Origin of the sequence: Mesonia aquimarina (assembly GCF_003667275.1) — a bacterium.
GTDB lineage: Bacteria > Bacteroidota > Bacteroidia > Flavobacteriales > Flavobacteriaceae > Mesonia > Mesonia aquimarina.
This window is the reverse complement of the sequence record NZ_RCNV01000014.1, coordinates 1-57,671: the sequence shown is the minus strand read 5'-3', so window position 1 is coordinate 57,671 and position 57,671 is coordinate 1. Positions and strand designations below refer to the sequence as shown.

Annotated in this window: 50 protein-coding genes, 2 tRNA genes and 1 rRNA gene (1 of these 53 running past the window's edge); 20 read left to right on the top strand and 33 right to left on the bottom strand. The window is 32.3% G+C overall.

The genetic code is table 11. The features are described 5' to 3' along the window. From D9R05_RS14630 to D9R05_RS14610, 5 genes are all read right to left on the bottom strand, one after another. Positions 1 to 1,796, bottom strand: partial view of a T9SS type A sorting domain-containing protein gene (locus D9R05_RS14630; protein ID WP_121667977.1) — the 5' portion only. It extends 484 nt beyond the left edge of the window; only the first 1,796 of its 2,280 coding nucleotides appear in the window; its start codon is at positions 1,794 to 1,796; its stop codon lies off the left edge, out of view. Between the two features lie 117 nt (positions 1,797 to 1,913). Next, positions 1,914 to 2,228, bottom strand: coding sequence for a hypothetical protein (locus D9R05_RS14625; protein ID WP_121667976.1), 315 nt, complete (start codon positions 2,226 to 2,228; stop codon positions 1,914 to 1,916). Between the two features lie 361 nt (positions 2,229 to 2,589). After that, positions 2,590 to 3,051, bottom strand: coding sequence for a hypothetical protein (locus D9R05_RS14620; protein ID WP_121667975.1), 462 nt, complete (start codon positions 3,049 to 3,051; stop codon positions 2,590 to 2,592). Between the two features lie 16 nt (positions 3,052 to 3,067). After that, positions 3,068 to 3,469, bottom strand: a complete 402-nt coding sequence (locus D9R05_RS14615) for a hypothetical protein (RefSeq protein ID WP_162985008.1) — start codon at positions 3,467 to 3,469, stop codon at positions 3,068 to 3,070. Between the two features lie 37 nt (positions 3,470 to 3,506). Then, positions 3,507 to 4,034, bottom strand: coding sequence for a GNAT family N-acetyltransferase (locus D9R05_RS14610; RefSeq protein ID WP_121667973.1), 528 nt, complete (start codon positions 4,032 to 4,034; stop codon positions 3,507 to 3,509). Between the two features lie 109 nt (positions 4,035 to 4,143). Here D9R05_RS14610 and D9R05_RS14605 point away from each other — a divergent pair, with 109 nt between their 5' ends. The 3 genes from D9R05_RS14605 (at position 4,144) to D9R05_RS14595 (ending at position 10,162) form a co-directional block, all read left to right on the top strand. Continuing rightward, positions 4,144 to 6,003 (top strand): cytochrome-c peroxidase, encoded by a 1,860-nt coding sequence (locus D9R05_RS14605; RefSeq protein ID WP_121667972.1) that lies wholly within the window; start codon positions 4,144 to 4,146, stop codon positions 6,001 to 6,003. A 185-nt stretch (positions 6,004 to 6,188) separates the two neighbouring features. Beyond that, positions 6,189 to 9,191, top strand: coding sequence for an alkaline phosphatase PhoX (locus tag D9R05_RS14600; RefSeq protein WP_121667971.1), 3,003 nt, complete (start codon positions 6,189 to 6,191; stop codon positions 9,189 to 9,191). 65 nt (positions 9,192 to 9,256) lie between these two features. Further along, positions 9,257 to 10,162: a leucine-rich repeat domain-containing protein gene (locus D9R05_RS14595; protein ID WP_162985007.1), complete on the top strand. Its 906-nt coding sequence runs from the start codon at positions 9,257 to 9,259 to the stop codon at positions 10,160 to 10,162. Positions 10,163 to 10,175: 13 nt separating this feature from the next. On the opposite strand, the gene D9R05_RS14590 is transcribed toward D9R05_RS14595, so the two are convergent. Together D9R05_RS14590 and D9R05_RS14585 are read right to left on the bottom strand one after the other, a co-directional pair. Then, a complete protein-coding gene (locus D9R05_RS14590; protein WP_121667969.1) occupies positions 10,176 to 11,717 on the bottom strand; it encodes an OmpP1/FadL family transporter in 1,542 nt (513 codons plus the stop codon). Positions 11,718 to 11,734: 17 nt separating this feature from the next. After that, entirely contained in the window at positions 11,735 to 12,772 is a 1,038-nt protein-coding gene (locus D9R05_RS14585) for a hypothetical protein (protein ID WP_162985006.1), read from the bottom strand. Between the two features lie 103 nt (positions 12,773 to 12,875). Between D9R05_RS14585 and proS the strand changes: the two genes are divergently transcribed. The 4 genes from proS to rpsT all read left to right on the top strand — a co-directional run bounded on the left by proS (position 12,876) and on the right by rpsT (position 14,901). Then, positions 12,876 to 14,354: a proline--tRNA ligase gene (proS, locus tag D9R05_RS14580; protein ID WP_121667967.1), complete on the top strand. Its 1,479-nt coding sequence runs from the start codon at positions 12,876 to 12,878 to the stop codon at positions 14,352 to 14,354. Between the two features lie 77 nt (positions 14,355 to 14,431). Beyond that, positions 14,432 to 14,503, top strand: a tRNA-Glu gene (locus D9R05_RS14575). Positions 14,504 to 14,548: 45 nt separating this feature from the next. Beyond that, positions 14,549 to 14,620: transfer RNA gene (locus tag D9R05_RS14570), tRNA-Glu, on the top strand. Between the two features lie 32 nt (positions 14,621 to 14,652). Beyond that, entirely contained in the window at positions 14,653 to 14,901 is a 249-nt protein-coding gene (gene rpsT, locus D9R05_RS14565; protein WP_121667966.1) for a 30S ribosomal protein S20, read from the top strand. Between the two features lie 172 nt (positions 14,902 to 15,073). On the opposite strand, the gene D9R05_RS14560 is transcribed toward rpsT, so the two are convergent. Then, positions 15,074 to 16,999, bottom strand: coding sequence for a M1 family aminopeptidase (locus D9R05_RS14560; protein ID WP_121667965.1), 1,926 nt, complete (start codon positions 16,997 to 16,999; stop codon positions 15,074 to 15,076). A 113-nt stretch (positions 17,000 to 17,112) separates the two neighbouring features. On the opposite strand from D9R05_RS14560, the gene D9R05_RS14555 reads away from it, so the two are divergent. The 4 genes from D9R05_RS14555 (at position 17,113) to D9R05_RS14540 (ending at position 19,610) form a co-directional block, all read left to right on the top strand. Beyond that, positions 17,113 to 17,559, top strand: coding sequence for a thiol-disulfide oxidoreductase DCC family protein (locus tag D9R05_RS14555; RefSeq protein WP_240463086.1), 447 nt, complete (start codon positions 17,113 to 17,115; stop codon positions 17,557 to 17,559). 213 nt (positions 17,560 to 17,772) lie between these two features. Continuing rightward, positions 17,773 to 18,081, top strand: a complete 309-nt coding sequence (locus D9R05_RS14550) for a phosphoribosylpyrophosphate synthetase (RefSeq protein WP_121667963.1) — start codon at positions 17,773 to 17,775, stop codon at positions 18,079 to 18,081. Between the two features lie 103 nt (positions 18,082 to 18,184). After that, positions 18,185 to 18,682, top strand: coding sequence for a Dps family protein (locus D9R05_RS14545; RefSeq protein ID WP_121667962.1), 498 nt, complete (start codon positions 18,185 to 18,187; stop codon positions 18,680 to 18,682). A gap of 10 nt (positions 18,683 to 18,692) precedes the next feature. Next, positions 18,693 to 19,610: a mechanosensitive ion channel family protein gene (locus D9R05_RS14540; RefSeq protein WP_121667961.1), complete on the top strand. Its 918-nt coding sequence runs from the start codon at positions 18,693 to 18,695 to the stop codon at positions 19,608 to 19,610. A gap of 313 nt (positions 19,611 to 19,923) precedes the next feature. On the opposite strand, the gene D9R05_RS14535 is transcribed toward D9R05_RS14540, so the two are convergent. Then, positions 19,924 to 23,658 (bottom strand): metallophosphoesterase, encoded by a 3,735-nt coding sequence (locus tag D9R05_RS14535; RefSeq protein ID WP_121667960.1) that lies wholly within the window; start codon positions 23,656 to 23,658, stop codon positions 19,924 to 19,926. Between the two features lie 59 nt (positions 23,659 to 23,717). On the opposite strand from D9R05_RS14535, the gene D9R05_RS14530 reads away from it, so the two are divergent. After that, entirely contained in the window at positions 23,718 to 24,902 is a 1,185-nt protein-coding gene (locus D9R05_RS14530) for a Pycsar system effector family protein (protein WP_121667959.1), read from the top strand. Here the strand turns inward: D9R05_RS14530 and D9R05_RS14525 are convergent. Then, a complete protein-coding gene (locus D9R05_RS14525; protein WP_121667958.1) occupies positions 24,894 to 27,263 on the bottom strand; it encodes a GAF domain-containing protein in 2,370 nt (789 codons plus the stop codon). The genes D9R05_RS14530 and D9R05_RS14525 overlap by 9 nt on opposite strands. Positions 27,264 to 27,410: 147 nt before the next feature. Here D9R05_RS14525 and D9R05_RS14520 point away from each other — a divergent pair, with 147 nt between their 5' ends. After that, positions 27,411 to 28,535 (top strand): TlpA disulfide reductase family protein, encoded by a 1,125-nt coding sequence (locus D9R05_RS14520; protein WP_121667957.1) that lies wholly within the window; start codon positions 27,411 to 27,413, stop codon positions 28,533 to 28,535. Between the two features lie 74 nt (positions 28,536 to 28,609). Here D9R05_RS14520 and D9R05_RS14515 read toward each other — a convergent pair whose 3' ends face one another. Further along, positions 28,610 to 29,287, bottom strand: a complete 678-nt coding sequence (locus tag D9R05_RS14515; RefSeq protein ID WP_121667956.1) for an SIMPL domain-containing protein — start codon at positions 29,285 to 29,287, stop codon at positions 28,610 to 28,612. A gap of 49 nt (positions 29,288 to 29,336) precedes the next feature. After that, complete coding sequence (locus tag D9R05_RS14510) at positions 29,337 to 29,984, bottom strand: rhomboid family intramembrane serine protease (RefSeq protein ID WP_121667955.1); 648 nt, start codon at positions 29,982 to 29,984, stop codon at positions 29,337 to 29,339. Positions 29,985 to 30,391: 407 nt separating this feature from the next. Between D9R05_RS14510 and D9R05_RS14500 the strand changes: the two genes are divergently transcribed. Further along, positions 30,392 to 31,267 carry a lysophospholipid acyltransferase family protein gene (locus D9R05_RS14500; protein ID WP_121667953.1) on the top strand — a complete coding sequence of 292 codons (876 nt, stop codon included), beginning with the start codon at positions 30,392 to 30,394 and terminating at the stop codon, positions 31,265 to 31,267. An 18-nt stretch (positions 31,268 to 31,285) separates the two neighbouring features. Beyond that, positions 31,286 to 31,930 carry a hypothetical protein gene (locus D9R05_RS14495; protein ID WP_121667952.1) on the top strand — a complete coding sequence of 215 codons (645 nt, stop codon included), beginning with the start codon at positions 31,286 to 31,288 and terminating at the stop codon, positions 31,928 to 31,930. On the opposite strand, the gene D9R05_RS14490 is transcribed toward D9R05_RS14495, so the two are convergent. The 3 genes from D9R05_RS14490 to D9R05_RS14480 form a co-directional block, all read right to left on the bottom strand. Continuing rightward, positions 31,927 to 32,133, bottom strand: a complete 207-nt coding sequence (locus D9R05_RS14490; protein ID WP_121667951.1) for a helix-turn-helix transcriptional regulator — start codon at positions 32,131 to 32,133, stop codon at positions 31,927 to 31,929. The genes D9R05_RS14495 and D9R05_RS14490 overlap by 4 nt on opposite strands. Beyond that, on the bottom strand, positions 32,123 to 32,614 hold the full coding sequence (locus D9R05_RS14485) for a hypothetical protein (protein WP_121667950.1): 492 nt from the start codon (positions 32,612 to 32,614) through the stop codon (positions 32,123 to 32,125). Before D9R05_RS14485 ends, D9R05_RS14490 begins: the two co-directional genes overlap by 11 nt. A 105-nt stretch (positions 32,615 to 32,719) precedes the next feature. After that, positions 32,720 to 33,136, bottom strand: coding sequence for an MgtC/SapB family protein (locus tag D9R05_RS14480; RefSeq protein ID WP_121667949.1), 417 nt, complete (start codon positions 33,134 to 33,136; stop codon positions 32,720 to 32,722). Between the two features lie 81 nt (positions 33,137 to 33,217). Between D9R05_RS14480 and D9R05_RS14475 the strand changes: the two genes are divergently transcribed. Next, positions 33,218 to 33,808, top strand: a complete 591-nt coding sequence (locus D9R05_RS14475; RefSeq protein ID WP_121667948.1) for a pseudouridine synthase — start codon at positions 33,218 to 33,220, stop codon at positions 33,806 to 33,808. On the opposite strand, the gene D9R05_RS14470 is transcribed toward D9R05_RS14475, so the two are convergent. From D9R05_RS14470 to D9R05_RS14440, 7 genes are all read right to left on the bottom strand, one after another. Further along, entirely contained in the window at positions 33,801 to 34,481 is a 681-nt protein-coding gene (locus D9R05_RS14470; RefSeq protein WP_121667947.1) for an N-formylglutamate amidohydrolase, read from the bottom strand. The genes D9R05_RS14475 and D9R05_RS14470 overlap by 8 nt on opposite strands. Next, positions 34,478 to 35,701, bottom strand: a complete 1,224-nt coding sequence (locus D9R05_RS14465; RefSeq protein WP_121667946.1) for a carboxylate-amine ligase — start codon at positions 35,699 to 35,701, stop codon at positions 34,478 to 34,480. The genes D9R05_RS14470 and D9R05_RS14465 overlap by 4 nt, the downstream gene beginning before the upstream one ends. After that, positions 35,691 to 37,142, bottom strand: coding sequence for a RimK family protein (locus D9R05_RS14460; RefSeq protein ID WP_121667945.1), 1,452 nt, complete (start codon positions 37,140 to 37,142; stop codon positions 35,691 to 35,693). The genes D9R05_RS14465 and D9R05_RS14460 overlap by 11 nt, the downstream gene beginning before the upstream one ends. A gap of 106 nt (positions 37,143 to 37,248) precedes the next feature. Then, complete coding sequence (locus D9R05_RS14455) at positions 37,249 to 39,219, bottom strand: endonuclease (protein WP_121667944.1); 1,971 nt, start codon at positions 39,217 to 39,219, stop codon at positions 37,249 to 37,251. 114 nt (positions 39,220 to 39,333) lie between these two features. Continuing rightward, on the bottom strand, positions 39,334 to 40,263 hold the full coding sequence (locus tag D9R05_RS14450; protein ID WP_121667943.1) for a T9SS type A sorting domain-containing protein: 930 nt from the start codon (positions 40,261 to 40,263) through the stop codon (positions 39,334 to 39,336). Positions 40,264 to 40,270: 7 nt separating this feature from the next. Continuing rightward, complete coding sequence (locus D9R05_RS14445) at positions 40,271 to 41,194, bottom strand: T9SS type A sorting domain-containing protein (RefSeq protein ID WP_121667942.1); 924 nt, start codon at positions 41,192 to 41,194, stop codon at positions 40,271 to 40,273. Between the two features lie 11 nt (positions 41,195 to 41,205). Beyond that, the gene (locus tag D9R05_RS14440; protein ID WP_121667941.1) at positions 41,206 to 42,135 is read right to left on the bottom strand and encodes a T9SS type A sorting domain-containing protein; all 930 of its coding nucleotides are present in this window, start codon (positions 42,133 to 42,135) and stop codon (positions 41,206 to 41,208) included. A 147-nt stretch (positions 42,136 to 42,282) separates the two neighbouring features. Here D9R05_RS14440 and D9R05_RS14435 point away from each other — a divergent pair, with 147 nt between their 5' ends. Continuing rightward, the gene (locus tag D9R05_RS14435) at positions 42,283 to 42,918 is read left to right on the top strand and encodes an NAD(P)H-dependent oxidoreductase (protein WP_121667940.1); all 636 of its coding nucleotides are present in this window, start codon (positions 42,283 to 42,285) and stop codon (positions 42,916 to 42,918) included. Here D9R05_RS14435 and ribB read toward each other — a convergent pair. From ribB to D9R05_RS14390, 9 genes are all read right to left on the bottom strand, one after another. After that, positions 42,908 to 44,056: a 3,4-dihydroxy-2-butanone-4-phosphate synthase gene (ribB, locus tag D9R05_RS14430; RefSeq protein WP_121667939.1), complete on the bottom strand. Its 1,149-nt coding sequence runs from the start codon at positions 44,054 to 44,056 to the stop codon at positions 42,908 to 42,910. The genes D9R05_RS14435 and ribB overlap by 11 nt on opposite strands. Positions 44,057 to 44,090: 34 nt before the next feature. Further along, positions 44,091 to 46,172 carry an LptF/LptG family permease gene (locus tag D9R05_RS14425; protein ID WP_121667938.1) on the bottom strand — a complete coding sequence of 694 codons (2,082 nt, stop codon included), beginning with the start codon at positions 46,170 to 46,172 and terminating at the stop codon, positions 44,091 to 44,093. A gap of 10 nt (positions 46,173 to 46,182) precedes the next feature. Further along, positions 46,183 to 46,824 carry a LolA family protein gene (locus D9R05_RS14420; RefSeq protein ID WP_121667937.1) on the bottom strand — a complete coding sequence of 214 codons (642 nt, stop codon included), beginning with the start codon at positions 46,822 to 46,824 and terminating at the stop codon, positions 46,183 to 46,185. Between the two features lie 13 nt (positions 46,825 to 46,837). Further along, positions 46,838 to 49,213 carry a DNA translocase FtsK gene (locus tag D9R05_RS14415; protein WP_121667936.1) on the bottom strand — a complete coding sequence of 792 codons (2,376 nt, stop codon included), beginning with the start codon at positions 49,211 to 49,213 and terminating at the stop codon, positions 46,838 to 46,840. 81 nt (positions 49,214 to 49,294) lie between these two features. After that, the gene (locus D9R05_RS14410) at positions 49,295 to 49,660 is read right to left on the bottom strand and encodes a diacylglycerol kinase (protein ID WP_121667935.1); all 366 of its coding nucleotides are present in this window, start codon (positions 49,658 to 49,660) and stop codon (positions 49,295 to 49,297) included. Continuing rightward, on the bottom strand, positions 49,660 to 50,160 hold the full coding sequence (gene tpx / locus D9R05_RS14405) for a thiol peroxidase (protein WP_121667934.1): 501 nt from the start codon (positions 50,158 to 50,160) through the stop codon (positions 49,660 to 49,662). Before tpx ends, D9R05_RS14410 begins: the two co-directional genes overlap by 1 nt. A 96-nt stretch (positions 50,161 to 50,256) precedes the next feature. Then, complete coding sequence (locus tag D9R05_RS14400) at positions 50,257 to 50,505, bottom strand: DUF6952 family protein (RefSeq protein WP_121667933.1); 249 nt, start codon at positions 50,503 to 50,505, stop codon at positions 50,257 to 50,259. After that, positions 50,486 to 50,800 (bottom strand): thioredoxin family protein, encoded by a 315-nt coding sequence (locus D9R05_RS14395; protein ID WP_121667932.1) that lies wholly within the window; start codon positions 50,798 to 50,800, stop codon positions 50,486 to 50,488. The genes D9R05_RS14400 and D9R05_RS14395 overlap by 20 nt, the downstream gene beginning before the upstream one ends. Positions 50,801 to 50,872: 72 nt before the next feature. Continuing rightward, positions 50,873 to 51,511: a peroxiredoxin gene (locus D9R05_RS14390; protein WP_121667931.1), complete on the bottom strand. Its 639-nt coding sequence runs from the start codon at positions 51,509 to 51,511 to the stop codon at positions 50,873 to 50,875. 244 nt (positions 51,512 to 51,755) lie between these two features. Here D9R05_RS14390 and hutI point away from each other — a divergent pair, with 244 nt between their 5' ends. The 3 genes from hutI to D9R05_RS14375 are packed head-to-tail and all read left to right on the top strand — an operon-like array spanning position 51,756 to position 54,811. Next, on the top strand, positions 51,756 to 52,994 hold the full coding sequence (hutI, locus tag D9R05_RS14385; protein ID WP_121667930.1) for an imidazolonepropionase: 1,239 nt from the start codon (positions 51,756 to 51,758) through the stop codon (positions 52,992 to 52,994). A 9-nt stretch (positions 52,995 to 53,003) separates the two neighbouring features. Beyond that, positions 53,004 to 53,996, top strand: coding sequence for a formimidoylglutamase (locus D9R05_RS14380; RefSeq protein ID WP_121667929.1), 993 nt, complete (start codon positions 53,004 to 53,006; stop codon positions 53,994 to 53,996). 11 nt (positions 53,997 to 54,007) lie between these two features. Beyond that, positions 54,008 to 54,811, top strand: a complete 804-nt coding sequence (locus D9R05_RS14375; RefSeq protein ID WP_121667928.1) for an MBL fold metallo-hydrolase — start codon at positions 54,008 to 54,010, stop codon at positions 54,809 to 54,811. Between the two features lie 163 nt (positions 54,812 to 54,974). Here D9R05_RS14375 and lon read toward each other — a convergent pair whose 3' ends face one another. Both lon and rrf read right to left on the bottom strand, forming a co-directional pair. Beyond that, positions 54,975 to 57,428 (bottom strand): endopeptidase La, encoded by a 2,454-nt coding sequence (lon, locus tag D9R05_RS14370; protein ID WP_121667927.1) that lies wholly within the window; start codon positions 57,426 to 57,428, stop codon positions 54,975 to 54,977. A 158-nt stretch (positions 57,429 to 57,586) separates the two neighbouring features. Continuing rightward, positions 57,587 to 57,671: ribosomal RNA gene (rrf, locus tag D9R05_RS14365) — 5S ribosomal RNA — on the bottom strand; the annotation flags it as partial.

The following is a 57,671-nucleotide window of genomic DNA, read 5'->3' as shown; positions in this document are numbered from 1 at the left end:
GTCACATTACAAAACCCGCTTGTATTGGTATATGACCACTCATATTCTACATTTGGATTACTTACCAAAAGAGAAGCATCAAGAATTATAGGTATTGCCACACAACCTCCCGCGAGCCAAGGATATGAAGATGAAGAAGGCTCATAGGTGAGTTGACACTGTGCAGAAAGTTGAGAGTAAATATCCAAATCGATTCCTTCTAAAGGATCTTCTATAACAACCTGTTCTTCGAAAGTATTTCCAATTGCATCTTCGAATTTGAGAGTATAACTTCCATAATTTAAATACAACTCTATTTGTCCGTTGGTTGGCAAGTTATTGATTTCATTATTATTTATATCAAACACTTTAACATTATAATTAGGGACACCCCCCAATAATTCTCCAAACAACAAACCTTGATTTTCTTCACATATCACCTCCGTTTCAAAGATTCCTGAAAACTCGTATTCAATCAAAATGCTATCAGATACTTCACAGGCCCTATTTCCACTTGTAATAATAACTTTATATTCTCCCGGCTCTTCAACAGTGTACTCTGACTCATAATGCTCTAAAGAGGCATTATCTTTGAACCACTCAAAGGTTGCTTCAGGATCATTAACCCCTTGTCCTGCATCTAAAATTATCTGTGACTGACTAGCTGTTAAAGTTAAGTCAGGACCTAAATCAACCTCTATCTGTGTAGGTACAACTTCAAACTCTGTTTCCGCTTCTACATGATTAACATCTGTTACTACCACCGTATAATCACCAGCAGACAAATCCTGTAGATTTAGTGTATTGTTTGATATATTAAATTCTTCGTGATAATTATAAGGTCCATGTATCATAATATTATAAGGAGCTTTCCCTCCAGTAATCACCACCTCAGCATTTAATTTAGGTCTATTACATTGGTCAGGTGGAAAACGAACCTGTACTATTATTTCTGGACCAATACCGAAAGTAAACTGATCGTAATAACTACTATCCGGATCAAAATATTTTTTTTCAAAAATCGCATATCCGCTTGAGGTTATATCATCAGGCTCGTAATAGTCAACATAATTGTTATTGAAATCAGATAATTCCTGATTGGTTACATTCTTATCGTGAAGCATCCATAATTTAATTTCTGGATCAGATAAAACAGAGAGCCAAGGAGCTATATTCAATTTGAAAAATAAAGGAAAACTACTTGTTTCTTTACCGGTATTTTGAGAAAGCCACTTACGTTGTAATAATCTCACACCAACATCATTTTGAGTTCCTGGACTTAAACCTCCTCCATTATCTCCAAATACAATAAAATTATTATCAGGAATATTTACTTGAGCCTGTTTTTCTTTATTAGTATCAGCAAACTCACCAACTGAAACTGTTAAAAAATCTAAATTATGCGTACTTTCACTAATTAACTGATTCAAATTAGAAATCTTATCGCGTCCTATACCGAAAATACGCTTATGAAAAATATTATAATTTTCTTTTTTCCAAAAGACAATATTTATAGCATTCCGGTAAGACACTTCTTCCAAAGTCAAACCATACTTTAAGGCTAAATATGATTCAACTCGATTTCGTTCGTTTGGGTTTAATTCATGTGGAAAGGAAATATATTCTGGAAATTTGCCATTAAAATCAGCTTGAGAATTGTCATTTGAAGGAAGAACAAATTGCTTACCTATATAGAATTGAGTCTCTCCTTCTCTTCCATGACTTTTATATTTTTCCTGTAATCGATATTTGTTCCAATGATAAAAATTAACTTGGGCATTATTTACACTACTATAGGAGGAAGAAAGTTCATCCAAAAAAGAATTTTGATTACTGAGACCAAATTGATTTTTTACAGAAGAAGCAATTTGAGGATAAGTTTGTTGATTAAAATCACTTCGCCAAGATGTAGCTACATTAGAATAAGCAACTGATTAATTTTTTGGAACTCCAACAAAAAACACATTTCGTGCAATAGAATTTTCTAACGAAGCAATATAAGACAAACATAATTTATCTGTAGCAATAGCTTCATTAAAATTAATATAATCCTTATCTATATTACCACAATTATTTAATTCTTTTATAATATTCGATTGACTGTAATTAAGAAATTGATCATTTGCCATCATATTATGATCTACAACAAACCACACCTCTGCTCCTGTAACCCCACCGGGAAAATTTTGAGCAATACTAAAAAAACCGAAAAGAAAAAAAAAGATATATAAAAAATTACGATAATCCATAAGATAAAACAGCTTTCAAATATTAAAACATGTTAAACATTTAACACTTAATCTACTAATTAAGATATAACTAAATAATAATTAAGTTAATATTGTGTTAAATTTAATAAAAATTATATCCCTTCGACTCATTCACACCCTCTTCATTAACTACTTCTTATCAACTTTATTAGTAGTAAAATTGATTTTATACTTTCAGTGTTAACAGAAGCTATTACCGATGTTTATCCAACTCAAAAATTCATCAACCTGTATTTTCGTCTATACACGTTACATTTTTTACGACTCTTTTAATATTTTAAAGCATAAATTGTTTTTCATAAATTCAGTAGAACGCTAACGAAGGAGCTAAAAAACAGTATCACTTTTTCTGTTCAATGAAGCAAAGACCCGCTAAATTTGAACAATAATACAAATCGGTTTTGGCGTCTTTTTCTAGGGGAACTTCTACTCCATTATATAAAACACCATCTATTTCTACAGCATTTATTTGATCATCAAAAACATTTCTTAAATCAAAATTATAATAACTACCTATTTTAATTTTTTCACAACCCTGTTGATTTTCCAATTTAGAAGTTAATATCTTAAATGAACCATTTTTATTAGTTACAAGTATTAAATAAACATTTTCTATAGAATCTAATTCTTGAACTTTAAATTCACCTGTTTTTCCATTTTTTAGAAAAAAAACAACCTCTGACTCATTATTTATGACCTCATTCTGTTTTTTATCTATACAAGAAATCAACAAAACAATTATAATAGTAAAAATAAATTTTCTCTTTAACTCTCTAATCAAATTTATCTCTTTTAGTACCATAAGTTAAATTTCGTTTTTAAAGACATTTCATTACCTGATTGACCTCACCAAAAAAATTATTTTCAATGTTGACTATTAATTTTTTGTTTTGAATTAATTTATCAACTTTTTCTTCTGGAACACCTATAAATTCAGAAGTCATATATTCAACTTGATATAAATTTTCTTTAAATTTGGTAATACTATAACTTCCAAAAGAAATCTTATGATCCTCAAATTTTAATTCTCCAACAATTTTCTCTTTTGCAGGAGAAATAGTAGAGTAAAACGTTAATTCTAATACATCTGCACCAACGGCTTTATTATTTCTTTCAAAGTGTATTTTTTTAAGACAGCTGTACTCTTTTTTACAAGAAGAAAACATTAAGTATAAAAAAATGCATTTCACAAGTAATCTTATAAGGTGTTTATATTTCATATTCATAAAACTCAAAACTTAATTTCTAATCCAATAATTACGCCACCCACTCTTCTTTAAGTAGTCCATAAATTACATCATCTACCCATTCTCCTTTTATCAGTAAAGCTTCTTTAAAATGAGCTTCTTTTCTAAATTTTAATCGCTCTAAAAGTTGAATTGATTTACTATTCTTGGGATCCACAGAAGCTGTTATGCGATGTTTATCTAATGTACAAAACAAAAAATCTATGCATATTTTCATGGCTCTGAAGGCATAACCTTTCCCTTGATATTGCTTTGCCAAAGTACAACCAATCTCACATTGCAAGCCACCTTTAATAAAGTGAATACCAATATCTCCTATAATTTTATCGCTCTCTCTCTTAATGATTACCAATTGAAACCAAGTATTGGGTTGGTTAAATTCAGTAGGATTTTTCGCAATAAAGGCATCAACTTCTGCTAATTTTTGAGGTACAAAATTCTGATACTTATTGGTTTCTGCATCAGATCGATAACTAAAAAACTGTACATTATCTTTACTGGTAATAGGCCTAAGTAGGAGTTCCTCCGTTTCTATCATATTATTTTACAATTTAATTTTCTACCTATTTAACGCTAATATAATTATTTATTAACCTAATTTTTTTCAGTAAGATTTAGGTTTGGAGGTTCAAAAAAATTATAATTTCATGCACCATCTATACAGTATTCGCTTTTATATTATAGGAATAGGAATCACTATTCTTACTTGTTTTTTTTCATTTACAGACGAAAAGAATTCTTATCAAAAAACATCAACTTTATTTGCTCAATATACCAAAGAATTTGAAACTTCGTTAAAAAAATTAGATCAGACAGCTGAAGCTTTTAAACTTGATAAAATCAAAATAGATTCAGTACAAAAAGCTGTAAAAAATGCACGTTTAACTTATAAGAAAATAGAATTCTACCTCGATTTTCATTATCACGACTATGTCAATTCTCATATAAACGGTGCGCCGCTTTTACAGATTGAAAAATCCGGTGCCTTACCAGATGTTGTTCCGCCGGAAGGCTTACAAGTATTAGACGAACTGGTCTATACAGAAAATCCGACTGAAGAAAAAAACTTGGTGTCTTCGGTTGCGAAAAAGCTTCTTAATCATTATAAATTATTAGAAAACGGAATTCAGCAAAAAAACATAAACCCGGAAGAGGAAATTGTGGCGATGCGCATGCAGTTAATCAGAATTTTTACACTTGGCGTAAGTGGTTTTGACACGCCCGGATCGCTAAATGCGTTAGAAGAAGCTCGTATTTCTTTACAAAGTATGCATGACTTTTTTGCTGAATTTTCTCCGCAACATCATCAAAAAGAACATAAAAAAATCTTAACCGACTTTAAAAATGCGATTTCTTTTTTGGATGAAAATAATGATTTTAATTCTTTTGATCGTTATGAATTTTTAACGCAGCATGTTGAACCTATTTATGAAGAATTGAAGATTTTTCAATCAAAAAAAACACCCGATTTTTTAGTAAATTCTTCAGCTTGGAATCCTGAAAGTACTTCTATTTTTTCTTCAGAATTTTTAAACCCTTATTTTTTTACCGCTTTAAAAGAGAAAGAAGACAGTCCGCAACTAAAAACACTAGGCGAAAAATTATTTTACGATAAAAATCTGAGCAATAATAAAAAAATTAGTTGTGCTTCTTGTCACAATCCTAACTTGGCTTTTACCGACGGCAAAGCAAAATCAGAAAGCAATGTGCAAGGAAAAACGGTTTTACGAAACTCTCCAAGTCTACTTAACTCGGTGTATGCAGATCGGTATTTTTATGACCTGCGTGCGTTTACTTTAGAGCAACAAGCCGAACATGTAATTTTTAATTCAGATGAATTTAATACGGCCTATAGTTCTATTTTAGAAAAATTAGAAACCGATAAAACCTACAAAAATGGTTTTAAAGAAATTTTTAATACAGAAGAAATTTCGCGTCAACAATTTTCAAAAGCGCTTACTTCTTATGTAGCTTCGCTTACGTCTTGGAATAGCACGTTCGATAAATATATCAGAAATAGAAATCAAGCTCCTGATCCTTCAATAAAACGCGGTTTCAATTTATTTATGGGAAAAGCAGCTTGTGCCACTTGCCACTTCTCTCCTACCTTTGCCGGTTTAGTTCCGCCATTTTACAGTGATTCTGAAAGTGAAATTTTAGGCGTTTTAGAAGACCCGAAGTCTAACAATATAAAATTGGATCCGGACGAGGGCAGAATTGAAAGTCTCGTTCACAATGAAAAAGCATGGATTTACGAAAAATCCTTTAAAACCACATCGGTTAGAAATGCTGAAGTTACCGCTCCATATTTTCATAACGGCGCTTATAAAACGTTAGAAGAAGTTATTGATTTTTATAACAAAGGCGGCGGTGCGGGACAAGGCTTAGAAGTAACTAACCAAACACTTGCTCCAGACGAATTAAATCTTACTGAACAAGAAAAAAATGATTTAATCGCTTTTATAAAATCATTAACCGACACCTCTAGTTTTAACAAAAAAAGCTAAGCCGCTTATTTTCAAACCCTATTAAAAAATCACTTAACATCCAGTTTACAAACCTAACATTCAATTTAGGATTTACTAACCTGAGTAACCTTTTCATAAAAGAAGCTTAAACCAATATTTTAGTTTTAAGAAAGCCATAGAAGTACTTTTGAAGCATCAAATTTTAACCTCTTAACTATCTTAAAATGAAAAAAAATTATTACTCTTTATGGTTAGTTTTTTTCAGTATTGCATTAGGACTAAATAGCTATGCTAATGATACTGATTGCGCAATTGAAGAAAATTGTGAAAGCGAAACTAATTGTACTTCTTTTGCTTTCAATCAGCAAAACATCCTTATTGCAACCGGAAGTTCTTGGAAGTACAATGACAATGGTACCGATTTAGGAACCTCTTGGAAAGATGTAAGCTACAACGATGCTTCTTGGTCAACTGGAAATGCTATTTTTGGTTATGGCGACGGAATTGAATCGACTACTATAGATTATGGAAGCGACGGAAATAACAAATACCCAACGTATTATTTTAGAAAAGAAATTCAAGTAACAAATGCTTCTTCTTTAGGAGATTTACTTTTTAAAGTAATGAAAGATGATGGAGCAATTGTTTACTTAAATGGAACCGAAGTAGCTCGTTTAAATATGCCTGCTGGTACGGTAACTTACAATACGTATGCTTCTAACGCAATTGGTGGATCTAGTGAAGAAACTTTTCATCAAATTCCAACAGCAAATACCTTACAAAACGGAACGAATGTAGTTGCTGTTGAAATTCATCAAGGAGACGCGGGGAGCTCTGATCTTCGTTTTGATATGGAATTAAGTTTTGAATTAGCGCCTTTAACTCCTGCTGATTTTCCTTTAGAGAAAGAATCTGCTTGGAATTATTTAGATGATGGTTCAGATTTAGGAAATACGAACTGGAATCAAAGCGGTTACGATTACGATTCTTGGTCAAGAAATTATGGAAGTTTTGGTTACGGAGATCCTGTAAATACTGAAATTTCTTACGGACCTGATAGCGGAAATAAATTCATCACTACTTATTTCACAAGAGATATCAATGTAAATTTAGCTGATCTTGAAGACATGATTGAATTCGGAATCAAAAGAGACGACGGAGCAATTGTATATGTAAATGGTGTGGAAGTTTTTAGAGACAATATGCCTAGCGGACCTGTAGATTATTTAACTACTTCGGCTACTATTATTAGTGGTTCAGATGAAACAAGCTACCAAATTCACGAAGTGCCAAAAACAGCTTTTCAACAGGGTGTAAATAGAATCGCTGTAGAGCTTCACAACCGTGATGGGCAAAGTTCAGATCTTGGATTTGATATGTATATCGATAACGTAGTAACTTCAAACTTCAATTGTAACGATTCGCATATCGGGTGTTTCACTTCTATCGTTCCGACAGCGCAAACCGATCATTTAATCATTCCACAAGAACACCGCTTTCAATTATTATTTAAACAAGGGGAACAATACACCGATGGAAGCGGGACAGTGCCAGGAAACCATGATTTTACTGCTTACGTTCCAACTGCAGGAAGTAGTGAATTAGGACATTTATCTGTAAACCATGAAAACACTCCCGGTGGTGTTTCAATTGTAGATTTACATTTAGACACGTCACAAAATTTATGGAGCATCGATAATAGTCAACCGGTAGATTTATATAATCAAGCATTAGTTACTACAACTAGAAACTGCTCTGGTGGAATCACGCCTTGGGGAACGGTAGTTACTGCTGAAGAATCTACTAATGGTGGTGATAACAATAACGATGGGTACGAAGATGTTGGTTGGTTAGTTGAAATTGATCCTGAAACTGCTCAAGTAATGGACTATGGAAATGGTCAAGAAAAACTATGGGCAATGGGAAGAATGAACCATGAAAACGTAGTTATTTCTAATGACGGAACTACAGCTTATTACGGCGAAGATGGCGGAACCGACTGTGTGTATAAATATGTAATGGATACTCCTGGAGATCTTTCAGCAGGAACTGTATATGTTTTAAAATTAGATTTACCGCTTTCTGGAGATGATCCAACTTCTACAACAGCAGAATGGATTGAAGTTCCTAATGATACTAAAGCAGAGCGTAATAATATAAGAAATACTGCTGCTGCCTTAGGAGGAACTAACTTTAATGGTGTTGAAGATTGCGAAATTAGTCCGGTTGATGGTAAAATCTATTTTACGGCTAAAGGAAAAGGAAGAACTTACCGTTTTACTGATGCCGGAACAAATGTAACCGATTTTGAAACATTTGTTGGCGGAATGAGTTATACCATTCAATCTACACAAGGAAATTATACCGAATCTTGGGGTGGCGGAAACGACAATCTAACTTTTGACGATAAAGGAAACCTTTGGGTTTTACAAGATGGTGGTAACAATTACATTTGGGTTGTTCGTCCAGACCACACGCAAAATAATCCGCATGTAGAATTATTCGCTTCTATGCCTGCTGGTTCTGAACCAACCGGATTAACCTTTACGCCAGATTTTAAATATGGATTTTTCTCGGTACAACATCCTAGCGGAAATAACGCAGCTCAGTTAGATGCTACATTTAATAACGTAACTTTAGATCAATCGGCAACAGTAGTATTTTCATTAGAAGAAAATTTAGGAATGCAAGCTCCTGAAACCGATTTTACTGCAGATAATGTAAACGTGGCTATTGGAGAAACTGTAACTTTTACGGATTTAAGTACAAATGACCCAAGTTCTTGGGAGTGGACTTTTGAAGGCGGAACTCCGGCTACTTCAACAGCGCAATCTCCAACAGTAACGTATGATGCTGAAGGAACCTACAAAGTAACCTTAAAAACAACTAACATTGCAGGAAATAGCACCGAAAGCAAAACTCAGTACATTACTGTTTCAACATTAGGTGTAAAAGATGCGTTAGCTGAAATGGTAAGTCTTTATCCAAACCCGACTAAAGATAATTTAACTATTCAAGTAAATGCTACTGCAGGAAAAGAAATTGAAATTGAAGTATTTGATCTTTTAGGAAGAACAGTTGCTCATATTTCTGAAAATCAAACTACCGGAAGCGCACAACAAATAAATGTAAATCTTGCTGAATTTTCTCAAGGAGAGCAATTATTTATTGTTCAAGTAAAAGTAGGGAATCAAGTAGGACGTTACAAAGTTTTAAAAGCGAACTAAAACTTTCTTATTACAACTAAAAGGATCGGTTGAAAAATACCGGTCCTTTTTTAATTTTTTTATCTATGAAAAATCTTATTTTTCTTATTTGCCTTAGCGCAAGTTTTTTTTGTTTCAGTCAAAATGCAAATCCGCTTTCCGAAAAAGTGTATTATAAAATTGATGTTGCACTTCAAAAATCTAATGAAGTAAGTCAGTTAAATTTAAGAGATCAAAATTTATTTCACATTCCAACGGAATTAGAAAAATTTAAAAACCTGACTTTTTTAAACTTAATGCGGAATCATTTAAGTAACTGGGATGAAGTGATTTTCAGCTTAAAAAACTTAGAAAGTCTCAATTTAAAGCAGAATTCGCTCGGTTATATTCCTAATCAAATTTCAGCATTAGACAAACTCATTTCGCTAGATTTAGCAACTAACAAAATTACAAGTATAGCTGAAGAAATTGGTGAGTTGAACCAGCTTAAATTTTTATATTTATCATCAAATATCCTTACCCATCTTCCAAAAAATATAGGGACCTGTAAAAAATTAGAGGTACTAGAATTAGACAATAATCAACTTACATATTTACCCACTACAATTACCGATTTAAAAAAATTAAAAACACTGCAATTAGCACATAACCAGTTTAATGAATTCGATAAAAATTGGTTAAACATAAAATCGTTAGAAGTTTTAAACTTATCGCACAATCAATTAACTAGTTTACCTACTTCTTTAGAAGATTTAAAAAATTTAAAGACTTTAATTTTAAATAATAATAAATTAACAAGCTTACCTTCTTCAATAAAAAACTTCAATAATTTAGAGTTATTAATTCTATCTCACAATGAATTACAAAATATTCCTGAAGGATTAGAAAATATAAAGTCATTAAAAACAATCATTCTTATAGGAAATCCCATTGAAGAAAATCGTCAGCAAGAAATAAAGAACAAATTAAAAAATTGTTCCGTTTATTTTTAAAGGATTTAAAAACTTACAAATCAAAAGAAAGTGTTAGTACATAGTTAGAAAGGTTGTTTTCAATAAATACCGGTTCACTTAAACCTGAATTAAGAACGGCAGCATTATATTCTTGTGTAGAGAAATCATAGGCGAAATCTAATTTTAACGTACCAAAACTATAACCTAAACCAAAAGAGTAACCTGTTAATTCACTCATTAAATCTTCATTTTCATATGGAGATTCTTGATAACGGTATCCTCCTCTAAACGACCAAGCTTTTACTCGATATTCTCCTCCTAATCGATAAGTAGATGCCGGTTTTAAAAGTTGATCTATTCTGTTATTCTGTGCATTAAAAGCCGCGCGATTAAAATCAGAATCATATTCAATTCCTGAATAATCTTTATAAGAATAATCAAAACTCAATAAACCGCTTACTCCAAAAACAAGTCCTAAACTTCCAGTTAATTTACCCGGTGTTCTTAGCTGATAGTCCGGATAAATATTGATTACGCGAGGATCAGCAACCACATAAGGTTCGTCAAAGCCTTCACTATAGGTGTCAAGGTATTGTGTGCTCTCTTCAGAAATAGTATTCCAAGTAGGGGAAGTCCAACTAGCCCCCACTCTAATCATATCGGTAAGCATGGCAATACCTCCTATTTGAAATGAAAAACCTCTCCCTAGAGTCTCAAGTTCATTTCTGAAATAGATTTCATTTACTTCACTTTGACTTCCTATTTCTTCATAAAAACTTGTGGTACGGTTATAATTAATAAAATGACTATTTAAATTTAATCCGAAGAGAAATTTATCATTAATTGCAAAAGAACCATTTACGGATAATTTACCATTTAAACCCGTAGAAATATAGTTATATTGTTGTTGGAAACTATTTCCACTAACATTCGATTCGTATGCCGTGTTTTCTATATCCCCCGGATTAACAGCATCAAAAATGAAAGTTTCATAACCTAAATAAGCCGTTTGCAAATCATTGTTATTATACCCTTCTGCAGAAAAGTTTGTTTCGCCTAAATAGACGTAAAGGTCCTCTAGACTTTCTCCTTGTCGCGGTGTAAATAAATCTAAAGGTACTCCGTTGGCCAAGCCTACAAAATAATCAGCTATGGAGGTGGAGTTTACACCGCTTGGATGATAGCTGTTTTTGAAATTATTAGTTTTGTCGTAGGTAAACCCTAAGCTAAATTTAGAAACCGCTGCTTTTTCATTAGCATTTTTAAACACCAATACCGCACCTGCCTGATTAAGGTCTATATTATTGTTTCGGTTTGAACTGCGTTCTCCTAAAAAAGAAACATCGTTATTGTAAGATCTATTATTTATAGAGAATGATGCATAGTTGTTAAGGAATACAGACGATCCTGCAGGATTTACCTTGAGTGACGAAATATCTCCCCCTAATGCCCCAAATGCGCCACTCATACCTGTAAATCTTGCTGTACCGGATAATTTTTCTGTAGAGAAATCTAAGGCTTCTGCTATATTTTGCGACTGCGCTGTCCATCCTAATAATGCTAGGAAAGAACTTACTATTACTTTTTTTATCATCGAAATGCTTTTTTAAATTACCTTCTTCTTCCTCCAGAGCTTCTGGTGCCACTAGATCTCGAGCTACTACCGGAGCTTCTGGTAGAAGTACTTCTACTGGAAGAATTACTACGACTAGATCGTGTTGAAGATTGTGTTCTTGTTCTACTATTAGGAGAATAGGTTGAATTAGAATTATTAGATCTTCTGCTATTATTATAGAAGGTATTTCTGTTAGAATTATTACTTCTACGTGCGTTGTTATTGTATGATCTTGAAGATCTAGCGTTTACGTTGCTAGAATTTCTAACTCTGCTTCTTGAATTATTATAATCTACTCGTCTGTTTGAAGAACGATTAGCATTCACTGAACTTCTACTATTGTAGTTGCTACGTGTGTTAGCATTTCTATTGTAGCTACTTCTGTAATTTCTACTTTGGTTATGATACGCTACACGATAGTAGGGGTTGCGGTAGTTGTTATTGTAATAAGGGTTTCCGTAATAACCACCATATCCATAACCCCAAGAATTATAGTAACCTCCCCAGCCCCAGCCGACGTTCCAGCCACCGCCATAATAAGGTCCGTAGAATCCACCATAGTAACCACCGTACCAAGGTCTATAATAACCACCCCAGCCATAACCGTATCCATAACCCCACGGATTATAAAAACCAGTATCATAGTAGTTAACATTTACTGAAGTAGGATTACTCCCCCAAGAAGGATTTCCTCCGTTGTAGGTGTTATTATCGCCTTCGTAATAAACATCATTACTATTTGGTTGTGGACTAGACGAATATGAATCTACATCAGTAAATACATCATTCGTGTTATTATTGTCATTCTGCGCTTCTTCTATTTGCTCTCCTTGTTTAGAAAAATAATTTTCGTAATAGGAAGGTTCGTTATTATTCTCGGTATAATTTTCAGTTTCATTATCACTTTTTCCAGCAGCATAAATGCCATCATTATAGCTCGAATTTTCATAAGAACCACAAGAAGATAAAATAAGCGCAGCTGTAATTCCTGTAACTAAAATTGTGAACGAGGAAATTTGTTTAAACAGTTGCATATCTTGAGGTTTTTTATTGTTGAACATAAATCAAAAATACTTAGTTTTGCGCTAACTAAAAATTCATTAACATAAACACAACATTTGTGCCAAATCAGAGGTAATGAGTAAGAAGCTAACAGAAAGAAGTAAGGATTATTCAAAATGGTATAACGAATTAGTGGTACAGGCAGACCTGGCTGAAAATTCTGCGGTAAGAGGATGTATGGTCATAAAACCCTATGGTTACGCTATCTGGGAAAAAATGCAAGCTAAATTAGACAGTATGTTTAAAGCAACAGGGCATCAAAATGCATATTTTCCATTATTTGTACCTAAAAGTCTTTTTGAAGCTGAAGAAAAAAACGCCGAAGGTTTTGCTAAAGAATGTGCGGTGGTTACACATTATCGATTAAAAACCGATCCCGATGATGCATCTAAATTAATTGTAGATCCAGAAGCTAAATTAGAAGAAGAGTTAGTTGTAAGGCCAACATCCGAAGCTATCATCTGGAATACTTACAAAGGTTGGATTCAATCGTATAGAGATCTTCCTATTTTGGTAAATCAGTGGGCAAATGTGGTTCGTTGGGAAATGCGAACACGTTTATTTTTACGAACTGCAGAATTTTTATGGCAAGAAGGACATACCGCCCATGCTACTAAAAAAGAAGCACTTCGTGAAACTGAATTAATGAATGATATTTACGCTGAATTTGCTGAAGAATTTATGGCGATTCCTGTCATAAAAGGAAAAAAAACAGAACAGGAAAAATTTGCTGGGGCAGAGGAAACCTATTGTATTGAGGCTTTGATGCAAGACGGGAAAGCTTTACAAGCTGGTACATCTCATTTTTTAGGTCAAAATTTTGCCAAAGCTTTTGATGTGAAATATACCTCTAAAGAAGGTAAGCAAGAACTTGTTTGGGCAACGAGCTGGGGAGTTTCTACGCGTTTAATGGGTGCTTTGGTTATGACTCACAGTGACGATAAAGGCTTAGTTCTACCTCCGAAATTAGCCCCAAATCAAGTAGTGATTGTTCCTATTTATAAAAATGAAGATCAGTTAAAAGCAATCTCAGAAGTTGCAAATAAGTTAGCTAAAGATTTAAGAGCTTCCGGTATTTCTGTAAAGTACGATGATCGCGATACCCATAAGCCGGGTTGGAAATTTGCACAATATGAATTACAAGGAGTTCCTGTTCGTCTTGCTATTGGACCTAAAGACCTTGAAAAGGGGAGCGTTGAATTAGCGAGAAGAGATACCCTTACAAAAGAATTTATCGATCAATCTGAAGTAATTAATAAGGTACGGGCTTTAATGGTGGAAATTCAAGATACCTTGTTTCAGAAAGCACTTTCTTTTCGAGATCAGCATATTAGTGAAGTTGATACGTTTGATGACTTTAAAAAGGTGTTAAAAGAAAAGGGAGGCTTTATTTCTGCTCATTGGGATGGAACGTCAGAAACAGAACAAAAAATTAAAGAACTTACCAAAGCAACAATAAGATGTATTCCTTTTGATGGAAAACCGCAGGTAGGTAACTGTGTATTAACTGGTAAAGCATCTAAACAGCGAGTGCTTTTTGCAAAGGCATATTAAATTTTTTAAAAAAAGTATTTAGAAAGTTTGGAGCATTCAAAATAAGTATTATTTTTGCATCCGCATTTTAATAGCAAGGTCCGTTCGTCTAGGGGTTAGGACGCCAGGTTTTCATCCTGGTAACAGGGGTTCGAATCCCCTACGGACTACAAAGGATTTCAGGAGGAAATCATTTAATTGAAATAATGAGATTAGGTCCGTTCGTCTAGGGGTTAGGACGCCAGGTTTTCATCCTGGTAACAGGGGTTCGAATCCCCTACGGACTACTTTTTAAAATTAAGGAAACAAAACAAGGGTTATGGCAAATCATAAGTCAGCATTAAAGAGAATACGTAACAGTGAGACGAAACGTCTTAGAAATCGTTACCAACACAAAACTACACGTAATGCTATTAAGAAATTGAAAGGTGCAGAAAAGAATGAAGCTGAAAAAATGTTTCCATCTGTTGCTTCAATGATCGATAAGTTAGCAAAGAAAAATATTATACACGCTAATAAAGCGGCTAATTTAAAATCTAAATTAGCAAAGCACGTAGCGGCATTATAAGCTATTGAAAAATAGTATTTATTTTTAATTATTAGTGTTCAAAAAAATTGAGCCTCTTTTTTAAGGGGCTTTTTTTGTTGCCCAGTTTTTTTACTTTTTTGTAAAATTCAATGTAAAAAAACCTCGAGAAATTATTCTCGAGTTTTTTTTACATCAATTTTTATCAAATTTTCTACTTAACTATAAGTGTTTTATTTTCTTCTCCGTTATTGGTTATAATATTTACAAAATACAAGCCTGAAGCTAGTTCGGAAACAGAAATACTAGACTTAGGTTTTTTAATTTGTTTTATTTTCTGTCCCAGTGTATTATAAAATACAAGCTGTTTCACTTTTATCTCTGAAGGTATTTTTAAATTTAGTTGAGCAGAGACCGGATTTGGGTATAATATAACTTGGTTCTTGTTGGTTTTCTCAACTCGCAATACATCATTTCCTGTACTTATAATATCAAAATCAGGGTTTATTTCTAAGGCGGCAACTTCAAATCCAGGATTCTCTTGAAAAACCTCGCCATTTTGTGTATTCTCAAAAACATATTCCATTTCTTCGCCATTGGTACCGATAAGTTTCACAGGAACATTTGCTTCAAAAAAATCAACAGAGTTATGACTTTGTGATTGATTTAGCGTAATTGAAATTAAATTAGATTGATCTTGTTGGTATGTAACATCATAACTAGGATAACCTTCACTATATACCCAATCCTGAAAAAATTCCGTTAAGTTTAATCCGCTTTGCGACTCTAATTCATCTTTTAAGTTTTCCGTTTTTGCATAAGCATAACTCAAACTTGGGTTTGTTAAATAATTACGAAGACCTTGAAAAAAATCTTGATCGCCTAATTTTTCTCGTAACATATGTAAAACCATCGCTCCTTTATTATAAGAGAGTCGTTTGCTAAAAACTCTAGATACACTAGTGGTGTCTTGCGCAGGAATATAAACTGCCCCATCTGGCTCTGAGGTAATACTAAACACAATAGATTGACGCCAATTTTTAAACGACTGCTGTCCGTCTAAATCTTCTACCGTCATTCCCGTTAAATAGGTTGCAAATCCTTCATTTAACCAAATGTCTTGCCAGCTTCCGCAAGTTACTTTATTACCAAACCACTGGTGAGCTAATTCATGGGCTATTAAGCCACGATTAAAATTACCCATAAAAGATACCGTAGTATGTTCCATTCCACCACCCCAGCCAAATTGGGCATGACCATATTTTTCATCTGCAAATGGGTATTCTAAAAAATGAGAAGAAAAAAGGTTCATAATTGGCACTGTAACGGGTGTATCATTTTGTGCTACCGCTAAATTTTCAGGATAAACATAATTTACAATAGGAAAAGGATTTCCGTTATTAGGTACTTGATGAGAATACACTTCATAGTTTGTAATCGCAATTGCAATTAAATAAGCCGGAATTGGATAGCTATGCTGAAAATGAGTGGTTTTATCTCCATTATTGAGCACTTCAGAAATTTGAACACCGTTAGCTACGGCAATATTCTCATTTCCTTGCGAATTAATTTCAGGAGTGGTTATATACACATCTATATTATCTATTTTATCATTTAAATCTTGCTTACATGGCCACCACGCTTTAGCGCCATAAGGTTCTGACAAGGTCCAAATAATTTCATTTTGATTATGAAAAGTTTGCTCAAAAGAACCAAACCCAGAACTCACCGGATTTCCCGAGTAGCTTACAGAAAGTGAGTCTAAGGTACCTTGTGTTTGCGTCTGTGGAAGGTCAATTATTAATTCATCGCCTGTATGAGAATAGCTTAGCGAAACACCATCTTGCTCTACTCCGCTTACATTCATGTTAGAAGCCAAATCAAAAACTACTTCTGTTAAATCTTCTTTAGCAATAAAATATGATGTAATTTCTCCACTTATAAATGCTTGTAGCGGATCTACTTCTAACTCTAAACGATGATACGTGAGATCATAATTTGCTGTATTAGAATTAGTGCTGAAATTCATGCGAGCTTGCGCCGATTTTGATTCAACTTCAATCAACTCATCCATATTAAAAGATTGCGCCATAAGCTGACTAGAAAAAAGGCAAGCAAAAAAGTAAAGTATATATTTCATATTTTTATTTTTTGTTTAAAGATAGTATAAATCAATTGGTTAATAAAAGTGACTTTATAGTTACGTTTTTTTAAAGAATTCAGTTTCATATGTTTAAAAAGATAAACAAAACAATGTATACACCACAAAAACCTCACCTGATTTGGGATGGTAATTGCGGATTTTGTCATTATTGGAAAATTCGTTGGCAAAAAAAATTGAAAGGTGAAGTTGTTTTTGAAACCTTTCAAAATAAAGCTTCTTTTTTTGAAGATATTCCGCTTAAAGAATTTAAAAAATCGAGTAAATTAATTGATACTGAAGGTAGGGTTTTCAACGGACCCGATTCTGCTTATCGAATACTTTATCTTAGCGGACAATCTTTTTGGCACCAACTTTATCAAAATTCTAGTTGGTTTATGTTTTTAAGTGATCATGCATATAATCACATTGCCAAAAACAGAGGCTTTTATTTTAAACTAACAAAAATTATATGGGGTAAAAATCCTAAAAAGCCAAAACCTTATTGGTTATTTCACATCACGATTGGTATATTTTTAGTAGCTTATTTTTTTATATGAAATTAAAATATTTTCTTTACATATTAGCTGCCGGAATTACAATTTACGGAATTTTAACCGGAAAATTTCTATTCATTTTATTTGTGCTCCCACTAGGTCTATTAGGTTCGTGCGATAAAAATTAAACTTTTCCAAGTTAAACTTATATTAAACTAGTATGAGAATTTGCTCAGGAAATGCTTTCATAGTAATTTACTGTAAAAACTAAAAATCATGAAAGATTACGGTACGCTCTCAGAAGCTATTAATAAGTTAAAAGAAGAAGGCTACAGCCACGATTTTAATCTACTTGACGAGCATTTAGAAAACAAAAAAGATAAGGAACGCTATACCGCGAAAGAATTTGATGTTGATAAAGTTCTTCGATTTGAAGGAATGAGCAACCCAGACGATAACTCTGTATTATATGCCATAACAACTTCTAACGGAAAGAAAGGAGTCTTAACTGATGCCTATGGTGTGTATAGTGGTCAAGTTTCAAAAGAAATGATCGAAAAATTAAAAATTCATCCTGAAGCCTAATTATACAGGCGTTAAACTTATACTAAAGTAGATTTTTCATTTGATATAGATCAACTACTATTGTATTTTTGTATTGAAATTTAAAAAATAATAAATAAAAATTATGGAATATTTAAATTTAGACCGCGAAAAAACTTCACACACTGTAAAAGAATTAAATACGTTACTTGCAGACTATCACTTATATTATCAAAAATTACGTAATTTTCATTGGAATATTATTGGAAAAAGCTTTTTCGATTTACACGAGAAATTCGAAGAAATGTACGATGATGCTAAATTAAAAGTTGATGAGATTGCTGAACGTATTTTAACACTTCGTTACCAGCCAATTAGTAATCTATCTGATTATTTGAACAATTCTAATGTGGAAGAATCTCCTTCTGAAATTACCGATACCGAAATGGTAAAAACACTTTTAAAAGATCACGGTACGATTTTAAAACAGATGAGAAAAGTGGTTGAAGCCGCTGATGCTGCTGGAGATGAAGGTACTATTGATTTAATTGGAGCTTACATTAGAGAACTAGAGAAAACTAGTTGGATGTTAGACGCCTGGGTAATGAAAACAAAAGAAACACATAAAGCAGTACAAGCCTAAGTTATAACAAATGTTAGAAGATTTTGACTTAGGAAAATCCGTTCAAGGGATATGGGATAAAATGGCAGATTGGCTTGATGCCATAATTGTAAATTTACCTAACTTTTTATTGGCTATTGTTGTATTTATTATATTTATAATAATAGCCAAATATATTGGTAAAGGCTTCGATAAATTATTTTTAAGAAGAGGAATACAGCATTCTATCAGGCAAATAACGGTAAAAATAATTAAGGTTATTGTTATTGCAATCGGCTTTTTTATCTCCTTAGAGTTACTAAACCTTGACAAAATGTTAACCACAATCCTTGGTGCTGCCGGAGTTGTTGGTTTAGCTATAGGTTTAGCACTTCAAGGAACACTAAACAATACCTTCTCTGGAATAATCCTAAGTTTTCTTCCTGAAATCCAAATACATGATTGGGTAGAAACTAATGGCTATGCAGGAGAAGTACTTGAAGTAAATTTAAGGAATATTATTATTAAAGAATCTGATAATAATCACGTAGTTATACCCAACTCGATGATTGTTGAAGATACGTTTAAAAACTTTTCAAGAACTTCTAGATCTCGGGTTATGTTAGATATAGGTGTTGGTTATGAGAGTGATTTAGAAAAAGTTCAGCAAATAACAACTGATGCTGTTAAAAAACTATTTAAGCAGGAACACGGAGAAGAAGTTGAGTTTGCATATACTGAATTTGGCGATAGTTCCATTAATTTTGTTGTACGTTTTTGGACTGATGTAAATCGACAAAAGGATATTTTAATGGCTAAGCATAAAGCAATTTTAGCGGTTAAAAAGGCCTTTAACGAAAATGATATCAACATTCCATTCCCTATCAGAACATTGGATTTTGGAAAGAACAAATTTAGATCTGAGCAATTAGAAATTGTTTCGATGCAAAAGAATAAAAAAGAAGAATAAAATTAATTCCCAACTAAAAAATCACAATATAAAATTATCGGGATTTTTTGTATGCAGTAGCTACACTTTATTTTCTATAATTGTACTTCTAACGGATAAATTTAATTTTGAATAAAATTTATCTGTTACAATTTTAATCTCAATAGCAAAAAAATTGTGTGCTTAAAGAAATTTAAACTTTAGTTTTTCCAGCGCTTTTCTAAGATCTCTACCAATTCTTAAACTTCAATTAAAATTCAGGTAATTTCACGATGAGAAATTACTGAACCAGTATAGTTTATGATTTAGTTATCAATATTTAATTTTAATACTTTTAGAATCTGAAACCAAAACCAAAACTAAATCGCAAGCCATCTTCTCCGTGAAATAGATTAAAAGTTCCATTAATGGCTTCTGCACTGTTTAACCAAAATCCACCACCATAATCATTATGGTAACGTCTACTATCATCACCATCTAACCATACTCTACCCAAATCTCCTCCGGCAAAAACGCCCAATTGAAAAGGTAAAAAAGCAGTTTTAAATTGTGCAATACTGTAACGGATATCAGCTCCAAAAGCTAAAGCACTTTCTCCGCTAAAACGTTGATTCCTATAGCCGCGCAAACCGGTATCCCCTCCTAATTGAGCCGCTTGATAAAATTCATAATCGTCTCCTAGATTTACCTGCGACTGTACTTGTGTTCTCAAAACCCATTTTCTATTGGTAGAAATAGCGTTGTAAAATTCTAAGGATGGATGAATATAACCATAATAACGATCAGGATCTTTTGTATTCATTTTTCCACCAACAGTCAAGTTAAAATCCATTCCTTGTGTTGGGTTTAAAACATCATCATAACTTTCATAACCATATGTAGCTTGCAAACCGGCAAAATATTTACGCTCATAAAAATCTTCCGTATCGGGTACAAAAGCTTCATCTAAAAATCTTCCGTCTGTGTCCTCAACCTCTACTGCTTCAAAAGATGCGATATAACTAAAATAACTTCCATACGGACTTCTTTTCACTAATCCTATGTCAGTACCAATTCTGCTGATTTTCACACGATTATAATCAAAACCCTCTCCTAATTCCTGTTCCGGATTAATAGTTTCATTTCCATAACCAAAAAAGTTTCGAGCAAAATTTGGGCTTGTAAAATGAGCACCCACTTCTAAATTATAATTACCGACTATACTGGCAAAGTTTCCACTATATTCAAAATCAAATCCTTTAGTTGCGAAATAATAACCCGCACGAAATTTATGCTGTGCAGTAAATGGATTTCTTTTAAATCGGTTTATAGTAAATACATTTTGTAAACCGATTTTAAAACCATCATCTGGATTATAGCCAATTCCTGGAACAATTACATTGGTATTGAAAATTCTTTTATCCTTATTATAAATATTTTGCTCATAACGATCTGATAATCTAATTTTTGCTGAACCTGCTTCTTCAAAAGTATTGGGCTTTGATTGATGATCGTATACTTTTAGCTTTTTTCCGTTAGTGATTTTATAAATATCATTGTTTTGTCCACCGATAATTCTCATAAATATATAATCGTTTCCTTTTCCAGAAACACTAATTTCATCGTCATCATCTAATGCATACAACCAAATTTCTTTGGTGTCTTTTTTATCGTAAGTTTTAACACTTACTAAACCATCTCTTTTCCCGTCCTTATTTCGCCAAATTTCAATTTTAGTTTTTCCATCTGGTAGTCTTGTTACATCTAAAAAATCGTCTTTATCAGTCGCGGTTATAATCGCTAGTTTTGCAAAATGTTTATAATAGCGTTCTGTTATATCAACAATTCTATCGCGCCTCCCTTTTACTTTTTTTATTAACTCATTAGTTGACTCTCCTTGAACTTCTTCAGGCATTTTACTAAAGGCCTCTTCTATAACCTCATCGGTAATATTTTGTTGAACAAATTCTGCTTGTTTTATCCATTCTTCTTTTCCCTTATTTTGAATTAAAGCTCGATCTAACCCAAGTCCTGCTGTATTGAACCACTCTAAATCTGTTAAATTTTCATCATACTTACTAAACTGTTTAGCAAATCCGGCTAAACCTCGAAGCGTTGCAAAAAAAGCACCATCGAAATTTGAAAAAACCTGATCGCGATCTCTTGGAATTGGTTTAAAAGTATGCGTACCATCTTCGTTTTCGAATTCTGCCCAACGCCACTGATCTTTATGGCGATCCCAATCGCCAATTAACATATCAAAAACACGCGCTTTTATATATTCACCCTCATCCAAATTATATTTTTCATCTCTCCGTAAGCGATCAAAAAGCCCCTCGGTACTCTGAATATCGTGATTTGGAGAACCAAAAAATTCAGCATCTTTCCAATGCTCTTCCGGTCGTTCAACAATCATATATAATTCATCTCCGAACGTGCTATTATATTTTTCTAAAGCACGTTGTTTCGGCATATAAATTACTTTCGGGTTGGTATGATAAACACTTATCGCTTCAGAAAGTGTCGGAATAGCTAAAAAAGCATACGGATGTGAAGCTGTATAAAAATCTCTTATAGCACTTTCTGCAAGCGTATTTTCAAATTTTTGCTCTACTTTTTTATCTTTAAAAGCAACTGTTTGTATAAATTGAACAGCGCTTTTTTGTAAAGCTCTAATATTATACTCTCGTTTTTGCTTATCACGCACTCGAATAGATCTGGTTTGGTGTCCACCGCCTTCTCGTAAAACTTCTAACCCACCATATAAAGTATCTAAAACAGCAACATCTGCTTTAATTTTAGTGCCGTATAATTTTCGATAATGATCGCCCCAAACACTTTCATATACGTCTCCTTTTTCAGTTTCTTCGTATTCATAAATTGAAGCCTCGATTTGCTTAGGTAGTTTTATTTCTTTCGGAAGTTTATTTATGTCATAAGTTCTGGGTCCACTAAATACTTCTTTTTGAAACAATAATTTTGGTTTATTTTCTTCACTTGCGTAAAAACTCACCCAAGAAGAACCATCTTTAAACACATCATAGATTGCAAAACCTTGACCTGGATAAGCAAAAACACCATCATTTCTTAAACTTGCAAAACTAGCTTTTGAGCCAGACCCGGATACAATTTGCCTAATACTATCGTGCTCAACATATTGTAAATTATGCTCGTGTCCAGAAATATAAACCACTCTATGGTAATTTGATGAAAGCGTTTCTAAGCGTCTTACCAAAGATTTGTAGCGTTCATTTTGTTTATCTTGAATTGAAACTCCTCCAGTTGTTCTAATGAGCATGGCTAAAGAACCTAAAATTGGCATCGGTAATTTTCGCTGCGAAGGATATAAATGTCGATCAAAATGATAATTACCCCCATGAACTCCGTTAGTATACATTGGGTGATGCATTGCAATTACAACTGTTTTATTCTGACTTTTTTTGAGTTCGGTTTCAATTTCAGTAAATACTGCTTCTCTTGTTTTTCGCTCCGGACAATTATCATTTATTGTCGGGTTAGTATCCCAATCTTCTAAATACCATTGTGAATCTATGATAATCATCGTAATATCATCAGTGATATCACGAATAGCCAAGCCACAACCCGGAACTGGGTCCCAAATATTTTCTTTATCCTTTAACTTACTTTTAATATATTCTGCTTGGTCTTCTACACCATCAATCCCGTTGGCATACCAATCGTGATTGCCAGGAATAAATAAAACTTCACCATCAAAATTTTCTAAAGCATCTAATTGTGCGTCAATTCTATATTCTGCTTGCAAACGCCCTGGATCATTTTCATCAGGCATCCCGACGGGGTAAATATTATCACCCGGAAAAATCACATAAGAATTTTTAGTTTCAACAGAGTCTAAAAAATTTTTAAAAGCTTGTAACCCGCTTGAAGAACCACCAGGTTGCGAATAGCCTGCGTCACCTATTACAAAAAAGCGTTTATCGATTTCTTTATCAATGGGAAAATCAAAATCTTCTGTTGCTTCTCCTTCTTTATATTTAGGATCAAATGTGGCGCAAGAAGCCAAAATTACTATTGTTAAAACTGTTAGAAGTATGTTATTTTTATTCATAGGAATTAATTCATCGTCGTTTTTTTGTATTTTGCTTATCGTAAAAACAACAAAACTTTATGGATAATATTCTTGAGAGAACAGATAAATTTGTATTGAACCTTTTTAAGGAAAAGCTCCCAAATACCTTCATTTATCATAACTACAATCACACGCAACGTGTGGTTAAAAGTACTAAAGAATTAATTGAAAATTCTCAAATTAATGTTAAAGAAGAAAAGGTACTATTGCTAGCTGCTTGGCTTCATGACACGGGTTACATAGTTGCCAAAGACGGTCATGAATTAGAGAGTTCTAAAATTGCCGAGGATTTTTTAAAAGAGCAAAATGAAGATCAAGAAATTATAGATGAAGTAAAACGCTGCATTTTAGCAACTGAAATGAATGCAGTTCCTCAAGATAAATTAGAAGAAATTATTAGGGATGCAGATTCTTCTCATTTAGCAAAAGATTATTTTGAAGAAACTACAGAGTTTTTACGTCAAGAATTAAAACTTCACGGAGTTTGTTATTACAACCCCAATGAATGGATTCAAGAAAATATTAATCTCTTTACGGAAAAACATAAGTTTTATACAGATTATGCAGCCAAAGAATGGCGTCCCAAAAAAGATGAAAACCTTTTATCTCTTTTAAAAAAACAGAAAAAGAAAAAGAAAAAATTAGAAAAAGAAGAAACTAAAGCAAAGTTAAAAGCAAAATATAAAAGTCAGAATCCGGATCGTAGCAGGCAAACTATTTACAGAACGACTTTACGAAACCACATAAAACTGAGTGATATTGCTGATACTAAAGCTAACATTTTACTTTCGGTAAATGCTATTATCATTTCCTTAGCTTTGGCTAACATCATCCCAAAATTAGATGCAGATTCTAATCGACATTTAATGATTCCTACACTTGTACTGGTCTGTTTTAGTGTCGCATCAATTATACTTTCTATTATGTCTACACGACCAAATGTTACAACTGGTGAGTTTACAAGAGAGCAAGTAAAAAAGAGAAAAGTGAACATTCTCTTTTTTGGTAATTTTCATAAAATGCCTTTTGACCAGTATAATTGGGCGATGAATGAAATATTAGACGATCAAGATTATATGTACGAAGCCTTAACCAAAGATTTATACTTACTAGGTGTGGTACTTAACCGGAAGTATAAAATTTTACGTTGGACCTACACTATTTTTATGACCGGCTTAATAATTTCTGTTATCAGTTTTGTTATTGCCTTTTGGTCAATGTAGTTCTTCCATTAAAGCTTCATAGGTAAAGGTTTCTTTATCATCTGTATCTTCTTTATGATAAAGAACCTCTACCCGTATTGCTTTTAGACCTACTACTCCTTGAACATCTTCAAGCTCTAACAGCTCTACATTTTCTCCTATATAATTTTTACTCTGTAAATATTTAATATAGCGTAAGTATTCTCGCTGATCTGATTTTTGAGAATATATAATAGCAATTTTTCCCTTCTGCGTAATTCGCTCTTCGGTACCTTTTACATAAGCTTTATCGATACGCTTTTTGATAATTTCATAACGCGCATTATAAGTCCCATCTACATCAAACTTTTTTTCATCCATTCGGTAACGGATTGATAGAGTTGAATTGAACACCAAAATTAACGACGCTGCATCTAATTTTAATGGCATATCTTTTTGAATGTGATAAAACTTATTTTCCATTTCACACATTATCTGCAATTGCCATAAACGTAAATTATACAAATAGACTTTACTAAAAGTTCTATTTTTAGTCATTTCTTCGCCTATATAAATATTGTGATCTACTCCATCGGTTTTATAGCGTTCAAAATAATGTGGGAAAATTTTTTGCGCATCAATTTGTTTTCTGTCTATAAAACGCGATAAAGTTCTATTGATTCGCTGTACAGTATCGTCATAATTTTTTCTTTCACTATAAATTACGCCACTACTAGGATCCATACATTCGCTGTATTTATCAATCTTTCTTCTCAGCTTGCGAGATTGTTTTTTTAAGTGCTGCATCATCGGTTTTATTTCCTTAAAAATAAAATTGATAATGCGCTGCTCACTAGAAGCGTTTAAGTTGTCTTTTAAATTTTCACTGAATTCATTTACTCTAAATTTTACCTGCTCATAAATAGGTAATTCTTCAATTTCCATAGCATCATCAATAATTTTTGTAATCATGCCTAATTGTTGAAGTAAATCTTTTTGAATTGCCTTATTTCGTTCATCTGAAGAACCTACAATATCAATTTGTCCGTATAATGGATAAATATCTTTAAAAGCAATATCTCTAAAGGAAGAAACCCCATCATTATCTAAATCTTTGATGTAGCGTTTTGCTTCTTCTTCAAAAACCCAAAGGACACTTGGATGTATAGAGGTACACTCACTTTGAATTACTGCTTTTACTCTGTTTTCAAACTCTGCTGTATTTCGTTCTACTGCAGTAGTTATATAAGGTAAAATATCTTCTAATTTTACCGCGTTAATATTATTTAGTTCATTTTTTCGGTAAGAAACCAGCTCTAAAACTCCTAAAAGCTCATCGTTTTTTGCCATTGGAGCTAGAATACAACTTTTTACTTCATTTGTTAATAAAGTTTCAGAGAGAAGGTTATGATTGGTTTTTAGTGCATAATCTTCTACATTCGCAATAGTAAAATATTTATGATTTTTTAAAAGCGATTTAAACGCATTCTTACATAAAACCTCTTCGCAATCACATTCTTTTTCATTATTTAGAATGAAGCTTTTTACTTTTCCTTTTTCCATTTTATAGAAAGTGGTTTCACTCTTATCGAACATGGTAAAACCAACCCGAAGATCTGGTATTTTATAAATAGATCTAAAAATATTGACCAGACTTTGTATATTTTCTTCATCTGGAATTCTATTATTGATGAGTTGGGTTTTTAAATCGGAAATACCATCATCTACGGTAACATCGGTAAGGTTGAGAATTACAAAACCTTTAAATATCCAACTCTGTGGCGGAAATTTTTCTCTCCATAATTCTATATCATCTGTATTTTGAATTAACTTATCAATGTCTTTATCTGATAGTTCTATGGCTTTATCTGTAGGTTCAAAACTTACAAAATCTGCATTTACAGCTAACCTGTAGTGATGCATAATGCCGTTTTCATCCGGAATATCTATATAAAACGGTCTTGTAAAGTCTACTTCATGACCAAAATATTGATTCAATATTAAAATACATCCGTATACATAATCTAAATCTGGACTTAGATTTCTTACACTAAATTTGTAGTCCTTTCCTGCTTTCTCTAAAATCTCATCAAAACGTTTAGAAGAATTGAAGATGAAATTATTGCGTGGTGTTGAAGCTGCTTTAATTTCGTTATTTGTTAATACATTCGGAAAAAGATCATCTAATAAAATCTCGATGGTTTTATTATGTTTATTTAAATCTTCAACATTATCTATCCCCGATTCTAGTTGTGGGTAATCTTCTATATACGCCAGCATTTTCTCAAGATAATCTTTGGTAATAGGTTTTTCTTCTGTTTTAATTCGCTCTCGATAAGCATCGATTACTTTTTTAAAACTGATTTTTACTTGAAATGGAAAATCTGTATTCTTATTTATCATTATTCTTTTCAATTAAGTAACGAAGACAAGTTAGCCTATTGCGGAGCGTTGGCAAATATTGTTTTTAAATATTAACAATATTTTAAATTTTTAGGGGTATAAAGCCATATAAGTTATTTATTTTTGCAAAAAACAGAATTATACATAATGAAAAAAATAAGTCTTATTTTACTGGCTGCACTAGCCTTTTCGTGTCAAGAGAAAAAAGAACAAACTCCCGGCATTACGGCAAACATAGATAATGTAGCAGATGGAACAAAAGTATATTTAGCTAAACTTGGAGAGAATGGTCAGCCCGTTGCTCAAGATACGGTAGAAGTTCAAAAAGGGAAGTTTCAGTTAGATTTACCTGAGACAGATTTTCAAACCTTGAACGTACTTACGATAGAAAACTTAAATAGCAATGTACTTTTCATCAACGAAAATGAAGCATTAAAAGCTACCATCTACAAAGATAGCTTACGTTCTTCAGAAATTACCGGAGGAAAAAACAATGCTTTATTTGCTGAATATGTAGACCACTTAATTAAGCAATCAAAAAAAATACAAAAACTTCGAGAACAATTTCAAGACCCGCAAATGCGCCAAAACCCGGCGATAGTTCAAGAGGTAAGAACGAAACAACAGAAAATAACAGAAAAGGATGCTGAGTTTAGAAAACAACTCATCAATGAAAATCCAAATTCATTGGTTTCAATTCTAATTCTATCTGATATTATGAAGATGAAAATGCTTCCTGCCAATGAAATGGGCGAAATGTACGCCGGTCTTTCTGAAGAAGTTAAAAATAGCATTCCTGGTAAAGAAGTAGAAAAGTTTTTAGAAAAAGCTTCTAAAACCGCTATTGGCAGTAAAGCACCTAACTTCTCTGCGCCAACACCAGATGGAGAAATGCTTTCATTAAAAGATGCGATGGGAAAAATTACGATTATAGATTTTTGGGCATCTTGGTGTAAGCCTTGTAGAATTGAAAATCCTAATGTGGTAAAAGTGTATAATAAATATCACGAAAAAGGATTAAATATTATTGGTGTTTCTTTAGACAAGCCAAATCAAAAAGATAAATGGTTAAAAGCCATTAAAGATGACAATTTAACTTGGCAACATGTTTCTAACTTACAGTTTTGGAGAGATCCTATTATTAAAAACTATAATGTAAGCTCTATTCCTGCAACATTTGTTTTAGATGAAAATGGCGTTATTATCGCTAAAGATGTTAGAGGAAATGCTTTGGAAGAAAAAATGGCTGAGTTATTTGCTGAAATAGAATAAATCAACAATTTTACTTTATAAAAAAAGCGATCTAAAAATTTAGATCGCTTTTTTTATGATTTGCTTTCAGTGTATTAATTCAAAATAAATCCAACCTGCACACTTACGCTTATTGTTTTTTCTCCAACTGCAATGCTTTGTCCTTCTGAAGATTCTCCACCGGCATCCATACTTTTAAATAAAATTGGTCCTGAAAAACTAGCATTGTTTTCGCTTACATAAAAAGCTTTTCCTACAGATTGCCCAAGTGCTTTAGCATATTCTTCAGCTTTACTTCTAGCATTTTCAATCGCTTTTTTTCTTGCCTCGGCTTTTAATTGTTCTTCTTTAGAGCTCTCAAAACTCACACTATTTATCGCATTGATTCCGGAAGACATTAAGCCGTCCATTATTTTTTCATAGTCATTTATATCTTCTAATAAAATGCTGAGGCTTTGATAAGCTCTAAACTCATATTTATTTAATTGATGATGATAAGCTTTTCCCAGATGAATATATTCAGTTTGAATATTTTTTTCGGCAACACCTTCTTGTTTTAAAAATTTGATCACCTCATTAATATCTGCATCTACTTCATCTTTTACGGTATTAGCAGAATTTCCGCTATATTCTGACCGGACATTTATAATCACTTGATCTGGAACAACGTTTACGCTCCCCTTTCCTGTTACATTAATTCCTTTTGAAGTAGTTTCTTGCGCAAAAATTACTGAAGTTGCACAAAATAAGATTAATAAAAATAGTTTTTTCATCGGTTAATAATTTTAAGTTCGATGAAAGTTACTCAAAAAGAATACCAACTTAAATTTTGCCGGTTTGTTTTAAGATAAATAAAACAACAATAGGTATTAGTAACAAGCCTACCATTAATAAATGTTCTTGAAAAACCCAGGGGGCAAAAAACATGGTTATAAAATAACCGCCCATTGCGCCGCCAAAATGTGCGTCATGACCAATTTGATCGTTTTGCGCTTTCATTCCGTAAATTGAATATAACAGATAACCTATTCCAAAAATATAAGCAGGAATCGGGATAAAGAAAAACAGCCCTAGCATCATATCTGGGCGTAGTAAAATTGCTGAATATAAAACCCCCATAACTGCACCACTTGCGCCAACGGCTGAATAAAAAGGTTCGTCTTTATGAAAGAAAAGTGTAAATAAATTTCCTAAAAAAAGACTACCAAGATAGGTTAAAATAAATGCAAGAATTCCGCCATGAAAAATCACAACGTTAGCAAAAAAATAGAGCGTTAGCATATTCACAAATAAATGGGTAATATCTACATGTAAAAAGCCAGAAGAAATCATACGCCAATACTCTCCGCGTTGAATAGCACTTATACTAAACTTATACTTATCAAAAAAAAGTTGATCGTTAAATCCTTTAAATGAAATAATTCCATTTATAGCAATTACTATAATTGTAACCAATGCTAAGTTTCCCATAGTCAAATTTGTTAACATTCAAATATACCATATCTTTACACAAATTTTATTATTCTCCATGCAAAGATTGGTTTACCTACTCTCCTACCCTTTTTTTTTATGGTTCAATTATATATTTCTTGATTGGCTTTCATATCTAACTTATTTTTGTATTCACAAATTTATTGGTTATCTAAAAAAAGTAGTACATAAAAACTTGATCGTAACTTTTACTGAACAATATTTAGCGGAAGTTAAAAAAATCAGCAACAAATTTTATCACCAATTTTTCGATGTTTTTTCACCAATAGAACAAAGAATCAAAAATTTTTATGGGCTCATAAATATGAAACAGCTTATTACATAAAAAGTGGTTTAAGAACAATATTTATACTGATAAAAATTTATATTTGAAATAATTATTTTTTATGAAAAAAGCCGTATACATTTTAGTTTATCCTCTATTGTGGTGTATTTCAAAACTGCCTTTTCCTTTATTTTATTTGGTTTCAGATATTTTTTATGTCCTCTTTTATTATATAGTCGGTTACCGAAAAAAAGTGGTTAGAGAAAATTTAGTCACCGCTTTTCCCAAAAAATCAAAAAATGAGCTTAAAAAAATAGAAAAAGCCTTCTACAAACATATGTGCGATATGTTTTTGGAGATGATAAAAACCCTTTCCATTTCTAAAAAAGAATTAAAAAAACGATTTGTTTACACTAATATCGAAGCCTTAAGTGAACTCGAAAAAAAGAGTAAAGGCGTAATTGTTATGTGTGGTCATTACGCTAGTTACGAATGGGCAACAGCAATTAATTTTTACGAAACTTACAATAAAGGCTACGCTATTTATAAAAAAATAAAGAACCCATATTTTGATAAACTCATAAAAGATATCCGCGCAAATTTAGGCACCACACTCATTAGCAGTAAAGAAGTAATTCCAACAATGTTACGCAATATGCGCGATCAACAAAAAAGCAGTTATTATATGATTGCTGATCAATCTCCTAAAAAAGGAAACCAAAAACATTGGATAAATTTTATGGGAAAAGAAGTTCCTGCATTTGTAGGTTCTGAGGCCATGGCTAAAAGATTAGGTTTTGCAGTGCTGTATTTACACGTAGAAAAAGTGAAACGCGGTTATTATGAAGCAAGCTTACTTCCGCTAGCTGAAAACGCAAAAAACTACGAAGATTTTGAGATAACCGATAAATTTTTTCAGCAATTAGAAGTACAAATCAATAAAAAACCGGAGTATTATTTATGGACTCACAAACGTTTTAAGCATGCCAGAAATTAATTTGAAGATTTCACAACTATGAAATTAAGTCACCGTTTTTATAACTTGTCTTCTTTTCAAAAAAGAGTCTATTTTTTTAGCATCATTTTTTTATTACTTATTTTTTTGGTTCTCTTCAGTATAGTTGTTTTTTACTATCAGCTTTATATTTCTTTTTTAGGTTTTCCAATAACACTTTCCATTTTTGCACCATTTATAGATGTACCCTCTGGAGTGAAGCAAAATAAATTACAGTACCTATCTCCGCTTTGCTTAATGGAAAATAAGAATGATAAAATTTTTATACATGGCGGAACTTTATTTGATTATCTCTTCGTTTTGCATAAAAGAATACCACCGGCTCAACGAAAAAAAATAATCTTAAAGCAATTTGCTGAAGGACTATTACACTTAATTGAAACCGAAAAAGAAGCCACAAAAATTGAAGCAACTACTTATATCTTAAATAAACGTACTGCCAAAAAAATGGGCTTTTCAATTGCCGCACCAACTTTTATTCAACAACTTATTTTAAGCTACAATTATATTCTATTATTGATTTCAAAAAGCTATGCTGCTGGAAAATTAAGTTTTCCGAAACTTTCAGCTACAAAAAAACTCACATCAGATGTTGAGAGTTTAAAGAAAAATAAAGCTTTTTTAAAGCGAATTTCGAGTGATTAATTCCAATCTGTTTCTTCCAATTCAAATATAGAATTTACATCAGTTTTAAAAACCTGAGCTATTTTTAATGCTAAAACTGTAGATAAATTATATTTACCAGATTCTATAGCATTTATGGTTTGCCTACTTACCTGAACTAATTCAGCTAGTCGAGCCTGTGTCATATCGTTTTTTGCTCGTTCTACTTTTAATTTATTCTTCATCAGTAACCAGTTTTTTCATTCTATAAGAAGCCCAATGAAAACGAATGATAAAAAATAATAAAACCGTAAACATATTAAAAATCATTACCCAAAAAAAAGGAGTTTCGTAAACAAACAAAATAGCAATTAACAAAATAAAATAATTGCAATAGGTTGCCCAAATTAAGGATTCTACTCTAATTTTTGAGATAAACTCATCTTCTATTTTTTGTTTAGAAAATGCAACCAACAATCCTCCTATTATTAATAATAAACAAATTAATTCATCAAAAAAATTAGTCTTATAAAGTGTGAAAAATTTTGAATTTGCACCACCAAGGTTTACAGTAAATTCATCTACAACTAATGCAAAAACTTTAGTATCAAAAAATTTAGGAGAATCATATCCACAACAATAAATAATCCCTAATCCAATACCTATTAAAAATATAATCCATCCCCATTTTTTAAATGAGTTAGGTAATAAATAATTTGTCTTCATAAATCATAAAATTAAAAATGCATTACAAATGTAAATTTAATTTTACTTTATGACAAGTTTGCTTTACATTTTCGGTTAAATGATATCCAACTTGAATATAAATATTTATTCTTTTCCGATTTTATGATCAAAAAAACCAAAAATAAAATTTACTGCTATAATTAAAATAGTAACCGCAGCTACTTCAAGATACATTTCAACGGCAGCAAGGCAACCTAAAGCCGCACAACACCAAACCGTTGCAGCGGTAGTTAACCCATGTATATTTGCTCCTTTACGGACAATAACACCGGCTCCCAGAAAACCAATACCGACAACAACTTGACTTAGAACGCGGGTAATATCGACTCCAAATTGATGTTCGAATTTTAGAGAAATAAGCATAAATATTGCTGCCCCAACAGAAACTAAAGCATTAGTCTTTAAGCCTGCATTTTTATTTTTAAATTCTCGCTCTAAACCAATCAGTAAACCTGAAATTAAAGCAACTAACACGGGAATCATAAAATCTAGAAAAGCCATAATTACAATTCTTTTCTTAAAAATAGCTATATTTTTTTTCTAAAAAAATGCATTTTTTACTAAACTTTCTACTTTTGTAATATGAAACATCAGCATTTTAAAATATTTAAACCCTACGGTTATTTAAGTCAGTTTATTACACATCAGGAAAAAGCTAAAAAGAAAAAAATGTTAGGCGAATTAAACTATAATTTCCCTAGAGAAACTATGGCAGCAGGAAGACTTGATGAGCCTTCTGAAGGTTTACTTATTTTGACTACCGATGGAAAAATGAGTGCAAAAATTACCGGTACCAAAATTGAAAAAGAATATTTTGCTCAAGTAGATGGTATTATTACAGCCGAAGCTATTCAAAAACTACAACAAGGCGTAGAAATAGGAATTGATGGTGAAAAATATACAACTAAACCTTGCCAAGCAATTAAGATTCTTGAAGTACCCAACTTCCCTAAACGAGCTAAAAAAATTAGAGACGAACGTCACGGACCAACGAGTTGGGTTTCTATTACGCTTACGGAAGGAAAATATCGTCAGGTTAGAAAAATGACTGCAGCGGTTGGTTTTCCTACACTCCGTTTGGTAAGAGTTCGAATAGGGAATATTGGAATTGAAAAAATGGACGCCGGAGATGTTGAAGAAATTACCGAATTAATGGAAAACGAATTCAATTAATTTTTTCTAAAACTTTTTTTATATTCTCTTTCAACAAAATAGGAAATGAATTATTTTGAACCAAATTTTGATTGATTTCTAATTCTATACCAATATAATTTTTGGGAAATTTTTTTCGAAGATATGTAGTAAAACCATCGGCACTTCCCAAATACGGATAATTAAAACGAATAATTAAATCTGGCTGAAGAGCTTTTAAAGCTGATTTGAATAATTTTGCTATACTTTTTTCCTCTTCAATTTTAGAATCATATAAAATGCCAATATCATTAGTTCTATTTTCTTTGTTTAAAATAGGCGTAAATGAATGTAATGAAAGATGAAAAACACATTCTTTTGCAGCGTGATAATCCTTAATTTTTTCTTCAACAACACGTCGGTAATCCTGATAAAAAAGGTCTATTATTTTATTCTTTTCTAAGGTAGAAAGTGATTTTGTATATGCTGAAAAAAGTTGAGGATGATGTAAAGATCGGTTTACTTCAATCAATAATCTGCTAATTTGGGTTGCTTTTGAAAAATCTGCTAGCGGAGATAAGTACGTGAATAAATCTAAAGTTCCTGTATCAAAACCTTGATGTGATGCTAATATTTGTTGAGCATTTTTAAATAAATGAATATATTTTGATGGAATTAAATTACCACCATGTTCACAAGTAATAATCAGTTTCACGGAATAAAAAGTTTATTTTTATCTAAACAATCTGCTAAGTCATGATAAACCTTATGTATATTTTTTGCTGAAAAATCTCGATCTAAAGCACTTATAATTCTTGAAGAAAGACAACCGCGTTCTAATATTATGGAAATTATTTCCTGATTTTCAAAACTCATGGTATTGCTAATTTCTTTAAATAAGCTCATCCATAAATCTCGAACTAAAATTTCCGTTTGTGGTAGATCAAATAAAGTTAAATATTCTCCTTGTAATTTAGTTTTTTCTCCGGTTTTAATAACCTCATCAAAAATTTTAAACAAGTCATTTTCATGCCAACTTTTTTGTTTTTCTAACTCTCCAAAATTGGTTAAATGTTGTAAAACTTTAATAAGAAAATCTGCAATTGCTAAATCTACTTTTGGACATTCTTGTATATCAATAATTCTAATCTCGATCGCATTTCTATCAAATCTTGCAATTGCTCCTCTCGAATTTAAAAAATGCCTATCTAAAATTCCTTCAGCATCATAAGGTTTAATCGCTTTTTTAATCGGTTCAAAAATAATTTTTTCATAATCTTTTTTTGTAAAAATGCGCTCTGGAATTACTTTTCCGGTAAGCTGCGGAATTTCTTTTTGATTATTTTTATAAACCGCTAACCTAGAATCTTTATAACCGGTTACTTTTCCTTCAAAAATTGGCGAACTGGCGGTAAGTGCAGGAATTATCGGCAATAAAATTCTAATAGCCGCGTGAAGCATTTCAAATTCTTCATCATTATAAAACGGAAAATTTAAATGCATACTTTGAACATTAGACCAACCGTGACCACTACAATCAAAAATTTTATTGTAAAGTGAATAAACTTCGTTGTAGTTGTGTTTCCAAAGAACAGTTTCTTTTTTGGGATTCATAAAAGGATGCGAAGCAGTTGGCAATAATCGCTGTCCTTTAGGCTTCAATATTCTATTTATTTCTCTAATATTTTCAAGAAAAAACATTGATAAACGCTCATGATCTGCAGTTGGGCCGTTTGTTTTTAATTCTACAACATGAGCTACTAACTCGTTACTCCAAGAAATTTCTCCATTGTCAATATCAGAAGTTAAGCTTCCATTTTTATCAGTCAATAGCGCATCTACTTCGGGAATAACGCTTAGGTTCTCGTTATCCACGAGCATGTATTCTAACTCTACTCCTACAACCTCAAACAAATGGTACTTTTTATTTTTCATTTAATCGGTTTATTAATGCTTCAATAATAGTTGTATAAACTTGATCTCCATAATGGCGGTCTTCTACTCCTGCGTCAATATTTGGATTATCATTAATTTCAATAACAAGGGCTTGGCCATCTATTTGTTTTATATCTATTCCAAAAAGGCCTTTCCCCATAATTTTAGTTGTTTTGATGGCAATGTCTATAATTTCTTTTGGAACATCTTCAATCGCCATACAATCTGCATTCCCATCCTGATCATCTTTATTTTCTGCATCCCAATTATAAATTTGCCAATGTCCTTTTGCCATATAATACCTACACGCATAAAATGGTTTTCCGTCTAATACACCAATTCGCCAATCGTATTCTGAAGGGCAAAATTCCTGAGCGATAATTAAATCAGAAGATTTTAGCATCTCTTTTACCAGTTGAAAATATTCTTCTTTACTACTAGCTTTTTTTACACCAAAGGAGAATGTAGAATCCGGTAATTTTAAAACACAGGGCAATGTAATTTCTTCTAAAGTACTAGAAATATTGTCTTGATGAATTATAGTGGTTTTAGGAGAAGCTATTCCTGCATTTTGTAGCGCTTCTGCCATAAAAACCTTGTTGCAACATTTTAAAATAGCATCAGGATAATCTACCAAAGCTATATTTTCTTGTTGAGCTTTTCTGGCAAAGGTGTAGGTTTCATTATTTACTTCTGTACTTTGTCGAATAAAAAGTGCATCAAATGCTGAAAGACGTGATAAATCTTTAGGTGAAATAATTTCTACATAAAAATTTAATTTCTCTGCAGCCTCTATAAACTTCTTTATTGCTTTTGGGTTACTGGGTGGTGCAGGATCGTTTTCTTGAACTAAAATAGCTAAATCATAAATTGCTTTTGATGCCTTTGCCGTATCATATCGTTTTTTTGAAAAATATTGTTTTGCAAAAAGCTGCATACTTTCTTTGTGATCTTCAGGAATTTCTGAAACGCCAATAGCCCTAATGTTTTGAATATTCCATTTATTAGTATAAGTAAATTTAATTCGTAAAAAAGGAACTTGAAAATACCGATGAAACATTGCGCTCAACTCTTTGTACTTCTGCGCAACATTTTGTCCGAAATAAATACTTAAAGTAAATTCTCTAGATTTTATTGTTTTTAGACTTTGTTGAATTAAATCATCAAATTCTTCAGATACAATTTTCACTAATTTTAAAGCTCGTAAATCAACTAAATTTTTTACAGTTGGTAAAGGTAAATGTCCTCTAGCTTCGGCTAAAAGAGATACATAATAGCCTTTAGATTGATACCTGAAATCTTTACATAAATTAAAAATGCGTACATTTTTTAAAGCAGCAAAAGACGGATTGGTTAAATACTCTTTAGCAGCAATTACTTGAGAACTGTCGTTAAGAAAGTACCAAGCTTTTGGATTATCTACTACTATAAATTTATTCATTTCTTATATTAGAACGTAATAACCAAATATAACTTATTTACTAAATCAGAAATGATAAATAAAACATAAAAATCATCATTAAAGAAATATATTAAGCACTGAAAAACTATTGTTTGACGATAATTTTACGGACAATTTTTTTTGAGTTTTGATTAATTTGCACAAAATATATTCCGCTCTCAAGGTTTATCTTTTTACTCAGCGTACCCGAAGCTTTGAATGATCTAACTTTTTTACCACTTAAATTTAGTATAGCAACTTTATAACTCCCCTTAACTCCTTCAATTTTTATAGTGCCTTTTGTTGGATTGGGATAAATTTTTAATACCGGTAAATTATTGTTATCGTTATATAGCTCTTGCTCCCAAACATCTCCTTTTTTATTTCCCCAGATATAATCAACTAACTCTGGTTGATCTATAAACGGATTCCTATTTTTTTGCCAAGTGTAAATAATATTATTTCTATTCATTTCAAAATCATCTGGCGGATCGTTCTCATGCCAAGTCAGCAAGCTTTGTAAATCACCAAGCTCACCCTCATTACTACTATCTGGGTAACCGTTTACTACCGATAGATCGTTATAGCGAATAGCCATATAGAAAATACTTCGGGCAACATCACCCTTAAAACTTCCTAGGTTTCCCACGGGTCCATCATATTCTTGAACTCCGTAATTTTGATTTCCTCGACTACTATTTTCCGGTCCGGCAACAGCGCGTAAAGCATGCGCATCAGAATTTGCATGACGCAGACTGTCAGCATTTGTAGTCCAAAAGGTATTTTTCCCATCTGCTACCTCATCTTCTTCAATACTATAAAAACCACCTCGAGATCTAGGGTAAGTGTGTTCTCTATTCCAAGTCCCTGTATTTACAGAAGTTGTTTGCAAATCTAACTTTGGTTTTCCCTTTTCAGAATATGCCAACCAAACTTGATTGCTATGCGCAGGATTTTGATCAGCTTCTTTTAAAATATTAATTACATCGGCATAGGTCTGTGCTCTTACAAGTGTGGGATCGGCAATAATATCTTGTAAAGCTTGCCTTAAATTTTGGTCTGCTTTTTCATCTAAAGAATTGTAATAACCTGAAGTTTGTGAAGATTGTACCATACCAAAACTAGGATTTTTAGGTGTTCCAAAAGGAGAAACTGTATAGTCGTCATCGTAAACCCTAACAATAATATTGGTGTTTAAAGAAATATATTTATCAGGTAACTGGTTAATTTTTATAAGCATTTCTTCATCACCTTCATCTACAGAGTCGTCTGTTAACGTAATAGTTGTTGAAGCTGATGTTGCTCCCACAGGAATTGTAATATTGGTATTACCAGAAAAATCAGCATTATTAAATGTGCCGTTATCTAGGCTGATGGTAAAACTTAATGAAGTAGAACCAACGGGTTGTTCGGTAGAAAAACTAATTGTTAATTGATCGCCCTCGGTAACTTCTGAAGCAGAAATAGTTGTGGTAATTCCATTTAAATCAATTCCGCTGCCATCATTTATCGCTCGTGGTGTTGGCGTAGTTACTATATAATTCCCATTAGTAGTTTGTTGAATAGATTCAGTGTCTTTATTATTATTTTTATCTTCATTAAGTTGATTTGTAAGACCTAATAAACTCATTAAACTCGTTGCATCTGCATCGCTTGTATCATATGCAATGGCATCAATCAAATTTGTAGTGGTAGCTAAAGTACCGTCTGGAAAATCTGCCGCCGAAGCTTGATAAAGCCCGACTGCATCGACACCATTTTGAATTACGTTAGGCGGAATGAGCAACTGTGGGCTAGGAGAAACTGAACTACTACCTATTAAAAAAATTCCGTTGATATCAGTTGTGTAATTATCTAAGTCGATGGTAAAATAACTTTTATTCCCTCCACTAAAAGAACCATTAAAAAAAACCAAAACTAAATTAGTAAGCGCATAATTTGGTGTGTTAGATTTTAATTCGATAAATTCTTGATCGTCAATACTTGGAGAATCACAATCTAATTCATGAATCATCACTTGTGCTTGACTTGTAGGAATACATAAAAGAACACATAAAATTGAGAAGAAATTTTTCATAAACTTAATTTTTTAAAGGTAACAAAAATATTACGGTTTTGATTAGGTTAAAAAATCACATAAAAAACCCCGCTATATCAGCGAGGTGTAAAAAAATTCATTTTTTTTTAAATACTATTTTTTAATTAAACGCAGCGTCTGACTTTCCTTTGTTGTTGAGACTTTCACAAAATAAATTCCTGTTTGTAAAAAAGAAATGTCATAATTTTCTTGTGAAGAAAACTGCGCTAATTTTTTTCCTTGTAAAGAAAACAACTCCACTTTTTGTACTTCTGCTTGCGTTTGAAGCTGAAATGTATTTTCTGTAGGATTAGGGTGTAAAGTGACTTCTATTACTTCTGCTTGTTTTAACGACAAGTTACATTCGCCGTTTTCATAAAAATTAGGGTCAACACCAGAAAGCAACCATGTATTATAAGGAGCTGTATTATTCGTAGCTTTTGTAGCGTCATCTACTTTAATGCAAGTTGAAATTGGACCATAATGATCTATGTTCAACGCAAAGTTTTGCATATTGATATTATTCCCATTTTTTAAATTAACGTAATTCAGAGGATCTACAAATCCTATTTCAACATACTCAATATTAATATTCGTGCTTAAATCTAATTCAGAAATTGACATTTCTTGAAGATCGTCGCTAATATTACCAAGACGTAATTCTTTAAGCTGAGTTAATCCCGTTACATCAAGAACATTTAATTTCATAAAACCCCATATTTCCAATTCTTTTAAGTTGGTATTTGCGGTTAAGTCTATGATTACATCAGGCCAACCTTGAGAATCTAACCCTCCTCCTTCATCTAAAACTAAGGATTCTAAAGCATTAAAGTCTTCCAACCCTGTTAAATCAGCTACATCATTTAGCTCTAAATTTTGTACGCTATTAATGTCGCTAGTCAACACTTGCCCATTGATAGTACCATCGCTATCAATACCTTCATTTATTAAAATTTGCTCAAATTGCTGATCAGGGATGGAAGTAGTTTGTGCTAGTACAGTTAGTGAACACAAAAAGCTTAAAATTTTTATAAAGGTTTTCATAAGATTTTTATTTTTTAATTAAACGCAGCGTCTGACTGCTGTTTATTGATGAGACTTCCACAAAATAAATTCCTGTCTCTAAAAAAGAAATGTCATAATTTTCTTGTGAAGAAAACTGCGCTATTTTTTTTCCTTGTAAAGAAAATAACTCCACTTTTTGTACTTCTGTTTGTGTTTGAAGCTGAAACGTATTTTCTGTAGGATTAGGATATAAAGCAACTTCTATTTCTTCTGCTTGTTTTAACGACAGAGTACATTCTGCTGCATCGTAAAAAGTAGGGTCAACACCAGAAAGCAACCACGTATCATAAGGCGCCGTATTATTCGTGGCAGCTGTGGCATCATCTACCTTAATGCATGTAGGCCACATAGAAACAAAGAAATCCATATCCAATTCAAAATCTTGCATATTTGCATTATTCCCATTTTTTAAGTTTATCCGCCTAAAAGAATCTATATATCCAAGTAATACATATTCTATATTTGTATTGGTGCTTAAATCTAGGTCTGAAATAGACATAGTATTGACATCGTCTTGTGATTCAACAATCCATATATCTTGTAGATTACTCAGTCCCGTTACATCTAGGTCTGTTAAGCCTGCAAAAGACCAAATTTCTAGCTCTTTCAAATTAGTATTCGCTGTTAAATCTACCGTTATATTGCTTGAAAGTGACTGTCCTCCTTCATCTAAAACTAAGGATTCTAAAGCATTAAAATCTTGCAGGCCGGTTAAATCTTCTACATTGTTTAATGCTAAACTTTGTACATTATTGATATCGCTCGTCAAGACTTGTCCATTAATAATACCATCACTATCAATCCCTTCATTAATTAAGATTTGTTCAAATTGTTGATCGGGGATGGAAGTAGTTTGTGCCATTAGTGTTAATGAACATAATAAGCTTAGTATTGTTATATAGGATTTCATAAGATTAATTTTTATTGCTTAAGCAAACGTAGCGTCTGACTTCCCCTTGTTGTAGATACTTTCAAAAAATAAATTCCTGTCTCTAAAAAAGAAATGTCATAATTTTCTTGTGAAGAAAACTGCGCTAATTTTTTTCCTTGTAAAGAAAACAACTCCACTTTTTGTACTTCTGCTTGCGTTTGAAGCTGAAATGTATTTTCTGTAGGATTAGGGTGTAAAGTGACTTCTATTACTTCTGCTTGTTTTAACGACAAGTTACATTCTCCTGTATCATAAAAATTAGGGTCAACACCAGAAAGCAACCATGTATTATAAGGAGCTGTATTATTCGTAGCTTTTGTAGCGTCATCTACTTTAATACACAAGGACCTTGGACTGTAATAGTCTACTTCTAACTCAAAATTTTGCATATTAACATTATTCTCGTTTTGTAGGTTTATATATTGTAGATATTCTACAAAATGAATTTCCACTCTATTTATTTTTGCATTTGTACTTAAATCTAATTCATCAATAAACATCGTTAATACATCGTGTTGGCCTTCAAATATTTTTACTTCCTCTAAGTTAATTAAACCTGTAAAGTCAAGACCACTCAAGCCTTCGTAAGACCAAATCTCAAGCTTTTTTAAATTTAAATTCCCGGTTAAATCGATAGGTATATTAGGCCAGTCTGGAGAAGTAGGTCCTCCTCCTTCATCTAAAACTAAGGATTCTAACGCTATAAAATCTTCCAGACCAGTTAAATCCTCAACCTCATCTAAATCTAAATTTAATACAGTATCAATATCGCTCGTCACGACTTGCCCATTAATAACACCATCGCTATCAATGCCTTCATTAATCAAGATTTGCTCAAATTGCTGATCAGGGATGGAAGTAGTTTGTGCTATTAGTGTTAATGAATATAATAAGCTTAGTATTATTATATAGGATTTCATAAGCTTATTTTTTTAAAGATAGGCATTCTAACTAGCAATTTAAAAGATTACTGTTTCATTTATAATTCTATAAAAACTTCTTATCCATTCAATTATGCTAGACTTCTATTCATTTGTATCTTTGCATTGCTGAATTAAAAATGATTTATGACAAATTTAGAAGCCTTAGAATGGCGTTATGCCACTAAAAAATTTGATGCTGAAAAAATAGTTCCTGAAGAAAAAGTGACCATTTTAAAAAAGAGCTTTAATTTAACACCAACTTCATACGGATTACAGCCCGCAAAATTGGTGGTTGTGAAAGATCAACAAACAAAAGAAGCCTTATACGAGCATAGTGCAAAACAGCAGCAAGTTTTAACAGCTTCTCATATTTTAATTTTTTGCATTGAAACTGAAATAGACGATTTTTTTATTGAAGAAAATTTTAAACGAATTAAAGAAATTCGTGAAACCCCTGATGATATTTTAGCTCCTTTTAGAGATTTTTTACTAAAAGATTTCCGAAAGAAAAGTCGACTAGAAAAAGAAGATTGGGCAACCAAACAAGTCTATTTAGCCATAGGAAATATGCTAACCGTTTGCGCTGCAGAGAAAATTGATGCGTGCCCGATGGAAGGTTTTAACACCAAAAAATTTGATGAAGTCCTTCAGCTAAAAAATAAAGGTTTAAAATCTAAACTAATCCTTCCTATTGGTTATCGAGCAGAGGACGACATTTTTGCAGATTTTAAAAAAGTACGTCGCCCGTTAGACGACGTAATTGTAGATTTTAATAACTAACGTATTCGGTAATTTCTAAACCATAACCAATCATCCCTACTCGCTTCTTTTGTTGTGAATTAGATAATAATTTTATTTTATGAATACCTAAATCGTGTAAAATCTGAGCTCCAATTCCAAAATCTTTATTGTCCATTGCTAAACGCGGAGCTTTCATCTCTCCATTAGCTTGATTTTCTCGTAATTCTTGAAGCCTGTTTAATAAATTAAGCGTAGAATTTTCTTGATTTATAAAAACTACCGCACCTTTCTCTTCCTTATTTAAGGCCTTAAACATATCATCCAATTTTTTATCGGCATTGTTGGTTAGAGTCCCTAAAATATCATTGTTAACCAAGGTTGAATTTACACGAACTAAAACCGGTTCATTTTCTTTCCAACTACCTTTAGTCAATGCTAAATGAACTTGGTTATTGGTAGTCTGTTTATAGGCTCTTAATCGGTAAGAACCAAAACGAGTTTCTACTTGAAAATCTTCTTTTTTGACAATCAAAGAATCGTGTTGCATTCTGTAAGCAACTAAATCTTCAATTGAAATTAATTTTAAATCGAATTTTTTAGCAACTTCGGCAAGCTGTGGTAAGCGAGCCATTGTACCATCATCATTTAAAATTTCAACTAAAATACCAGCCGATTTTAAACCTGCTAATCGCGCTAAATCTACAGAAGCTTCTGTATGTCCGGTTCTTCTTAAAACCCCGCCATTTTTAGCTTTCAACGGAAAAATATGCCCCGGTCTCCCTAAATCTTGAGGCTTAGTTTCTTCTTCTACCAAAGATTTTATGGTTTTAGCTCTATCGTGAACCGATATTCCTGTTGTGCAACCGTGACCAATTAAATCTACCGATACTGTAAATTGTGTATGATGCAAGACGGTATTGTTATTTACCATCATATCTAACTCTAATTCTTCGCAACGATCTTCAGTTAATGGCGCGCAAATTAAACCACGTCCGTGACGTGCCATAAAATTGATCATTTCCGGAGTCACTTTTTCGGCAGCAGCAATAAAATCGCCTTCATTTTCTCGATCTTCATCATCAACAACAATAACAACTTTTCCTTCTCGAATATCGTCTATTGCCTCTTGTATGCTGTTCAATTTTATATTTTCTGCGCTTTTTATTCCTTCTGCCATAACTTCTTTTTTTTGATGCTGCAAAGGTACTAATCTATCTTGATATTAATCCTTGTTTAATAAGCTTTATATGATTTCTGTAATAAAAATAAAAAAGGAAATAAAAAACTAATCCAGTAAATAAAAAAACGGTAATTGAAGAATCATCATCACTCTTTAAAACTTTATTTATATCCCTATAATTTTTATCCAATTTAAAAAGTGAAACATAAAAAGTTACTATAAAAAGTAAGGATAAAATCGAAAATATAATTAGTACTAATTCTGAATCAAAATTATTATTCAGAATTGCCGTTATTATAGGGGAAATAATTACCAGTATATAAGTTATATTGGTTACTAAAAAATTAATTTTTAAAGTTGATAATAGGTTTTCTAACTTAGAATACTGTTTATTAAATAATTCACCAGATTTTTTTAAATCCTCTTGTGTTATACCTCTTGACTCTAATATCCTTAAAAAAGCTATTCTCTGATCATGTGAAACATCGTAAGCCTTATAATTTTTCACAAGATCTTTTAGCTTTTTATTATCGTAAGTTTGAAATAAATCTAAATCACTTTCACTAATTGAAATATTTTTATTCAAATCAACTATTTCAATACTCGTATTTTTATCTTTTCCTTTCTTTACAATTCCTATTTTTCTAAAGAATTTCTTCACCGGCTCTGTGACTACATCGGTATTGATAAATCCTTGATCTGTGGTAGCGCGATAGGTAAGATAAATACTCAAGGGAAACATAATGAATGTGGAAAGCCATGTTGCTATAAACGGACTCACCGTGCCATCTTCTGCACTGTTTTTTGCGAAAATCCCTATAAAATGATAAGTTAAAAATAACATTATTGCTACTACCATGGGTAGACCTAATCCGCCTTTTCTAATAATGGCGCCCAATGGAGCTCCTACAAAAAACAGAATAAAACAAGCTGCTGCCAGTGCAAACTTTTCGTGCAGTTGAATTTCAGTTTTATTCAATCGACTAGCTTTTCTTGAGAGATTAGATTTTTTTCCGTTGATATTAGAAAGCGTTCCACGTACTGTTCCTAAAGCGATATTAGCAATTTGTTGCTGTTGTCTATTGGTGTAAGAATCGTAAAATTCTCGAATACTTTTTATATTGTAGGTTATTGTATCTCCCGGTAAATCAAACGTTGGTTTTATCCTAACCCTAGAAGTGTCTTTTTTCTGAAGTTGTGTTTCGCTTAAATTTTCAAGTCCGCTTCTGTTGATTAAATTATCTGAAAAATTTTTTTTGTCTTGATTTAAATCTTCAGAAAGCGAATCTAATGCAATTCGTAATTCTGGCACATCCAGCATTTTATAAGAATAATTATAGCGCTCATCTTCAAAATCTACCTCATTAAAACCTGATAAATCTATATTGATGGTGTACTCATCAAAATAACTTTTTACATAGGGCTTTTTTTTACGCTCCTCGTAATCTTTAGGTTGCAACTCATCATAATAATTTCCATTGCTTAGTACTAAAGAGAGGATATCAGAATCTTCACTACCGATCAATTCGCCTTTTTTAGCTTTTATTACCGTATAATTTCCGGTTAAATTTTCCTTTTTATTATGAATAATAACATCATGCAAGTATTGATCGTTATCACCAGTTTTTTCTTCAACTTTAATATTTACATCGCCAATATCATTAAAAGCACCTTCTACAATTGCCATTGCCGGTTTTAGTTTAGAGATATTTTTACGAAGATTTATGGATTTAAACTCTGCCCAAGGAATAACATTATTAGCAAAAAAGAATGCTACAATACTTAAAAAAGAAATAAAGAAAATTAAACTTCGCATTGCTCGTTGAAGCGAAATTCCGGAAGATTTCATGGCAGCAAACTCATAATTTTCAGCAAAACTTCCAAAAGTCATAATGGATGTCACCAAAATAGTAAGCGGCAAAACCAAGGGAATTAAACTTGGAGTAATGTAAACCAAAAATCTGGCAATGATAATAAAATCTAAATCTTTACCGGCAAGTTCAGAAATGTGTAGCCAAATACCTTGAAGAACAAAAATGAACATCAAGATTACAAAAACCGCTGTAAAAGTTTTTATAAAGCTGAAAAATATGTAGCGATCTAGTATTTTCAAGAAAGTTTACCTATAAACGATTAATATAATAGCCTTGATATTTGTCTTTATTGAACTTGAACAGATTTTCTGATATAGGCTGATCTGTTTTAAAGCTATTTACTTTTATAGTAACTTTTGTTCCGTTTTCTTGTAACTGAATCAAATTGTAAATGTGTTTTGTTTGTGTATCTACGCCTAATAAAATTTCTTTTATTTCAGCATTAGAATCTTTTGGCATTAATTTTATATACTGGATTTTTCTTCCGTTTGCATTTTGTGTAATATCCCATTTGTAGGTATATCCTTCTTCATAAAAAGTCAACATTTTTGAAGGCGTAATCTCATCATTATCTTGTTCACTATACGGAGAAATGATAACTTCTTCATCTTCAGGAATAATAGTATAAAGTTTTTCTCCATCAAACAAACGCGTAGTTCCCATAAGGTTAAGTCTGTATTTCTCACCTTTTAAAACTACGTCGCCTCGAGTTTCTTGCTTAATATTTTCTACTGTATTTTCTAAGATATAGCTAAATTCAATTTGCATATTATCATAAGATTTCACTTTTGCAGAAACTTCATCTAACAACTTTTTAGCCTTCTGATTGTCTTGTGCGAATGTTAGCGTAGTGGTTAATACCAACAAAAATAAAACGCTTAGTTTTTTCATAGTTTTTTCTAAATTATTTATTATTTAAATGTTCTTCTAAAGCAATTAAGTCGGGCACTAAAACTTGTCTGGCTTTACTTCCTTCAAAAGGACCAACAATTCCTGCCGCTTCTAATTGATCTATAATTCTTCCGGCGCGATTATAGCCCAATTTCAACTTACGCTGAAGCAAAGATGCCGAACCTTGCTGAGCGGTTACAATTACTTCGGCTGCGTGTTTAAAGAGCTTATCGCGCTCGCTGATATCTATATCAAGTCCTGTGCCACTTTCCTCTCCTTGATATTCAGGAAGTTTGTGTGCATCAGGATAAGCTTTTTGTGAACCGATAAAATCGGTTATTTTTTCAACTTCAGGCGTGTCTACAAAAGCACATTGCAGTCTAATTAAATCGTTTCCTTGTGTATATAACATATCTCCACGGCCAATTAATTGCTCTGCTCCGCCAGCATCTAAAATAGTTCGAGAATCTATTTTTGAAGTTACTCTAAAGGCAATTCTTGCCGGGAAATTGGCTTTGATCATTCCGGTAATTACATTAACAGACGGACGTTGTGTTGCGATAATTAAATGAATTCCTATAGCTCGTGCTAATTGTGCTAATCTAGCAATTGGCGTTTCTACCTCTTTTCCGGCAGTCATGATTAAATCGGCAAATTCATCGACTACTAGAACTATATAGGGCAAAAATTTGTGTCCGTTTTCCGGATTTAATTTTCTAGCTTTAAATTTATCATTATACTCTTTTATATTACGAACCATTGCATCTTTCAGCAAGTCGTAACGATTATCCATTTCAATACAAAGAGAGTTCAAGGTATTGATTACTTTGGTGTTATCAGTAATAATCGCCTCGTCTGTATCGGGTAATTTGGCCAAATAATGACGTTCTATTTTATTGAATAATGTTAGTTCAACTTTTTTAGGATCTACTAATACAAATTTTACTTCTGCGGGATGCTTTTGATACAATAGTGAGGTAAGAATACAATTTAATCCAACAGATTTTCCTTGTCCAGTTGCTCCAGCCATTAGCAAGTGTGGCATTTTAGCTAAATCTACTACAAAAGTTTCGTTAGAAATTGTTTTTCCTAAGGCTAGAGGTAATTGCATTTCTGCATTTTGAAATTTAGAAGAAGCCGCCACCGAACGCATAGACACAATACTTGCTTTTTTATTAGGTACTTCTATACCTATTGTTCCTCTTCCTGGAATTGGCGCAATAATACGTATTCCTAAAGCTGATAGTGAAAGTGCTATATCATCTTCTAAATTTTTAATCTTTGAAATTCTTATACCCGCTTCCGGAACAATTTCATATAATGTTACTGTTGGCCCAACCGTAGCTTTAATCTGAGCAATTTCAATTTTATAATTTTTTAAAGTATTGACAATATTATCTTTATTTTCTTCTAGTTCTTCTTGATCTATTGTTATTCCGCCACCTATGTTGTAATCTTTCAGTAATTCTATAGAAGGAAATTTATAATTGCTCAATTCTAGTTTCGGATCAAACTCACCAAAATCTTTAACTAAACGGGTGCTTAAATTATCTTCAATTTCCTCTTCTTCTGCAGCAGTCTCCACTTCCATTGCCAAATCGCTTTCATCTTCCTCATTCTTAATAACAATTTTTTCTTTAGGTGGTTCTGGAATTGATTCTTTTTCAGACTGATTTTCTGAAAAGTTTTCTACAGTTTTTTCGGGTGATTTTTTTAGGTTTTCTGTGGTATTATTTTTTACTTCAGCTTTTGAAGAATTTTCTTCTTTCGCAACTGATTTAAAGTCTTCTGAAAGATCTTGTTTGGTTTTTTTAAAGTAGGTTTGAACTAATTCTGGTGTAATGTTTAGGCGTAGAACTAGATAAGTCATAAAAATAAAAACTAACACCAAAACTGTTCCGGCAAAGCCTAAGTAGTCTTGAAGAAAGTCGTTTAATTCGAACCCGATAATCCCTCCTAAAAGTGCATTTTGATCAGCAAAAAAACCAAAAACGCAAGAAAACCAAATCATAACTAAAATTCCCCAAAACCAGAATTTTTTGAGCGGTTCATTTTTCAATCCAAAAAATAAATAAACACCCGTTAAGCTGGTTAAAACCGCTAAACTAAATGCGGCAATACCAAAACCTTGATAGATGAAAAAGTTACTGATTTCTGCTCCAAATTTACTAAGCCAGTTTTTAGTAACCACACTTCTATCACTTAGCTGACCGAGTGTGCTTTGATCTGCTTTCCAGTTGAATAAAAAAGAAACAAAAGCAATGCAAAGCCCTAGCCCTAAAAGCATTAAAAATCCTCCTAAAAGGACTTTTTGTTTTCGGGTAAGTTTAAGGTTTGCCTTAAAATTTGGCTTATTTATTTTTTTTGATTTTGATTTTTTCTTCGGCATTCAATTGGCTTAGATTGTAAGCAAAAGTACAAATTCAGTTTAGTTTTTAGCAATTAATTTTTAGGCTTTAATATGCTAAAATTATTGCACAAAATAAGGAATATAAATGACAAGCCCGATAATTACCGCTGTAATTGCGGCAAAAAAAACAGCGCCTGCCGCTAAATCTTTGATAAGTCCAATTTTATGATGAAAATCTGGATGAATAAAATCTGCTATTTCTTCAATGGCCGTGTTTGCTCCTTCTAAACTCATCACTAAACCGATAGCTAAGATCTGCAAAATCCATTCTATAGTAGATATTTCCATATAAAAGCCCAAAACTGTCATTAAAATTGCAATAACAGCTTGAACTTGAATGCTAGCTTCTGTTTTTAACAACAAAAAAGCACCTTTAATAGCATAAACACCTCCATAAAAGCGTTTTCCTAAAAAGCTGTTTTTCATTATAAAAGAATTTTTAAAGCTGCTAAATAATCAGGTTCTTCAGCAATATCTTTGACTTGCTCTGTGTACAAAACTTTTCCGTTTTCGTCAACAACCATAACAACACGAGATAATAAAGTTGTAAAAACACCTTCGGTAATTTCCAGTTGATAATCCTTTCCGAATGTATGATCTTTATAATCAGAAAGATTAGTTACTCGACTTAAATTTTCATCGTCTACAAATCGTTTTTGAGCAAAAGGCAAATCTCTTGAAATACATAACACTTCTGTATTCTTTAAGTCACTTGCTCTTTTATTAAAATTTCTAACGGAAGTTGCACAAACTCCGGTATCTATACTCGGAAAAATATTAAGTATAATCCTTTTACCTTTAAAATCTGATAATGTTTTTGTTTGTAAATTGGTATCGGTTAAGGTGAAATCTGGAGCTTTTTCTCCAATTTTGGGTAACTCTCCAAGAGTTTGTATTGGTTTTCCATTCATTTTTATTGTAGCCATAATATAATTTTAAAAGAAAATAACAGCCCTAAATTAAACATAAAAAACGGGTTGCTGAAAAGCAACCCGCATAATTTATAGAATTTTTATGGGTGATTATTTATCTATAGAACCCGTTACTTTTTTTACAAAGTTATTTGCGGCATCTCTTTCTGGCACGCCATCATCTATCATTTTATGAACTTCAATGGCTCCACAAATATTTGTAATGAGTTCTCCAATAACATCCATTTCTTCATCTTTTACAGATCGATGCTCGGTAAAAGACTCTAATACTTCTACAGTATGTTCTAATTTTTTAGCATCATTATTTTTCTGCAAATGTCTAATTACTGGTAACTTCATCTACAATTTCTTTTAAAGATTCTAATTTATTTGTTTGGACTTGTTTTACAAAATTCCCATTTTTGAAAGTAGCAAAAGTTGGTAAATTATCTACAGTTGCCATTTTTCTTGACTCAGGAAATTTTTCAGCATCAGCTAAAATAAATGTGGTATTTTCATTCTCTGAAGCCAATTTTTTAAATTTTGGTTTCATCAAGCGACAATTACCGCACCAGCCCGCCATATATTGTACTACAACGGTTTCGTTATTTGATACAATTTCTGACAAGTTATCTTTTTCTAATTCTTTAATCATAGCAATTTTTTTTGGTTGTAATTTCCGGCAGCGAACTACCGGAAATATAATTCTTTTCTAAAAACTTTTCTCTTAGTTTGCAGATAGGTAAGAAGCAACTCCTTTACTGTTTGCTTCCATAGCAGTTTTTCCTTCTTCCCAGTTTGCAGGACAAACTTCTCCATGCTTTTGAACGTGAGAATAAGCATCTACCATTCTAATAAATTCATTTACATTACGTCCTAATGGCATATGGTTTATGCTTTCATGAAATACTGTACCTTCTTCATCTATTAAGTAAGTAGCACGGTAAGTTACATTATCTCCGTCTACAGTAATGTGTCCTGTTTCGTCATCGTAACGCTCATTTTCTACGTCTAAGATTCCTAAACGAGAACTTAAATTTCTATTAGAATCTGCAAGAATTGGGTAAGTTACACCTTCAATTCCTCCATTATCTTTAGAAGTGCTTAACCAAGCAAAGTGAACTTCAGCAGTATCACAAGAAGCACCAATTACCATTGTGTTTCTCTTTTCAAACTCAGACATTGCCTCTTGGAATGCATGCAATTCTGTTGGACAAACATATGTAAAGTCTTTTGGGTACCAGAAAAGCACAACTTTCTTGTTATTTTTCTGAGCTTCTTCTAATACGTTGATTGTAAAAGTATCGCCCATTTCATTCATTGCGTTTACTTTTAAATCTGGGAATTTTTTTCCTACAAATGACATAATTCTATTATTTTTTAAAGTTAAATTGATTTCTTTTTCGATTCAAAAATATAATATATCTCTCTTCTCAGCGAAATATTTCACTTATTAATTTTTATTCCTAAATAGCTTTTGTTTATAGTTGAAATAATCATCAATAATTTTTAATTATATTAACACTATTCATAGGCTTTAAGCCGATAAAAATACCTGATATTTAAAAGCCATTTTATATCTTTACGTAATCTGAAAAAGAAAAAATTCAATGAAAATACTAATTACAAACATAAAGGAGCTTCTTCAAGTTAGACCTAAAGAAATTTCTAAAGTTGTTGGTGAAGAAATGAAGAAATTACCAAGTATAAAAAATGCTTGGCTAGTTATAAATCAAGACAAAATAGAAGGTTTTGGCAGTATGGAAAATATGCCAAAAATAGATTACGATAAAGAGATTGATGCTACAGGTAAACTTGTTTTGCCATCTTGGGTAGATTCACACACACATTTGGTTTATGCCGGTAACAGAGAGCAAGAATTTGTTGATAGAATTAACGGACTTACTTACGAAGAAATAGCAAAAAAAGGTGGCGGAATTGTAAACAGTGCTAAAAAATTACAAGAAACCACAGAAGAAACACTTTTTAACGAATCTCTAAAGCGGCTTGAAGAAGTTATAAGATTAGGCACCGGCGCTATTGAAATTAAATCGGGTTATGGTTTAACAACCGAAGCTGAACTTAAAATGCTTCGTGTTGCCAAAAAATTGAAAGAAAAACATCCTATTACAGTTAAGACAACATTTTTAGGTGCTCACGCAGTACCACCTGAATTTCAAGGAAATAGAACAAGATATATTACGCACATTATAGAAGAAATGTTGCCAAAAATTGCTGAAGAAAAACTAGCAGATTATATTGATATTTTTTGTGAAGATGGATATTTCAGCATAGAAGATACTGAACGTATTTTAACCGCTGGAAAAAATTATGGCTTAAAAGGAAAAATTCATGTAAATCAATTCAATGCAATTGGTGGAATAAAAACCGGTGTAGAACATCAAGCTCTTAGCGTTGATCACTTAGAAGTCTTAACAGATGATGATGTTGAGCACTTAAAACAGGGAGAAACAATGCCTGTGGCTCTTCCTTCTTGTTCATTATTTCTAGGAATTCCTTACACTCCCGCAAGAAAAATTATTGATGCAAATTTACCTCTAGCCTTAGCAACCGATTACAATCCAGGAAGTACACCAAGTGGAAATATGAATTTAGTAGTTTCATTAGCATGCATTAAGATGAATATGACTCCGGAAGAAGCCATAAATGCAGCTACTATAAATGCGGCTTATGCTTTAGAACTCAGCAACACTCACGGAAGTATTACCAAAGGAAAAATAGCAAACCTTATCATTACAAAAGAAATCCCTTCTTATGGTTTTCTTCCTTATGCATTTGGAACCAACAATATAGACCAGGTTATTCTTGGCGGAAAAACTATCCTTTAAAATTTATTTATGGAAAATTTCACTTTATATAACAGCTTACTTGTAGAAAATCATCTGAATAAAAGAGAAGGTGAAGTGAAGCTTGGCGAAAAAATAAGCTTAATAAATTCTTTTGAAGAATTAGAAGATAAAGAAGCAGATTTCGTTATTTTCGGAATACCGGAAGATATTGGAGTTCAAGCAAATCACGGAAAACCGGGCACCAAAAATGCTTGGAAAAGTTTTCTCGATTCTTTTTTAAATATTCAAGCAAATCATTACAACACACCAGAAAATTGTATTCTTTTAGGTGAAGTTAATTGTCAAGCTTTCCTAAAAGATGCTGAAGTAGTTTTAGCTGAAAGAGAAAATCCATTTGAAAAACTAGGAATAATTGTCGATAAAATTGATGCAATTGTTACTGAAGTTGTTGAGAAAATAATTAGTGCCAATAAAATTCCAATCATTATCGGTGGCGGTCATAACAATGCTTATGGGAATATTAAAGGAGCATCTAAAGCCTTAGAAAAAGCTATTAACGTTGTAAATGTAGACGCACATACTGATTTAAGAAGTTGTGATTATCGCCACAGCGGAAATGGTTTTAGCTGTGCAAAAAAAGAAAAATTCTTAGATCATTATAGTATTGTCGGACTTCATAAAAATTATACACCAGAATATATTTTTAACCGAATGAATGAAGATAAAACAATAGATTACACGCTATTTGAAGAATATCTTCATCTAACTCCTCTTGATAAATTAATAAAACTGAAAAAAGCATTTGACTTTGCTCGAAATCAATTCGGTTTTGAAATTGATTGCGATGCCATTCAAAATTTTAATAGTAGCGCTATGGGACCCACAGGTTTTTCTGTAAACGATATTAGAAGCTTTTTAAAACTTTCTAGAAAACAAGAAGTTCTTTATTTACACCTTTGCGAAGCTGTTCCTGAAAATAATCCACTTATCGGGAAATCCTTAAGCTATTTTGTGTCAGACTTTATTAGACCATTAGATTAATAAAAATAAATATGAAAAAAATTATACTTTTTAGTGTTATAATTTTTGGGTTGATCGCTTGTAAAGAGCAAAATAAAAGTCAAAAAGATACACAACAAATAAGCCCTGCAGTAAAAAGCAAAACTGAAGAAGAACAAATATCAAAAGATTCTATTGAAGTAACACCTATTTCGCACGCCACGTTTACAATGAAATTAAACAATAAATTAATTGTTATAGATCCTGTTGGTGGAAAAAAAGCGTTTAATAGCCTAGAAAAACCAGATATAATTTTGATCACTGATATACACGGAGATCATCTAAATGTTGAAACGGTAAAAAATATAGTTACAAATAAAACAAGTTTACTTGTTCCCAAAGCTGTCTCAGAAAAGGTTCCTGAGAGCTTATCTAAAAATGTAATTGTCTTAAATAATGGAGAAGAAAAATTACTTTCAGGAATTACTATTAAAGCAATACCTATGTATAATTTACGAGAAGAAGCAAAAGATTTTCACGTGAAAGGAAGAGGAAATGGTTATATTCTTGAAGCAAATAATAAAAGAGTTTATATATCGGGTGATACGGAAGATATTCCGGAGATGAGAAACTTAGAAGATATTGATCTTGCTTTTGTTTGCATGAATTTGCCTTACACCATGCCTGTTGATGCTGCTGCAGATGCTGTTTTAGATTTTAAGCCTAAGAAAGTCTACCCATATCATTTTAGAGGAAAAAACGGATTTAGTGATGTAGAGAAGTTTAAGAATATCATCAATACCAATAACCCAAAAATAAAAGTAGAGATCTTGGATTGGTATCCTGCTAAAAAATAACTTTTCAATTAACGAAAAAAAGAGGCTGTCTAAAAAGTTACGAAATCCGTCATTCTGAATTTATTTCAGAATCTCATCCTGCTGAATTACAAATCAGTATGAGAACCTGAATCGAGTTCAGTTTGACGGAAATAGACTTTTTAGACAGCCTCTTTTTTATAAGTTATTTCAATTCTTTAGGATTTTTTACGCTTTGTTTGGTAATGGCGTGCTCTAAAACTTCACTCATATCAGAAACAAAATGGAACTTTAATCCTTTCAAATAATCATCTTTTATTTCATCTATATCCTTTTTATTTTCTTTACAAAGGATAATTTCTTTAATTTTTGCTCTTTTTGCCGCTAGAATTTTCTCTTTAATTCCACCTACAGGCAATACTTTTCCTCGAAGAGTAATTTCACCTGTCATGGCCAAATGTTTTTTCACTCTGCGCTGCGTAAAAAGTGAAACCAAAGAAGTAAGCATAGTTATTCCGGCACTTGGCCCATCTTTTGGTGTGGCTCCTTCCGGCACGTGAATATGAACATTATATTTTTCGAAAATACTTGGGTCAATTCCAAACTCCTCCGCATTTGCCTTAATATATTCCATGGCAATAGTAGCAGATTCTTTCATTACTTTTCCTAAATTCCCGGTAATACTAAGATTTCCTTTACCTTTAGAAAGAATAGATTCAATAAAAAGAATATCTCCACCAACTCGCGTCCATGCCAAGCCGGTTACAACTCCTGCAACATCATTATTTTCGTACTTATCTAGTTCTACTTTTCTAGAACCAAGAATAGTAACAATATCTTCATTCGAAATTTTAATATTATAATCCTCTTCCATGGCAATACTTTTAGCAACGTAACGTACTACTTTTGCTAATTGCTTTTCCAGACCTCTAACACCAGATTCTCTTGTATAGCCCTCAACGATTTTTTCAAGCTGAGCTTTTCCTAGTTTTATATTTTTTGAAGTTAGTCCATGTTCCTCTATTTGCTTTGGAAGTAAGTGACGCTTAGCAATTTCAACTTTTTCTTCAATGGTATAACCGGTCATATTTATAATTTCCATTCGGTCACGCAATGCAGGTTGAATAGTATTTAAACTATTTGAAGTGGCAATAAACATGACTTTAGAAAGATCAAATCCCATTTCTAAAAAGTTATCATGAAAATCACTATTTTGTTCAGGATCTAAAACTTCTAACAATGCCGAAGAAGGATCTCCTTGATGACTATTCGATAATTTATCAATTTCATCTAACACAAAAACTGGATTACTTGTGCCAGCCTTTTTAAGACTTTGAATGATTCTACCCGGCATAGCTCCTATATAAGTTTTTCTATGCCCTCTAATTTCAGCTTCGTCACGCAAACCTCCTAACGAAATTCTAACATATTCTCTCCCTAACGATTCTGCTATAGATTTTCCTAAAGAAGTTTTACCAACTCCCGGAGGTCCGTAGAAACATAAGATTGGTGATTTCATGTCATTACGAAGTTTCAAAACGGCTAGATATTCAATTATTCTGCGTTTAACTTCTTCTAAACCATAATGATCTCTATCAAGAATCTTTTGAGCACGTTTTAAATCAAACTTATCTTCACTAAATTCATTCCAAGGAAGATCTAAAAATAAGTCCAGATAATTTCTTTGAATAGAAAACTCAGCAACTTGAGGATTCATGCGCTGCATCTTAGAAAGTTCTTTTTCAAAATGCTTCTGTACATCTTTACTCCATTTTTTGTCTTTCGCACGTTTACGCATTTCTTCAATTTCTCCCTCATGTGATACACCACCCAATTCTTCCTGAATTGTTTTCATTTGCTGATGCAAGAAATATTCGCGCTGCTGCTGACTCATATCACTTTGCACTTTCGATTGAATATCGTTTCTCAATTCTAACTTCTGAAACTCAGTATTCATAAACTTCAGAGTTGATAATGCACGCTCTTTAAGATCGTTGGTTTCTAGTAATTTTTGTTTTTCTTCTACAGTTAAATTCATATTAGAAGAAACAAAATTGATAAGAAATGAAGCACTTTCAATATTTTTTATAGCAAACGAGGCTTCGGAAGGAATATTCGGACTATCCTTAATTATTCTTAAAGATAAATCTTTAATAGACTCAATAATAGCAGAAAATTCTTCATTATCTGAAGCCGGACGTTCCTCAGAAACTTCTCCTACTGTAGCTGTAATATAAGGAGTATCTGTTAAAACCTTTTCAATAGAAAAACGTTTCTTACCTTGAATAATTACAGTAGTATTTCCATCAGGCATTTTTAAAACCCGTAAAATTTTAGCAACAACACCTAATTTATTAATGTCCTTTGCGCTAGGATTTTCAACACTACTATCTTTTTGAGATACTACACCTATTATTTTATCACTATTATTTGCCTCATTTATCAATTTAATTGAAGCATCTCTACCTGCAGTAATAGGTATCACAACACCAGGAAATAAAACTGTATTTCTAAGTGGTAATATCGGTAGAGTTTCAGGTAATTCCTCTCTGTTAATTTCTTCCTCATCTTCGGGAGTCATCAACGGAATTAATTCTGCATCTTCATTTAAATCTTGAAGTGACATGTTGTCAACTTTAAAAAAATTAGATTTGGCCATAGTATATTTTTAGTCAATCTGTCATTATAAAACAGATATATTTAGCTATTAATTGTTTGAATAAATATTTTCAGATGTCCTCTTAATAAGGTCAATTCCTGTGCCAATAAATTATTAAAACAAAAAACCCCTTCATCGATTGATGAAGGGGTTTTAAAAAAAGGCGGCGACATACTCTCCCACAATAAGTAGTACCATCTGCGCTAACGGGCTTAACTGCTCTGTTCGGAATGGGAAGAGGTG

Coding starts and splice junctions, on each gene's coding strand:
- D9R05_RS14480 (WP_121667949.1), bottom strand. CDS start 33,136: ATGGCTTTTCTAGATTTTATGATTCCCGTGTTAGTTGCTTTAATTTCA.
- D9R05_RS14465 (WP_121667946.1), bottom strand. CDS start 35,701: ATGAAAAATAAAAAGTACCATTTGTTTGAGGTTGTAGGAGTAGAGTTA.
- D9R05_RS14540 (WP_121667961.1), top strand. CDS start 18,693: ATGTTAGAAGATTTTGACTTAGGAAAATCCGTTCAAGGGATATGGGAT.
- D9R05_RS14625 (WP_121667976.1), bottom strand. CDS start 2,228: ATGGATTATCGTAATTTTTTATATATCTTTTTTTTTCTTTTCGGTTTT.
- rpsT (WP_121667966.1), top strand. CDS start 14,653: ATGGCAAATCATAAGTCAGCATTAAAGAGAATACGTAACAGTGAGACG.
- D9R05_RS14420 (WP_121667937.1), bottom strand. CDS start 46,824: ATGAAAAAACTAAGCGTTTTATTTTTGTTGGTATTAACCACTACGCTA.
- D9R05_RS14610 (WP_121667973.1), bottom strand. CDS start 4,034: ATGATAGAAACGGAGGAACTCCTACTTAGGCCTATTACCAGTAAAGAT.
- D9R05_RS14395 (WP_121667932.1), bottom strand. CDS start 50,800: ATGATTAAAGAATTAGAAAAAGATAACTTGTCAGAAATTGTATCAAAT.
- ribB (WP_121667939.1), bottom strand. CDS start 44,056: ATGGCAGAAGGAATAAAAAGCGCAGAAAATATAAAATTGAACAGCATA.
- D9R05_RS14375 (WP_121667928.1), top strand. CDS start 54,008: ATGAAAAAAATTATACTTTTTAGTGTTATAATTTTTGGGTTGATCGCT.
- D9R05_RS14495 (WP_121667952.1), top strand. CDS start 31,286: ATGAAATTAAGTCACCGTTTTTATAACTTGTCTTCTTTTCAAAAAAGA.
- D9R05_RS14445 (WP_121667942.1), bottom strand. CDS start 41,194: ATGAAATCCTATATAACAATACTAAGCTTATTATGTTCATTAACACTA.
- D9R05_RS14460 (WP_121667945.1), bottom strand. CDS start 37,142: ATGAATAAATTTATAGTAGTAGATAATCCAAAAGCTTGGTACTTTCTT.
- D9R05_RS14485 (WP_121667950.1), bottom strand. CDS start 32,614: ATGAAGACAAATTATTTATTACCTAACTCATTTAAAAAATGGGGATGG.
- D9R05_RS14435 (WP_121667940.1), top strand. CDS start 42,283: ATGACAAATTTAGAAGCCTTAGAATGGCGTTATGCCACTAAAAAATTT.
- D9R05_RS14620 (WP_121667975.1), bottom strand. CDS start 3,051: ATGGTACTAAAAGAGATAAATTTGATTAGAGAGTTAAAGAGAAAATTT.
- D9R05_RS14490 (WP_121667951.1), bottom strand. CDS start 32,133: ATGAAGAATAAATTAAAAGTAGAACGAGCAAAAAACGATATGACACAG.
- proS (WP_121667967.1), top strand. CDS start 12,876: ATGAGTAAGAAGCTAACAGAAAGAAGTAAGGATTATTCAAAATGGTAT.
- D9R05_RS14550 (WP_121667963.1), top strand. CDS start 17,773: ATGAAAGATTACGGTACGCTCTCAGAAGCTATTAATAAGTTAAAAGAA.
- D9R05_RS14390 (WP_121667931.1), bottom strand. CDS start 51,511: ATGTCATTTGTAGGAAAAAAATTCCCAGATTTAAAAGTAAACGCAATG.
- D9R05_RS14605 (WP_121667972.1), top strand. CDS start 4,144: ATGCACCATCTATACAGTATTCGCTTTTATATTATAGGAATAGGAATC.
- D9R05_RS14595 (WP_162985007.1), top strand. CDS start 9,257: ATGAAAAATCTTATTTTTCTTATTTGCCTTAGCGCAAGTTTTTTTTGT.
- D9R05_RS14415 (WP_121667936.1), bottom strand. CDS start 49,213: ATGCCGAAGAAAAAATCAAAATCAAAAAAAATAAATAAGCCAAATTTT.
- D9R05_RS14585 (WP_162985006.1), bottom strand. CDS start 12,772: ATGCAACTGTTTAAACAAATTTCCTCGTTCACAATTTTAGTTACAGGA.
- D9R05_RS14440 (WP_121667941.1), bottom strand. CDS start 42,135: ATGAAATCCTATATAATAATACTAAGCTTATTATATTCATTAACACTA.
- D9R05_RS14475 (WP_121667948.1), top strand. CDS start 33,218: ATGAAACATCAGCATTTTAAAATATTTAAACCCTACGGTTATTTAAGT.
- D9R05_RS14615 (WP_162985008.1), bottom strand. CDS start 3,469: ATGAAATATAAACACCTTATAAGATTACTTGTGAAATGCATTTTTTTA.
- D9R05_RS14520 (WP_121667957.1), top strand. CDS start 27,411: ATGAAAAAAATAAGTCTTATTTTACTGGCTGCACTAGCCTTTTCGTGT.
- D9R05_RS14525 (WP_121667958.1), bottom strand. CDS start 27,263: ATGATAAATAAGAATACAGATTTTCCATTTCAAGTAAAAATCAGTTTT.
- D9R05_RS14555 (WP_240463086.1), top strand. CDS start 17,113: ATGTATACACCACAAAAACCTCACCTGATTTGGGATGGTAATTGCGGA.
- lon (WP_121667927.1), bottom strand. CDS start 57,428: ATGGCCAAATCTAATTTTTTTAAAGTTGACAACATGTCACTTCAAGAT.
- D9R05_RS14535 (WP_121667960.1), bottom strand. CDS start 23,658: ATGAATAAAAATAACATACTTCTAACAGTTTTAACAATAGTAATTTTG.
- D9R05_RS14600 (WP_121667971.1), top strand. CDS start 6,189: ATGAAAAAAAATTATTACTCTTTATGGTTAGTTTTTTTCAGTATTGCA.
- D9R05_RS14560 (WP_121667965.1), bottom strand. CDS start 16,999: ATGAAATATATACTTTACTTTTTTGCTTGCCTTTTTTCTAGTCAGCTT.
- tpx (WP_121667934.1), bottom strand. CDS start 50,160: ATGGCTACAATAAAAATGAATGGAAAACCAATACAAACTCTTGGAGAG.
- D9R05_RS14400 (WP_121667933.1), bottom strand. CDS start 50,505: ATGAAGTTACCAGTAATTAGACATTTGCAGAAAAATAATGATGCTAAA.
- D9R05_RS14380 (WP_121667929.1), top strand. CDS start 53,004: ATGGAAAATTTCACTTTATATAACAGCTTACTTGTAGAAAATCATCTG.
- D9R05_RS14515 (WP_121667956.1), bottom strand. CDS start 29,287: ATGAAAAAACTATTTTTATTAATCTTATTTTGTGCAACTTCAGTAATT.
- D9R05_RS14590 (WP_121667969.1), bottom strand. CDS start 11,717: ATGATAAAAAAAGTAATAGTAAGTTCTTTCCTAGCATTATTAGGATGG.
- D9R05_RS14510 (WP_121667955.1), bottom strand. CDS start 29,984: ATGGGAAACTTAGCATTGGTTACAATTATAGTAATTGCTATAAATGGA.
- D9R05_RS14545 (WP_121667962.1), top strand. CDS start 18,185: ATGGAATATTTAAATTTAGACCGCGAAAAAACTTCACACACTGTAAAA.
- D9R05_RS14455 (WP_121667944.1), bottom strand. CDS start 39,219: ATGAAAAATTTCTTCTCAATTTTATGTGTTCTTTTATGTATTCCTACA.
- hutI (WP_121667930.1), top strand. CDS start 51,756: ATGAAAATACTAATTACAAACATAAAGGAGCTTCTTCAAGTTAGACCT.
- D9R05_RS14530 (WP_121667959.1), top strand. CDS start 23,718: ATGGATAATATTCTTGAGAGAACAGATAAATTTGTATTGAACCTTTTT.
- D9R05_RS14410 (WP_121667935.1), bottom strand. CDS start 49,660: ATGAAAAACAGCTTTTTAGGAAAACGCTTTTATGGAGGTGTTTATGCT.
- D9R05_RS14500 (WP_121667953.1), top strand. CDS start 30,392: ATGAAAAAAGCCGTATACATTTTAGTTTATCCTCTATTGTGGTGTATT.
- D9R05_RS14450 (WP_121667943.1), bottom strand. CDS start 40,263: ATGAAAACCTTTATAAAAATTTTAAGCTTTTTGTGTTCACTAACTGTA.